A 51688-nucleotide genomic window follows, 5' to 3' on the forward strand; every position below is an offset into this window, starting at 1 on the left:
GGGCGTTTGGAAATTTGAGGGGGTCTCTTTCTAGTACGAGAGGATCGAAATGGACAGACCAATGGTGTGCCAGTTGTCCCGCCAGGGGCATCGCTGGGTAGCCAAGTCTGGTTCGGATAAACGCTGAAAGCATCTAAGTGTGAAGCCGGCCCCAAGATTAGATTTCCCACTCTGGTTCGCCAGAGGTAAGACCGCAAGTAGACTACTTGTTTGATAGGCAGCGTGTGTAAGCGTCGTAAGGCGTTCAGCTAAGCTGTACTAATGGTCGAGGGCTTGACCTGTTTCAGAATTGATATTAGCGAAGTTCTTTTGACAACAAGAGAAGTAAAACAAAACCCATAGATACATCTGTCTATGGGTTTTTTGTTATCCGGTTGAAAAAGTATCGGTATCGCCCCAGACCGGTGCTGCAACCGATGGATTTTTATATTAAGAGGCGACTTGTGAAGAGGAATTTTACAGTTATTATTGAAAAAGACGAGGACGAATACTTTATCGGTACCGTTTCTCAATTAAAAGGCTGCCATACACAGGCTAAATCTCTTGATAGACTTATGGAGCGCTAAAAGAGGCTGTTTTTTTGTGTATAGAGGCAGAGGCTGAAATTGATGACTGGGAGCTTCAGTTTATAGGAGTACAGAGAATAGCCGTATGATGAAACCCTCGATTTTGGACGGTGAGCAGGTCATCAAGACATTGGGCAAAGTTGGGCTTGAGGTACTTAGACAGAAAGGCAGTCATGTTTATCTGAAGCATTCCGACGGGAGGGCTACCGTAGTTCCCGTTCGCAAAGGAGAAACAATCAGAAAAGGTTTATTAATTAAAATACTCAAAGGCGTCTAAACAACCAAAGGAGATTTTATTAAGCTTCTCTGAGTATTTTATAACGAATCTCCGGTGATAATAGAAAAGTAATAATATCAGGCCCGCGGGTAACTCTAACCGCGGGTTTTTTATTTTCCGGGGTTTTTGTGTTTTCTTTCATCAATGTGATAAAAGTTCTATAATGGATTTAGATATCCGTGTACAATTACGGGTATTAATCTAATAAGGGGGTCTTTGAAATGACTGCGAAGGATGTTATTGTTTATTCTACTCCGACATGCCCGTACTGTGTGAGGGCAAAGGAATATCTAACCCAAAAAGGTGTTGTCTACAAGGATATTAATGTGGCTGTTGACCGTGCCGGCGCGCAGGAGATGGTTGATAAGTCAGGGCAGATGGGCGTCCCCGTCATCGTTATCGATGGTGAAGTGGTTGTCGGGTTTAACCGCCCGGAAATGGACCGCCTTTTGGCATAGGTTCGGCTGCAATACCTTGTAAACATTTTTACCGTCTGAATGGGGTCGTTTGTTGCCTTGTTCTTAGCTAAAAAAATTGGAGGGGCTTTTAGAGCCCCTCTGCTATTTTATACATGTTATCGTAGGCTTTGCCGAAATTATTGCTTTTCGCTTCGAGTTGGTCGTGAATACCGCGCATCCGGTGTACAAATTCATCACGCTGCTTGTTTTTAATAATGCTTGCCCATTCGGCGGAGTTTTCTAAAAACCTTTCTTGCAGGTCTGTCAATTGTGGCAGGTTCATTTGTAACGAGGCGTAGAGCTCGGGGTCTTCGGATATGACGCTTTCTACCAGTGTCCAAAGGACCTTATAGGTAATGCCGCCGATAGCCTCCATCTCTTTGAGCTTTTCGATTCCGGCGATGCTGTCTGCCGAAACAATTGCAATAAAGTGTGCCAGCCCCAATATCACCGACATCATGCTGTCGTGTTCGGCGGGCGACATAATTTGCACCTTTGCTTCGTGCTTCTCAAGAAAGCCTTTTACCTTTGCCGCCAAAATCTCCTCATCCGATGTTGTGGGTGTTAAAACAAAGTTTTGGTTAGCTAAACTGCGGGCGCCCGGCCCGAATACGGGGTGCGTTCCCAGTATTTTCGCGTTGCTTAGATAGCGGTGCATAAGGTCAACCGGTACGGTTTTGACCGAAGTGATATCAAATACAAGCCGGTCGCTATGGACGTAGGGGCGCATCTGCTTAACTGTTTCCTCAAAATAGTCTACCGGTACGGAGATAATAACGGCATCGGCTTTTTGGATAGTGGCAATTTCCGTGCTTACGGCTACGTTTAAATCCTTTTGGACTTGGGCCAGTTTCCCGGCATTGCGGCCGATAAGGGTTACCTCTTTCCCTTCTTCTTGAAGTAACCGCGCAAACCATTGCCCCATCTTGCCGGAGCCGCCGATAATTGCAATTTTATTGATATCAGTCATAATTAAGCTTTTTCCTATATTTTAAATTGCGGTCTAAAACTACTTTCCGCAAGGTTTTCTTGCTAATCATCTTCGCAAGAGTTTTATCTACTACCTCTAATGATTTGCTTTGGGGTACGATCCTAAAACTTTAAGGAAAATCGTATAATCCTCAAGCTGTGAAAGCATAGCTTGAACCTTTGCATCTTGGCGATGTCCTTCAAAATCCAAATAGAAATTATAAACCCAAGGTTTCTCGCGGGTAGGGCGGGATTCAAGTTTGGTCATATTGATATTGTTTTCGGCCAGTTGCTTTAACATTTGATAGAGCGCGCCCGGCTTGTGTTTTACGGAGAGTACCAATGAGGTTTTATCGTTTCCGGACGGCGGAAGATCTTCCCTGGAAAGCACAAAGAAGCGAGTGAAATTATTGGGGTTATCTTCGATTTCGCAGTTGATAACATTCATATCATAGATAACGGCGGCACGGTTTCCGGCAATTGCGGCACCGTCCGTAATTCTTTTTTCTTTAATCATTTTAACACTGCCCGCCGTGTCGTAGGTGGGCACGAGCTCACATTTTAAATGCTTAATAAAGGCCTGGCATTGACCGAGTGCCTGAGGGTGAGAGTAAATCTTTTTAATTCTGTCAAGGGTTACGCCGTGATTGGATATCAGGCAATGCGAAACTCGCAGTTCCGTTTCTCCGCTGACTTTAAGCGGCGAATCCAAAAGCAGGTCGTAGGTTTTACTGATACTGCCTTCAATTGAGTTTTCAACCGGTACTATCCCGAATTGAACCTCATCCTTTTCAACCGCTTTAAAAACTTCTTCGAGTGTTTCGTACGGTCTAAGCCTAATATCGGAGCCGAAGAAATTAACGGCTGCTTCTTCGCTGTATGCCCCCAACTCCCCCTGAAAGGCCACCGGCGTTTCCTGCATATTGCGTGACGAAATAAATATTTGCCGGTAAATCAGTTCAATATCGGCCTGCCTTAAGCCTTTTGCGCGTGCCAATTCCTTTATTTTGTTAATAACGGCTTCTTCGCGCAGCCTGTCTTGGACCTGACGTCCTTCCTGCTTCTTTAAGCCGCCGATATTTTCGGATAATTGGGCTCTGGCGGCTAAAAGTTCTATAATTTGCTGATCAATACCATCAATTTGAGACCTTAGTTCTTCTAAATTCATTTTATTACCCTCGGTATTATTCCTGCTCTCAGAGCAAAATCACATAATGTTACGGCCATCATTGCCTCTACTACCGGTATGGCCCTGGGGACAATGCAGGCGTCGTGCCGGCCCTGTATCTCCAATTCGCTTGCGCTGAATTCTTTTAAGTTTACGGTAAGCTGTTTTTGAGATATTGATGGCGTCGGCTTAACAGCCACCCTTACAACAAGCGGCATCCCGTTACTTATTCCGCCGAGGATTCCGCCGGCGTTATTGGTTTTGGTAACTATTTTCCCGTCTATTATTTCAAACGGGTCATTATTTTGCGAGCCTTTTAGGCGGGCGGCATTAAAACCCATACCGAATTCGACACCCTTAACGGATGGAACGGCAAACAGTGCCTTTGCAAGGTCTCCGTCCAAATTATCGAAAACAGGTTCCCCCAATCCTACCGGCAGCCCTGTTGCGATTCCTTCGATAATACCCCCCAGGCTGTCATCCTCAATTCTGGCCTCTTTAACGGCTGTTAGCATCAGTTCACAAGCAGCAGAGTCGGCACAGCTTAAAGGATTATTGATATTTTGTTTAATTGTTCCCATATCCTGTGATTTTGCCGATATACCGCCTATTTCAACAGTATGGGCAAAAATATCAACCCCGATGATATCTAACAACATGCGGCTGACAGCACCGGCAGCAACAAACCCGGCGGTAATTCTTCCCGAAAAACGGCCGCCCCCGCGGTAATCGTTAAATCCGCCGTATTTAATACGGGCGGTATAATCGGCATGCCCCGGACGGAAAACATCTTTGATATTATCGTAATCCGCCGAGCGCGTATCTTTATTGTTAATCACCAAGCAAATCGGTGCGCCGGTGGTAAACCCGTTAAAAACCCCGGAGAGGATTTCGGCCTTGTCGTCTTCAGAACGGGGAGTTGAAGATACGGAATGTGCCGGTTTGCGCCGATCCAGCTCCTTCTGAATAAAACCCTCATCTATTTTCAGCCCTGCCGGGCAACCGTTGATTAAAGCCCCGATAAGCCTGCCGTGGCTTTCCCCGAAAACGCTAACCGTGAAAACTTTTCCGATACTGTCAGACATAACTTTCCGCCTTTGCCCCGATACCGGCAAATATTTGCCAGAATTGCGGGAATGTTTTTGAAACGCACTCCGCCCCTTCAATTACCGTATCGCCGATTGCAGCCCCCAATAACCCGAAGGCCATCGCAATACGGTGATCCCCAAAGCTATCTATTACCGCTCCCTTGGGGCTGCCTCCGTTAATAATAAAGGTATCTTCTTCTTCGGTTACCGCAACCTGCATCCTTTCTAAACCTTCCCTTACGGCGCTGACGCGGTTGGATTCCTTAAGCCTGGCGCGGCGTATCCCGTAAAACATGCTTTGGCCGTCTGCCAGTGCGGCAACAACGCTGATTGTTGGCAGAAGATCAATACAATCCGATAAATCGGCCTTAATGGGCTTTAAATCCGCGCGCTTAACGGTAATACTATCTCCCTTTGCGGATATTTTTGCCCCCATTTCTTGCAGTAAATTTATAATTACGCGGTCTCCCTGAAGGCTATCCGTTTTTAATCCTGTTGTTTCCGTTTCACCCGCTATTGCGCCCGCCGCAAGTAAATAAGAAGCGGATGACCAATCTCCCTCAACCGTGTAACTTGCAGGTTTATATTTTTGATAGTCTGCGCTAAAAAAGCGGAACGATTCGGATACGTCTAAATTTATGCCGAATTCCCTAAGGCAATCAATTGTCATTTTAATATAGGAAACGGATTCAGGCGGGGTGGTAAGCCGTATATTTAAGCCGTTTTGCGCTAATGGACATAAAAAGAGCAGGGCAGATAAGAACTGGGAGCTGATATCCCCCCGCATCTCAATATTTCCGCCCGAAAAGTTACCGCCCTCAACCACAACTGTTGAACCCTCTTTATAGCAATGAATGTTAATTGAATTGAGCGCCGTAATCAGAGGCTCAATAGGGCGCTTGGCAAGCGCCGGGCTGGGAACAAGGCGACATTTCCCGGGGACAACAGTTGCCAGCGCAGTCATAAAACGGATGGTGGCGGCGGAATCGCGGCAATAAATACCTTCTTTAGGGGCAATAAAACTGCCGCCGTTTACTTCCCAAAAGCTGTCGTTTTTGTTTATCCGAACCCCTATTTTTTCAAGGGCTGCGGCAGCAATTTCGGTATCATCGGAAATCAGGGGGTTTATAATTCGGCTTTTTCCGTTAGAGAGCGCGGCGCACATTAAGCCGCGGATAGCATAACTCTTTGAGGGCGGGGCGGTTACCTTGCCGTAAAGTTTGCTTTTACCAATTTTAACCCTCATAGCCTTTAACCTTATTTATTATGAGATCGGCGGTGGCTTCAATGCTTGAGTTTGACGAATCCACTGTAATATCAGCCGCCCTTTCGTAAAAAGGTTGTCGGAACGCCATAAGCTCTTTGATGGCTTGGGCTTTATCTCGGCTTTCCGCAAGCAGCGGACGAACACTTGTGCTTGCGGCAACTCGTTTTTCAATTACATCAAACGAAACCGTAAGCAGCACAATCACGGCATTTTTTTTGAGCCGGTCAATATTAATGCGGTTCAGCACCACGCCGCCGCCGCAGGCGATAACAAGGTTTTCCCCTTGGGAGACTTCTTTAATAGTATCGATTTCCAGTTGCCTGAAGGCGCTCTCTCCGTCATCTTCAAAGATAGCGGGGATGCTTTTACCGGCTTTCTGTTCGATTAGAACATCCATCTCAACTAGGGTTTTGCCCAGTTTTTCGGCAATCGCCCTGGCTATGGTGGTTTTGCCGGTAGCCATAAAACCGATTAGCGCTATGTTCGTTTTCATATTTTTAATCCAACATTATTGTACATACATATTATAATAATACGGTATCTATTACAAAAACCGATAAACAATCTTTCTGGTTAGGCAATCGTTAAGCACTAAAAAACTTCGCTCGCATTGCAACGATTCTTAATCTTCATTCAAAGTTACAATAACGTTGCGGCGGCATTTCTCATTACATCCACCGGAGCTTTAATGCCGGTCCAAAGCTCAAATGCTATTGCTCCTTGCCAGACCAATAAATCAAGCCCGCCTATTGCTTTGGCGCCGACTTTTTCGGCATCCAAAATTAATTTTGTCTTTTCGGGGTTGTAAATAACGTCGTAAACTATCATTTCGGGCCTTAAGAATGATTGCAGGACAAGTGATTCCTCTGTATTCGGATGCATTCCCACATTTGTGGCGTTGATTAAAATATCGGCATCCGCCAGAGCCCTTTTTAGGTTGTTTTCGTTTAATTCGATAACGGAGATTTCATTTTGCGCCTGCCGGGAAACGTTTGAGGCCGTTCTTTTTACTTGCTCCAGTGTCCCGCTGCGGTTTAATATTGTTATTTGCGCCCCTTTTGCGGCTAACATAAGGGTAATTGCCCTTGAAACGCCGCCTCCTCCAAGTATCACCGCTTTTTCCCCCGCCGGGGCAAAATTACGTTCTTCAAGGGATTTCAAAAAACCCGTAGCATCGGTATTGTAACCTTTAAGATGCCCGTTGTTATTTACAATTGTGTTAACAGCGCCTATTTTTTCGGCCAAAGGCTCCAGTTCGTCCAATAAAGGCATAACGGCAATCTTATGCGGGATAGTAACATTTACTCCGCAAATCCCCAGCCCCCTTAGCCCCGCTATAGCATTTGGTAAGTCAGCGCTTACTACCCGAAACGGGAGATAAACATAATCCGCGTTGGTTTCTTTAAAGGCGGCATTCTGAATTGCCGGTGACAAGCTATGCGCTACCGGGTCGCCGATAAGCCCGCAAATTCGTGTTGCGGCACTAATGCTTTGCATCATTTTTGCACCATCCGGTAAATTTCATATAAATCGCTAACCGTTAGCTGCCCCGCGGCCGATTCAGCCCCTTTTGCAATTGAGGCATAAGTAAAAGCGCCCCCCACAATTGGGCAGAGGATACGGCTTGCCAGTCCCTTTTCTCCCATTGCAAACGCAACAATTTTATTTTCCGGGAACTCCGAAATCAGTTTTAAAACAGTTAAATTATCTTCATTTTTAGCGGCATAAGTAACCACTTTGCAGATATCGGCACCGGCGTTAAGCTGCTTTTCGACAGTCTTTCCGAGTGCCGCCAGTGACGGTGTTTCTTGCATATTGTGAGACGATATCAGGCAACTGCTTTCCTTTTTGATTAAAGGAATCAATGCCTCCAATTCGGGAGTTGCCAGCTCAATATCAATTATATCCGCGCCCATTTGAATTGCTTGTTTTAATTCCGTTATTCTATCCTTTTCATTTACACAGGGGTTACCGCCCTCTTCTTTGCGGCGGTTACAGGCAATCCACGGTTTGGGGAGTTTTTGAGTAAGCTCTTCCCAGCCGTTACCGATTAAATCGATACGAACCTCAAATAAATCCGCTATCTCAGTAACTTGTGTAAGATCCTGATTCATATCGGTAATCACGGCGCAAATCTGTAGCGGTTTCATTTATTAACCCATTGCCTCCCTGATATCTTCCAATGGCACTTTATCGGTAAGATAAGCATCGCCGATACCGCGCGGCAGGGCAAACCTGATTTTTCCGTTTGTCACTTTTTTATCATGCTTCATTGCATCTAAAACCTTTTCTCGGTCAATTTCCGGAACTACCGTCGGTAACCCGAATTCGGTTATGAGCTTTTCAAGTTCTGTCAGTTCACAGCTTTGGAAAGTTCCTGTTTTTAACGCAATTTTGGCTTCAATTACCATTCCGATAGCTACCGCCTGTCCGTGGGTTATATTAAAATCGGAAACTGTTTCGATGGCATGCCCGACGGTATGCCCGTAGTTTAAGATATTTCTTAAACCCATATCCGTTTCGTCTTGTGTTACGATTGCTGCTTTAATGCTTGCCGCGCGGAAAATTGTTTCCTCCAATATTTTCCCGTCTCGGGCGGTAATGGCATTAAGGTTTTCTTTAAGAAAGCCAAAAAAATCATTATCGCGGATTACGGCGCTTTTTATTACCTCCGCCATTCCGCCGGTAAACTCTTTTTGCGGTAATGTTTTTAGGGTTTCCGTGTCGGTAATTACCAACTTGGGCTGGTAAAAAGTGCCGATTTTATTTTTGAGCTTGCCGTGGTCAACCGCAACCTTCCCGCCGATACTGCTATCAACTTGTGCCAGCAGGGTAGTGGGGATTTGCACCAGCGGCACCCCTCGCATATAGGTAGCCGCCACAAAACCGGCAAGGTCTCCGATAACGCCGCCGCCGAGGGCAATTATTACGGTGTTGCGTTCGGCAAAGCAATTTGTGAGCTCCTCGTATAACCGGCCGGCTGTTTCTAACGTTTTGTATTCTTCCCCGTCGGGAACCGTAAGCAGGTTTACGCTTAAACCGCTTTGCGACAAAGAATCCTTAAGCTTGTTGCCGTACAGTGCGCTAACGGTTGGGTTGGTAATAATAACATACCTTTTTCCGTCGATTGTTTCGGATAAAAGCTCGCCCGTGCGGTTCAGCAAATTGCTGCCGATTAAAATATCGCAACTCTTATTACCCGGTTTCACGTTAACGGTTTTCATTTAACTGCTTTTCTTTTTATAAGATTTTACAACTTCGCTGATGCGTATGGAAGCCTCAACAACATCTTTTAATTCTTCCGGTGTTATCATCTGTTTGGCATCAACGATGGCTTCCTTCGGATTATAATGCGATTCAATCACCAAACCGTGTGCCCCGCCGGCAATAGCGGCACAGCTTAAATCGAATATTAAGTCACGTCTGCCGGCGGCGTGGCTGGGATCTACTATAATAGGTAAGTAAGTTTCTCTTTTAATAACCGGCACCGCGCCTAAATCCAAAATATATCTGGTATAACTGTTGCCTTTGCCGACGGGCACAATGCCGCGCTCACAAAGGATAACATCTTTGTTGCCTTCGGCGACAATATATTCGGAAAAAGAAAGAAATTCTTCGATACTGGCTCCGAAGTGCCTTTTTAAAAGAACCGGCTTACCGGCTCTGCCGACCCTGCTAAGGAGGTCCTGGTCGTACATATTGCGGGCACCAATTTGTAAAATATCGGCATATTCGGCAATAAGTTCCGTTTGAGATTCCCCCCTAACCTCGGTCATCACCGGCATTTCGTATTCATGTCCGGCATCACGCAGCCAGCCGAGTGCTTCTCTGGCTTCGGTTTCACCGAGTGAACCGAGCCCTTGGAAGGAATGTACGGAGCTTCGCGGTTTGTAAATCCCGCCTCTTAAAATTTTGGCGCCGGCCGCTTTGACTTCTTTGGCGATGCGAAAAACTTGCTCGCGGCTTTCTACGGCACAGGGGCCGGCAATTATAACGGGCTCGTCTCCGCCGATATTGACATCGCCGACTTTAACGATACGGCTTGCGCTTTTTCCGATAAACGGATCGCTGTAGTCGCGGCTAATCAGCTTGTACGGTGTTTCCACCATTCTGGCATCTTTAACACCGGGCATCAGGGCCAGATTAGCAAATGAGATTTTGCTTTCATCCCCGATTAACCCGATAATTGTCAGAAATTCACCTTGCGAAACATCGACTCTAAGCCCATGTTTCTTGATTTCATCAACCACGTCTTTAATCTGTTCTTTGGTAGCGCCCTTTTCCATTATAATCATGCCCGTTGTTCCTCCTGTTTTCGACTTACCCTCGTAAAATAAAAAATCCTCCACAGGGAGGATTTAAAAATAACTTATCTAAATGTTTTAATGCTTCAGCGGATAATCAAATACCTCCCCGAGCGCCGCTGCGGCACCAGGTAAAATAGTATTCGTAATAAAAAAAGGTATTTTGATTCATCATGATTGTTTATGCGTTTTTTCCTTAATACAGGGAATATATCACCGTAAATAACATTTGTCAAGAAGGGGTGTTTTCTGCTATTATATCACTTGATTATTTAAATATTTACGAGCTTAGGGTTATTGACACGGCATCGTTTGCTGTGTTAGACTAGAGTGCTGTTGCTAGCCACCTCAGCATTTGTAATTGGCTGGATAGTATTTTCGGCCGATTCGATTGGCGAGTAAAGGATGAGCCAAAAGCTCATCCTTTGAAATTGTTTGGCTAAAGGGGGATAAGTTGCCCACAGTAAATCAGTTAGTAAGAAAAGGACGCGTAAAGGGTACTAAGAAAACCAAGACACCGGCTCTTAGATATACCTATAATTCGTTGAAGAATAAGGTAGTCAGAGGGGCTGGGTCTCCTCAGAAGCGCGGCGTTTGTGTACAGGTGAGAACTACTACACCTAAAAAACCTAATTCCGCTTTACGCAAAATTGCAAGAGTAAGGCTTTCCAATCATATGGAAGTTACAGCCTATATTCCCGGCGAGGGTCATGAGCTGCAGGAGCACTCCGTTGTGCTTATCCGCGGCGGTCGTGTACCTGATTTACCCGGTGTCCGCTATCACATCGTGAGAGGGGCTCTGGATGCCAGCGGCGTGTCTAAACGCAAACAAGGTCGCAGTAAATACGGAAGTAAACGGGAAAAGAAAGCGAAAGCCTAGTTAGGAGGAAGCATGCCAAGGCGGGCAGTTGTTAAAAGAAGTGAAGTTCAGCCTGATTCCAAGTTCAATAACTTGACGATCAGCAAGTTGGTAAATAAAGTTATGATCGGCGGTAAGAAAACCACCGCGCAGCGTGTTGTTTATGATGCGCTGGATATCATCGGCGCCAGAGAGGGCAAGGAGCCTGTTGCAATTATGGAATTGGGGCTGCGAAATGCCACCCCGTTACTTGAAGTTAAGGCTCGCCGTGTCGGCGGTGCCACCTATCAGGTACCGGTTGAAGTTAGGGCAGGCCGTAATACCGCTCTTGCAATTAGGTGGGTGTTAAAAGCGGCTAAGGCCAGATCCGGTAAATCCATGGCCGAAAAATTGGCAGCCGAGCTTATCGATGCCTCAAAAGGGCAGGGCGCTGCGGTTAAGAAAAGAGAAGATACCCACAAGATGGCAGAAGCCAACAGGGCGTTTGCTCATTACAGGTGGTAATTATTTCGGATTTATTCCGGAGCTTATAATATAAATTTAAATTAAACAAAGCAGAATTAAGAAAAGGAACTGTGAATGTCTTCCAGAAGTTTCCCTTTAGATAAAATACGTAATATAGGAATTATAGCTCATATCGATGCCGGCAAGACCACGGTTACCGAGAGGATACTGTTTTTTACCGGTAGGACCTATAAGTTGGGTGAAACCCACGAAGGTACCGCCGTTATGGATTGGATGGAGCAAGAGCGCGCCAGGGGTATTACAATTACTTCGGCGGCAACGACATGCCATTGGAAAGATGCTCGCATCAATATTATTGATACACCCGGACACGTTGATTTCACCGCCGAGGTGGAGCGCAGCTTAAGAGTGCTCGACGGCGGCGTTGTTGTGTTTGACGGCGTAGCCGGTGTTGAGGCCCAATCGGAAACGGTTTGGCGTCAAGCCGATAAATATCAGGTTCCCAGAATTTGTTTCATTAACAAGATGGATAGAATAGGCGCCAACTTTGAGAGATGCGTTGCCATGATTAAGGACCGCCTCAAGGCAAAGCCGATTGTAATCCAGATGCCGATGGGCAAAGAAGACGAATTCAAAGGCATTATTGATGTTATCGAGATGAAGGCGTGGTTTTTAAGCGGTAAGGCGGATGACAAGCCTCAGGAAGTTGAGGTTCCCGCTGACGAAAAAGACCGCCTTGCGAAATACAGAAATGAGCTTATTGAAAGTCTTTCCGAGTTTGATGACAATATAATGAATTTATATTTGGACGGGGCCGAAATCCCTGTTGCGGATATCAAGTCCGCCGTCAGGAAGGTTACCCTTGCCAATGAGGCTATTCCTGTTTTGTGCGGCAGCGCTTTGAAGAATAAAGGTGTACATCCACTCTTGGATTCAATTGTTGCTTATTTGCCGTCACCGTTGGATATGCCTCCGGTTATCGGGAAAAATCCCGCGACTCAGGAAGATGTAATCCGTCCGGTTGATGACGATGCTCCGTTCGCGGCGCTGGCTTTCAAAGTTGTGGCCGACCCGTTTGTCGGGCGTTTGGTGTATCTCAGGGTTTACTCTGGTAAGATTAAATCGGGGGTACAGGTATTTAATGCTACAAGCGGCAAGAAAGAGCGCATCGGCCGTTTATTAATTATGCATGCCAATCGTCACGAAGAGGTGGACGAAATTGATTGTGGTTCCATTGTGGCCGCGATGGGTCTTAAGGATACTTTTACCGGCGATACCATTTCCGATATTAGTAATCAGGTTTTGCTGGAAACGATTAAGTTCCCGATTCCGGTGATTTCAATCGCTGTTGAACCCAAAACAAGGGCCGACAGAGATAAGCTGGGTGAAGCCCTGCAGAAAATGACCGAAGAAGATCCGACGTTTAAAGTTGAATTTAACGAAGAAACCGGGCAAACGGTAATTTCAGGAATGGGCGAGCTCCATCTTGAGGTTATTGTGAGCCGTTTACTTAGTGAATATAAAGTGGAAGCCAGTGTCGGTCAACCGAAGGTGTCTTACAAAGAAACTATTACCTCAACCGTTAAGGCAGAGGGTAAGTTTGTCAGGCAATCCGGCGGTCACGGACAATACGGTCATGTCCGTATTGAAATGGAACCCTTGGAGCGTGGTGCCGGCTTCCAATTTGTAGATACCATCAAAGGTGGTGTATTATCTAGGTCTTATATTGCAGCCGCTGAGCAGGGAATTAAAGAGGCGATGGAGACAGGCGGGGTTATTGGGTATCCCGTTATCGATGTCAAGGTGAGCCTCTACGACGGAAGTTACCACGAAGTCGATTCTTCCGAAATGGCTTTTAAAACAGCCGGCTCGATGGCTTTTAAAGAAGGTGTGAGGAAAGGGAACCCCGTTATTTTAGAACCTCATATGAAATTAGAGGTAGTTACTCCGGGGCAGTTCCTTGGTGATATCATTGGTGATATCAGTTCTCGCAGGGGTAGTGTGGAAAGTATGGAAACTTTTGGTGACACTATGACCGTTCGTTGCCAAGTCCCGCTGTCCGAGGTGTTTGGTTATACCACCAGCCTCAGGTCAATGACTCAGGGCAGGGCAACACATTCAATGGAGTTCTTCCGGTATGAAGAAATGCCGGCTCATTTGGCTTGCGAGTTAAAATCTAAACTCGCCGGAGAAAGTTAGTTAAATCTGGAGCAAATATAAATGGCAAAGCAAAAAATACGAATTAAACTTAAAGGTTTCGATCATAAGATTCTGGACCAAGCAGCCCAGCAGATAATCGGTGCGCTGGAAAGAACCGGTGCGGTTACAGTCGGACCTGTTCCTCTACCTACCAGAATCAAAAGGTTCTCTGTAATCCGATCTCCTTTTATTGATAAGGATTCCCAGGAAGCCTTTGAAATGAGAACGCACAAAAGATTAATCGATATTGTGGAAACCACATCAAAAACGATAGATGCCCTGACGAACTTAAACTTACCGTCGGGTGTTTCTATAGATATTAAGTTGTAGAAGAGTAATAATTATGATAGACGGAATTATTGGAAGAAAATTGGGGATGACCCAACTATTTGGAGAAGACGGCATAGCTGAGGCGGTTACCGTTATTGACGCCAGCCCTTGCGCGGTTGTACAGTTAAAGACTGTCGAAAAGGAAGGCTATAACGCTGTCCAACTTGGATACGGCAAAGCCAAGAAACTGAAATCACCTGTAAAAGGACACCTCAAAGGACTTGGTGAATTTAGTTGTTTGCGGGAATTCAGGGTTGATAGCGTTGAAGGTATCAGTGTCGGCGATAAGGTTGATGTTGGTATGTTCCAGCCGGGTGATACCGTGGATGTCGTCGGAATATCCAAAGGTAAAGGCTTTGCCGGTGTTGTAAAACGCTACGGCTTTGGCGGCGGTATTAAAACGCACGGTCAGTCGGACAGATGGAGAGCTCCCGGTGCAATCGGTGCCGGTTCTACTCCCGGAAAGGTTCACAAAGGAACCAAAATGGCAGGCCGTATGGGCAATCAGAGGGTTACCGCTCGTAATTTAGTGGTTGTTAAAGCAGATGCCGAACGCAATATCCTTGTTGTCAGAGGGTCTGTCCCCGGTGCCAATAACGGAATAATACTTATAGGGAAATCAGGTAAATAAGATATGCAGATTCCAGTTTATAGTATGTCAGGTGAGGTTGTTAAGCAAATAGATGTCAGCGATGACGTTTTTGCCGCACCTTTTAATGAAGCGGTAGTGCATCAGGCTGTTGTCAGACAGTTGGCCAATGCAAGACAAGGAACCGCCTCCACTAAAACCCGCGGTGAAGTAAGAGGAAGCAGCAGAAAGCTTTATCGACAAAAGCATACCGGTAACGCTCGTGCCGGATCCGCTAAATCTCCGCTGCGCCGTGGCGGTGGCGTAATCTTTGGCCCGAAACCGAGAAGTTATCGACAGGCGATGCCTAAAAAGATGCGCCGTTTGGCAATTAAAGGAATTCTTTCCGCAAAGGTCAAAGAGAACGAGTTAATTGTTCTTGATATGCTGGACTTTGCTGAGCCTAAAACAAAAGAAATGGCCAAGGTGCTTACGGCTTTGAATATTAATCAGTCGGCGCTGGTGGCGACAAGTGAAATGAAAATCAATGTAATCAAATCTGCGCGTAACATTCCCGATCTGAAAACTGTGCCGGCCAATCTTTTGAATGTAATCGATATGACCTCTCACAGGGTATTGCTGATGACCGAAGCGGCAGTTCGCCAGGTTGAGCAGTTATGGGGCAGGGAGGACGACTAATATGCATTTATACGAAGTGTTACGCGAACCGTTAATAACGGAAAAAGGAACTATACTGCAGGCCGACGGCAAGTATCTTTTTAAGGTTGCGGATAAGGCTACCAAACCGCAGATAAAACAGGCCGTTGAAACTGCTTTTAACGTTACCGTGTTATCGGTAAATATTATAAGAGTATCCGGAATTAAGAAAAGAATGGGCAATCGCTTGGTCAATGTACCCGGTTGGAAAAAAGCGATTGTTACCCTTAAGGCCGGAGACAAGATAGAACTATTCGAAGGTGTTTAAGGAGATTATATAAAAGTGACACTTAAATCATATAATCCGACTTCTCCCGGCAGACGTAATATGACCGGGCCCAGTTTTGAGGAAATTACCAAAACTAAGCCTGAAAAGTCGTTGTTGTTGCCTGCAAAGAAAAGCGGAGGAAGAAACAATCAAGGAAAAATGACCGTAAGGCATCGCGGTGGTGGTGCAAAGCGTCGTATTCGTATCGTCGATTTTAAACGTGATAAAATCGGCGTTCCGGGTAGGGTCGCTGCCATTGAGTATGATCCCGGACGCTCGGCTTATTTGGCGCTTATTTTTTATGCGGACGGGGAAAAGCGTTATATCTTATCCCCCGTTGGGCTCGGTGTTAACGATGTTATTAATACCGGCGAAGGCGCCGAGTTTAAACCCGGAAATGCCATGCCGCTTAAGTTAATACCCAGCGGTACCATGGTCCACAGTATTGAGATGATTGCCGGTGCCGGTGCGAAAATGGTTCGCAGTGCCGGTGTAGCGGCTCAGCTGATGGCCAAAGAAGGCGATTATACATTATTGCGCTTGCCGTCCGGTGAAATGCGACGTGTAAGAAGCGAGTGTATGGCAACAATTGGTCAGGTTGGTAATATTGACCATCAGAATATAAAACTCGGTAAAGCAGGCAGGAAGCGCCTAATGGGATGGCGTCCGTCTGTTAGAGGTTCCGCTATGACTCCGCGTGACCATCCGCATGGCGGCGGTGAAGGTCGCTCGCCGATCGGTATGCCCGGACCGAAAACTCCTTGGGGCAAACCGACATTGGGTTACAGAACCAGAAAAGCGAAGGCCTCCGATAAGATGATTGTTAAGCGTAGAGGTAAATAAGTAATATGTCTAGATCGATAAAAAAAGGGCCTGCAGTTAATGCCAAGCTAATGAAAAAGGTTGATGCTGCAAATGCCTCAAAGCAAAAAGTACTTATAAAAACATGGGCCAGGGCGTCCACAATCCTTCCCGAAATGGTCGGGTTGAATATTGGTGTACATGACGGCAGAAGGCATGTGCCCATCTTTATTACAGAGAATATGGTCGGCCATAAATTGGGAGAGTTCGCTCCGACGCGAACCTTCAGAGGGCATGTCACAAAGTCCGATAGGGCCGGCAGAAAATAAAATTAAGGTTATAGACAGGGTTAAGTATGAGAATTAAAGCAGTATCCCAGAATACAGGATTATCGCCTCGTAAAGTGAGGCTGCTTATTGATATGGTGCGTGGGAAGAAAGTTGAAGATGCACTCAACATACTGAAGTTTACTCCCACACCGCAGGCAAAAGTTGTGGCTAAGGTTGTTAAATCAGCCGCTGCCAACGCTGAAAATAATTACCATCTCGATCCTGCGGAATTAAAGGTCGTAACTATTTATGCGGACGAAGCCCCGAGTATGAAGAGGTTTCGCCCGTCGGCTAGAGGCAGAGCTGCTCGCTATGTGAGAAGATCTAGCCATATTACCGTCATTGTTGCGGAGCAGGAGGCTTAATGGGACGTAAGGTTCATCCATACGGTTTTAGAATTGGTACCACTCGTGATTGGCAGGCAAAATGGTATGCCGATAAACACTTTGCGGATTATTTGCTGGAAGATGTAAAAATCCGTACCGCTATTCGGGACAAATATGCCGAAGCCGGTGTTTCTTTAGTTGATATTGAACGCCAGGCAAATAAGGTGGCGGTGACTATACATACGGCTCGTCCGGGTATTGTTATCGGTCGCGGCGGACAAAGGGTTGACGAAGTCAGGAAATCACTGGAAACGCTGATTGATAAAAAAATACAGTTAAATATTCAGGAAATCAGACAACCGGAGCTGGATGCCTATTTGGTAGCCAGATCCATTGCCGAACAAATTGAACGTCGTATTGCTTATCGCAGGGCGATGAAACAGGCCGTATTCCGCACTTTACAGGCAGGTGCTCTGGGTATAAAAATAAAATGTTCGGGTAGGTTGGCCGGTGCTGAAATCGCTCGCAGCCAAATGGTTCACCAAGGCAGAGTGCCCTTGCATACTTTAAGGGCAGATGTCGATTACGGCATTACCGAAGCGCATACAGCGATGGGACGTATCGGTATCAAGGTCTGGATTTACAGGGGTGATATTCTCCCCGAAATTGCCGAAAGCGTAGTGGATGAACCGGCTTTCGATAGTGTCTATGAACCGGTTGCCGGAGAAGAAACGGTTGTTACCGAAGCTAAAGAAGAGGTTCCCGAAAAACCGGCTGTAAAAAGAACTAAAAAAGCAGAAGCGGTTGTAGAAGAACCCGAAAAGGCTGAGGAAGTTAAAAAGCCGGTAAGGAAGAAAAAAGAAGCTGAGGCTGTCGAAGCGGCTGAAGAGCCTGCGGTACTCGCAGTGAAAAAGAAGGCCGTTAAAGAAGAAGAGGCCGCCGAGGAAGAGAAACCGGTAAAGAAAAAGAAAGAAGCTGAGGTTGCCGAAGAGGTTGAAGAGCCTGCGGAGCCTGCAGTAAAAAAGAAGGCCGTTAAAGCAGAAGAGGTTGCCGAAGAAGAAAAACCGGCAAAACCGAGGGCTAAGAAAAAGGAAACAGACGAAGAGGCTTAGCCTTTGAGTCTGACAGATAAAGGGGAGACCAATGTTACAACCAAAACGGGTAAAATACCGTAAAAGTCATAAAGGACACCGTCGCGGCAGAGCTCACGCCGGGACGACGGTTTTATTGGGAGATTTTGGCCTGCAGGCACTTGAGCCGGCTTGGATAACCGCCAGGCAAATTGAAGCCGCCAGGCGTGCGATGGTCAGGTATATTCGTCGCGGAGGTAAGGTGTGGATTCGGATTTTCCCCGATCACCCCGTTACTTCCAAACCGGCTGAAACCAGACAGGGCGGCGGTAAAGGCGCTCCGGATCACTGGGTGGCTATTGTTAGGCCCGGCAGAATAATGTTTGAATTGGGTGGGGTCCCTGAACATATTGCCAAAGAGGCCATGCGACTTGCGGCTTTTAAATTGCCGATGCGATCTAAGTTTTTAGTTAGAGACACCGGTGCCGAAGCTGCCGTCGATTCCGAACAAAAGGAGTTAGATCAAGTTGAAAGCTAATGAATTACGCGCCCTCGGAGACGAGGAGTTAAAAAAGAGATTAGACGAGGCCCATAAAAAGTTCTTTAATCTGCGTTTCCAGGCTGCCACCAGGCAGTTGAAGAATCATCGCGAGCCGCCGATGGCCAAGAAAGAGATCGCTCTTTTAAAAACTATTATACGCGAAAGAGAACTGGGAATAAGGTAGGAAAGAGCTATGCAAACTAATAAAAAAGTCAGAATTGGCCATGTTGTAGGCACTAAAATGGAAAAAACCGCGGTTGTTGCCATCGAAACTTTTAAGCGACATCCGTTATACGGGAAATCCATCAGGAAAGTTGTTAAGTATAAAGCCCACGATGAAAACAGTGAGTGCAAATTGGGCGACAAAGTAAAAATAATCGAAACCCGTCCTCTTTCCAAGGATAAGAGGTGGAGGGTTGCGGAAATAATTGCCAGAAAAGAAGTGGCTGAGGTCAAGCCTCAGGAAATAATCTAAAAGGGATAAACTCAGATGATTCAAACCTATACTAGGCTTAAAGTTGCAGATAACACCGGTGCCAGACAAATAATGTGTATTAATGTGCCGGGCGGAACGGGTAAGAGATTTGCCACTGTCGGTGATGTAATCGTCGCGACGGTCAAGAAATCAATTCCCGACGCTCAGGTAAAAGCTGGGGAAGTGGTAAGAGCGGTTATTGTACGCTGCACATGTCCCTACAGGCGTCCGGACGGTTCATATATAAAATTTGATGAGAATGCAGCAGTTATACTTGCTGATGAAAGTAATCCCAAAGGGACCAGAATCTTTGGCCCGGTTGCCCGGGAACTGAGAGATAAGAATTATACCAAGATTATCTCGCTGGCGCCCGAGGTATTGTAGGGAGTTATTAATAGAATGAATATCAGAAAAAACGATAATGTTTTTGTGATTGCCGGGAAAGACAAGGGCAAAAAGGGAAAAGTCAGATTTGTCTTCCCCAAGAAAGGCCGCGTTATAGTGGAAGGTGTGAACTTCATTAAGAGACATGCCCGCCCGACCGGTCAGGCGAGACAAGCCGGAATTATTGAACGCGAAGAATCGATTGATGTTTCAAACGTGATGTTACTTTGCGGTAAATGCAACAAACCGGTGCGCGTTGGCTACAAAGAGACAGAGGATGGTAAGAAAGTGCGTTATTGCAGGTCTTGCCAGGAGGTGATTGATTAATGGCGGCTCTAAAAGAGAAGTATAAGAACGAAGTTGTTCCCGGATTGATGGAAAAATACGGGTATGCCAACGTTTTGCGCGTACCGCGCCTTGAAAAAGTGGTTATCAATATTGGTATGGGTGAAGCTATTACCAATGCCAAAGCGATGGAGGCTGCCGAGAGAGATTTGATATCTATCTGCGGGCAACGTCCGGTGGTTACCCGTTCGAAAAGGTCTATTGCTGCTTTCAAATTGAGGGCAGGGATGCCGGTAGGCTTAAAAGTAACTCTGCGCGGTGAAAGGATGTACGACTTCCTCGGTAAACTGATGAATGTTGTTTTGCCGCGTATCAGGGAATTCAACGGTGTTCCGCGCTACGGTTTTGACGGCTTCGGGAATTATACGTTGGGGTTAAAAGAACAAATCTATTTCCCCGAGATAAGTTTTGAGGCTGTTGATAAGCTGAGGGGTTTGGAAATTACAATTGTAACCAAAGCCAGATCGGATGAAGAAGGCCGTCAGCTTTTGGAAATGTTGGGGATGCCCTTTATGAAAGAGGAAGAATAAATGGCAAAGAAATCTAAGATTGCAAAATCACAGCGCACTCCCAAATTCGAAGTGCAAAGACATAATCGCTGTCGTTTATGTGGCAGACCGCGCGCATATATCAGAACGTTTGGCGTATGCCGTATATGTTTTAGAAAATTAGCCCTGTCAGGGCAAATCCCGGGAGTAAAGAAAGCCAGCTGGTAGACAGCGGTTAAATGTTAGAGTAAGGAGTACAGGGGATGTCTGTAACGGATCCAATCGCAGATATGTTAACACGAATTCGCAACGCCGGTATGGCGCGGCATGATTCGGTCTCTATACCATCCTCGAGGATGAAATTGTATATTGCAAAAATCCTTAAACAAGAAGGTTTTATTGCTGATTACGAGGTCGTTGGCGGTCGTATGCAGAGGCAGATTAAAGTTGTTTTAAAATATGCCGACAGAAACCAGCCGATGATTTCCGGTCTAAAGAGAGTCAGCAAGCCCGGATTAAGAATTTATGTACAAAACAGTGAAATCCCTCGAGTTTTCGGCGGTATGGGGATTTCAATTATTTCGACATCTAAGGGTGTTATGACCGGCAAGAAGGCTTGGCACCAAGGAATCGGCGGCGAGCTTTTATGCTACGTCTGGTAAACTAATCGTGAGGTACGTTTATATATGTCTAGGATAGGAAAATTACCGATAGCCGTGCCTGCGGGCGTGGCAGTCAAAATAGAAGATAATAAAGTTAATGTAACCGGTCCGAAGGGCTCTTTGGAGCGCTTGTTTGATCCCGGGATGAATATTGGTTTAGACGATGGGACGCTCACTGTTACTCGCCCCAGCGATGACCGAAGACACCGTGCGATGCACGGCCTTACCAGGACTTTGCTTGATAATATGGTTAAAGGCGTTAGTGTCGGTTTCGAAAAGAAGCTGGAAATCGTTGGTGTTGGTTATCGTGCCGAAATGTCAGGACAAACATTGGTTTTGCGCCTTGGCTTTTCGCATCCCGTTGAGTTTACTATGCCCGAGGGCATAGCCGTTGTATTGGACGGACAAACCAAGATAACCGTGCAAGGGATTGATAAAGAGAAGGTTGGGCAATTCGCCGCAGAAGTGCGTAAGGTACGCCCGCCGGATAGTTATAAGGGCAAGGGTGTCAGATATGCCGGAGAGGTTGTACGCCTTAAGGCCGGTAAGACCGGAGGGAGTAAGAAAAAGTGAGCAAAAATACAGCTAGAGCTGGACGTTATAGAAGGCATGCCAGAGTTCGTGCCAAGATTAGCGGTACTGCCGAGAGACCTCGTTTGTGTGTTTATCGCAGCCTGCAAAATATTTATGCGCAGGTTATCGATGACACTAAAGGGCACACTCTCGTTTCCGCTTCAACTTTGGATCCTGAAGTTGTCAAAGAGTTAGAAGGAAAGAAAAAATCTGATCAGGCTGAAATGGTCGGACTTTTAGTAGCTAAGCGGGCTTTGGAAGCCGGTGTAACGCAGGTAGTGTTTGATCGCGGCGGCTACAAATATCATGGCAGAGTAAAAACTCTGGCTGATGGAGCTCGTAAGGGCGGAATAAAATTCTAAGGAAGGGTTATAGCATTGGCCAAGAAGCTTGTAATAAAAAATAAGATAGACCCATCGGGATTAGTGTTAAACGATAAACTGATTTACCTCAACCGTGTTTCAAAGGTTGTTAAAGGCGGTAAGCGCCTTAGTTTCAGCGCTTTGGTGGTAGCCGGTGACGGAAACGGTCATGTCGGTATCGGGACCGGTAAATCTGCCGAAGTCCCCGATGCAATTAACAAAGCCAGTGCCGTTGCCAAAAAGAATTTGGTAAAGGTTCAGTTGGCGGGTTCCACTATTCCGTATGAAATGGTTGTTGAGTACGGGGCGGCAAAGGTTCTTTTGAAACCGGCCTCTCCCGGTACCGGTATTATTGCCGGCGGTAGTGTCAGAGCGGTGGTTGAGGCCGCCGGGATTAAGGATATCCTTACCAAATCCATGGGAAGTGCCAACAAGACTAATGTCGCCAAGGCAACTATCCTTGGGCTCAGCCAGCTCAAGGACCCTAAAGTACATATCGCAAGGCGCAAAGGGATAATCAGTGATATGGTAGAAACCGAGGAGGCCGCAGATGTCTAAATTGCGTGTTACGCTGATAAAAAGCGGCATCGGTTATGCCGAGGACCAGAAAAGAACCCTGACTGCTTTGGGTTTTAAACGATTAAATCAGAGTGTTGTGCTTGAAGATTCCTCTGCCGCAAGAGGCATGATTCAGAAAGTAAGGCATCTGGTTAAAGTGGAGGAAGTAAACTAGTGAGGCAGGAATTATTAAGCCCGGCACCGGGTTCAAAGAAGGATAGCAAGCGTGTCGGCCGTGGAAACGGCAGCGGGCGCGGCACATATTCCGGCAGGGGATGCAAGGGACAAAAAGCACGTGCCGGCAGGGGTAAATTAAGAGTAGGATTTGAGGGCGGACAGCTGCCTTTGATTAAGCGTCTTCCGCGCAAGCGCGGCTTTACCAATATTTTTAAGACGGAATATGAAATAATCAACTTAAGCAGGCTGGATGTTTTCGAGGCCGGCAGTGAAGTTACGGTTGTTGAACTGATTAACGCCGGTGTTATAAAAAATAATAATAAACCGATTAAAGTACTTTCAGACGGCGATTTAAATAAACCGTTGAACGTTAAAGCCGATAAGTTTTCGGCGGCAGCCAAGGCCAAGATAGAAGCTGCCGGAGGCACGGCAACAGAGGTGGCTAATGGCTAAACCCAGGCTTCTACAGGCAGCAATTGATGCTTTCAGGCTGCCCGATTTGAGGCGGCGGCTTCTGATAACCTTCGGAATACTGGTGGTATTCCGATTGGTTGCTCATGTTCCTTTGCCGGGTGTGGATTCGTCTGCCCTTAAAGCGTTATTTGAAAATAACGCCCTTTTGGGAATGATGGATCTCTTCAGCGGCGGGGCGATGAAAAACTTTAGTGTTGCCGCTATGGGTGTTTATCCTTATATTACGGCTTCGATTATTATGACCGTAATGACTCCGGTAATCCCTAAATTACAGGCGATTTCTCAAGAAGGGGAAACCGGTAAAAACAAAATAAGTCGTATAACTCATTGGTTAACGGTTCCGTTAGCCGGTTTGGCCGGTTACGGACAACTTATTGTTCTGCAGAATGCGGGTGCGGTAGCTGTCGCTACACCGCTTTTGACTGTGGCTATGATTATGACAATGATTGCCGGAACAATGTTTTTGGTCTGGTTGGGTGAGCAAATTACGGAATACGGGCTTGGTAACGGTATTTCGATTATCATCTTTGCCGGTATTGTTGCCGGGTTACCGGAAATGGCCGGAGATTCCATTCTTGCTATCCAACAAGGACAGATTGCCGGGGTGATTGCGTTCTTTGTAGTCGGGTTAGCGATGACTTTCTTAATAGTTATCTTTACGGAAGCCCACAGACGGATTCCGGTCCAATATGCTAAAAGTGTTTTTAAGAGCGGGCGCATGTACCGACAATCGGGTGCCAGCCATATTCCGCTGAGGGTTAATACCGCCGGTATGATTCCCTTGATTTTTGCGATGGCTTTGGTAATGTTCCCGGGTATTATCGCCAGCTATTTCCAGGATGTGGAGGCGCATAATTTCTGGTATTGGGTTGTCCAGATATTCAGTCCGGATACAGCCTTACCGCTGGGGATTATCTATTGGGCGTTTTATTTCGTGCTGGTATTTGGTTTCGCATTCTTTTATACTATGGTTATATTCCAGCAACAGGACCTTCCCGGTGTTTTACAACGGCAGGGAGGTTTTGTACCGGGTATTCGACCCGGAAAGCAGACAGCGACCTATCTTACGGGTGTGATTGAACGCATTACGTGGGGAGGGGCGCTATTTTTGGCTGTTGTAGCGATAATGCCTTTCATTGTCAGCACGGTTAGCAATGCGACTACTATGGTTTTATCCAGTTTCGGAATGCTGATTGTTGTCGGTGTCGTGTTGGATACCATGAAGCAAATGGAAGCTCAGCTTTCAATGAGACGCTACGAGGGCTTTTTAAAATAAAAAGGCGCCAGGGAGAATAAAATGTATATTATATTCCTTGGGGCTCCGGGAGCGGGAAAAGGCACTCAAGCGATTGAAGTTGCAAAGGAATTCGGTTTGGTGTCGATTGCTACCGGAGACTTATTCCGCCAGGCAGTAGAGCGTGAAGACGAGCTTGGGAAAAAAGTTCGTGAATATATGGAAAAGGGAGTTTTGGTTCCCAATGAAATAACGGTGCAGATGGTTTTAGGTAAACTGTCGGCGATTGAGAATCAAAACGGTGTGATTTTGGATGGGTTCCCCAGGAACCTGATACAAGCGGAAGCGCTTGATGAGGCTTTTAAAAAAGAAAATAAGAACATTGACAGTGTTGTGTATATTAAAGTTGAAGAAGGCGAACTGGTTCGGCGCTTAAGCGGGCGCTGGGTTTGCCGTTGTTGCCAGTTACCGTACCGCATTAGCGGAACGCTAACCGAGGAACATAAAAAGTGTTCCAGCTGCGACGGTGAACTTTACCAGAGGCCGGATGATAATTTGGAAACGATTAAAAATCGTTTAAGGGTCTATTTTACGGAAACCGCTCCTTTGATTGAATACTATCGAAAGAGCGATAGATTGATCGAAGTGGACGGAGAAGGTGAAGTCGAGGAGATAACCCAAAGGATTGTTGCCGCTCTTCGAAACAGAGCCTAAGAATCAATTATGGGTATTAAAATAAAATCCGAAAAAGAAATTGAAATTATGCGGATAGCCGGGCGGATTGTGGCCGAGGTGCTGCAACTCTTAAAAAACAGTATTCAGCCCGGAATGAGTACGAAAGAACTCGATTTAATAGCTGAAAAAGAACTGGTACGGCTGGGAGCGATTCCTTCTTTTAAAGGGTATCCCCCGCATGGGAAAAACAGATTTCCCGCCAGCCTTTGTGTTTCGGTAAACGAAGAAATAGTTCACGGGATTCCCGGTGAAAGGATTATTAAAAACGGCGACATTGTTTCGATGGATGTCGGCTCAATATATGACGGTTTCCAAGGGGATGCCGCTTTAACGGTTGGAGTTGGGGACATCAGCCCCAAAGCGGCCGAGCTTCTGCGGGTTACCGAAGGGGCCTTGGCAGCCGGTATTGCAGCCGCTCGTGACAGGGCTAGGTTGGGCGATATAGGAGCGGCAATCCAAGGGTACGTTGAACCCAAAGGGTTTTCGATAGTGCGCGAATATACCGGACACGGTATCGGTCGGGAGATGCACGAAGAACCCCTAATTCCGAACTTTGGGATTCGCGGAACCGGAATAGAATTAAAAAAAGGAATGACGTTGGCGATAGAGCCAATGGTTAATGTTGGCGGTTGGCGCACAAAACCCGGCAGAGACGGGTGGGTAGTTTATACCGCCGATGGCAGTCTGTCTGCTCATTTTGAGCATACTATTGCGATTACCGATGGTGAGCCCGTGGTGCTTACCGCGTTATAGGGTTAGATATTATGGCTAAAAAAGAAGCAATTGAAGTCGAAGGTGTGGTAGTTGAAGCTCTGCCGAATGCTACGTTCAATGTCGAGCTGGCAAACGGACATAGAGTTTTAGCCCATATTTCTGGTAAAATAAGAGTGCACTACATTAGAATATTACCCGGTGATAAAGTGCTGATAGAGTTATCTCCCTACGATTTAAGTCGTGGCAGGATAACTTATCGTTTGAAATAGACGTATATCGGGCAAGGAATAAGAGGTTTTTATGAAAGTTAGAGCATCAGTTAAAACAAGATGTGAAAAATGCAAGATCATTAAAAGACGCGGTGTGGTCAGAAATATCTGCACAAATCCCAAACACAAGCAGCGTCAGGGTTAGACGGGTGTCTATAAGGAGGAGTAAATGGCGCGTATAGCCGGGGTTGATTTACCCAAAAACAAACAAATTAAATATGCTTTACAATACATTCACGGGATAGGCCCGACCAACAGTATGGAAATACTGGCAAAGGCTGAGATTGATCCGGTTACTAAATCGGATGACCTCACCGAGGCGGAAAATAACCGTCTGCGCGATATTATCGACCGTGAATACAGAACTGAAGGAGAACTTCGTAAAGAAGTTACTTTGAATGTCAAACGCCTTATAGATATCGGCAGCTATCGCGGCTTACGGCATCGTCGTAATCTTCCGGCGCATGGACAGAGAACGCGTACTAATTCGCGTACTCAGAAGGGTGTAAAGAAGACGGTTGCCGGCAGAGGACAAAAGCGCGGCATGGCTAAGACGTAGTATTGAGGGAGAAAATATAATTTATGGCAGCTAATAAAAAACCAAAGGCAAAAGTAAGTAAAAGGGATCGTAAGTCTATTCCGAGCGGAAGGGCTTATATCCAAGCGACTTTTAACAATACGATCATATCTTTAACCGATCCGGCCGGCAATGTTATTTCACAGGCCAGTGCCGGAGCAGCCGGGTTCAAAGGTTCACGCAAGAGTACCCCTTTTGCGGCGCAGATGGCAGCAACCAATGCCGCCAACAGAGCAATGGAACACGGCTTGCGTCAGGTTGATGTATTTGTTAAAGGGCCGGGCAGCGGTCGCGAAGCGGCCGTGCGTGCATTGCAGGCAGCCGGGTTGTACATTACCAGTATTAGGGATGTCACCCCCATACCTCACAACGGTTGTCGTGCACGTAAAAGGAGGAGAGTCTAAAGAATGGCTAGATATACAGAAGCAGTTTGCCGTCTGTGCAGGCGCAGCGGTGAAAAATTAATGCTCAAGGGTAACAAGTGCATTACCAAATGTACATTTGATAAGCGTCCCAAGCCTCCGGGACCTCAAATCGGTCGCCGTCGTCGTTTATCCGACCGCGGTGAGCAGTTACGTGAAAAACAAAAGGTACGTTACAGCTACGGTGTCATGGAAAGACAGTTCAAACGTATCTTTAGCGAAGCGGAAAGAAAAACCGGTATTACCGGTGAGAATTTGCTGGTGCTTCTTGAGAGGCGTCTTGATAACGTAGTTTATCGTCTTGGATTTGCCGATTCAAGGGCGCAGGCTCGTCAATTGGTACAGCACGGGCACTTTGATTTGAACGGCAAGAAAACCGATATTCCTTCTTGTTTTGTTAAAGAAGGCGATGTTATCAGTTGGCGAGCCAGAAGTGTTAAAACCGAATATTTTAAGATGGTGTCAATCTCTCTTGCCTCCAAAGTTGTTCCCGGATGGTTAAATTTAGATAAAGAAAAAGTTGTTGGTAAGGTATTATCTTTGCCGACGCCCGACGATATAGAGGCGAAATATAACATAGCGTCTGTAGTTGAGTATTACTCAAGATAGATGGGCTGGCAAGGAGGTAGAGTTTGTTTGGTTTAACTGTATCTGATATAAATTGTGTCGAAGGTAACGACAATTACGGAAAGTTTGAAATCGAACCCTTAGAGAAGGGGTTCGGTACCACTATCGGGAACGCTTTGCGTCGTGTGTTATTGGGTTTTCTGCCCGGAGCGGCCGTTACCAAGATAAAAATAGAAGGCATTCAGCATGAGTTTGCGCCGATTCCTTACGTTAAAGAGGACGTGCTTGAATTCATATTGAATGTTAAGGCTTTGCGTTTAAAAGCGCTTTCGGGAAGCCCTGCCAAATTGTCATTGGAAAAGCAGAAGGACGGGCCGATTTACGCCAGGGATATTCGTCCCTCCAACGACTTTGAAATTGTGAACCCGGATTTATACCTGGCGACCATTGATTCACCCGAAGCTCGATTCTATGTAGATTTTGATGTAGAAATAGGGATGGGTTTTAAGGCCGCCGATTCGACGGATAATTTGTCCGTGGGTACAATTCCGATTGATGCGATTTTTTCGCCGGTACGCAAGGTGAATTATAATACCGAACCGATTCATGTCGGGGAGACTTCCAGCAGGGAGCGCTTAATCCTCGAAATTTGGACCGACGGTACAATTGCTCCGGGCGATGCCATGAGCAAAGCCGCTTCGGTTTTGGTTGAACAATTCGGGCCGTTTGTCGAGTACAGCAAGGCTTCAATTATTGCGGAAGAGAAAAAGGCGCTCAAAGCCTCAATCCCGCAGGAATTGTATGATATGCCGGTTGAACAGCTCGATCTTTCCGTTCGGGCAATGAATTGTTTACGCCGCAGTGGTATTACCACGGTAGGCGAATTGGTCAGCACCGACGAAGAAGAGCTTTTGGGAATTCGCAATTTCGGTCAGAAATCGCGACAGGAAGTTCAGGATCGTATTCGCGCGCTCGGGATTGATTTCTCCATTGGCGGTGGCGAAGACGATGACAGCGTTGAAAAAGAATAAAAAGAAAGAGTCTGCCGAATAGGTAACATTTAGGAAGAGGCAAAAATGAGGCATAAAGTATCTGGAAGAAGATTAGGTAGAGATTCAGCACACAGGAAGGCTTTATTTCGCAACCTGGTGACTGATTTAATGGATTACGAAAAAATTGTAACCACTGAATCCAAGGCTAAAGAGGTTCAAGGGCTGGCCGAGAAAACCATTACGCTGGGAAAGCGTAACGATTTGGCGTCCAGACGAAGAATGTTAGCTTATCTCTACGACGGTAAAGTTGTAGATAAGGTGTTTTCCGACATCGCGCCGAGATTTGCGGAGCGACAGGGCGGCTACACTCGAATTACTAAACTAGGGCCGAGGCTCGGTGACGGTGCGGTAATGGTTCAGTTGGAATTGGTTGAAAAATCCAAGTAGTCTGCTCTTTTTAAATTTGAATAAGGGTTATTGATGATGGGGGAGAATATCTCTCCGGAAGATATAAGAACTAAAAAATTGGTTCTGATTATTGAATATAAGGGAAGCAATTATTTTGGGTTTCAGTTACAAGAAGAGCTTCCGACGGTGCAGGGTGCACTTGAACAGGCATTGTATCGCTTAACAGGTGAAAAAATAAGAGTGGGCTCGGCCAGTAGGACCGATACAGGGGTACATGCCTTAGAGCAGATAGTTAGCTTTAAAACCAAATCGGACATAGTTCCGGATAAGATTATAACCGGCTTAAACCACTATCTGCCAAAAGACATTGCGGTTAAAGCGGCGTACAGGGTTGAAGATTCTTTCAACATTAGAAAAAGAGCTGTAAGCCGAGAGTATAAGTATTACATTTTAAATACTCGGGTTAGATCTCCGCTTTGGGATGATTACTCCTTTAGGGTTAGCGGGGAATTGGATATTGAAGCAATGAATCGGGTTGCCGAACAGCTTATCGGCGAGCATGATTTTGCTTCGTTTGCCACTAACTTAAAAATAGAATTAAAAAGTACCGTTCGACGTATTTACAAGGCCCGTTTCGACAGAGAAGGCAATTTGGTGGTTTTTAATATTATCGCCAACGCGTTTCTGCCGCATCAGGTGCGTAATACGGTTGGAGCTCTTATCAGGGTAGGCCAAGGCAAGGTGACTGATAAAGAGTTTCATAGTATAATGTTAGCGGAAAAACTTGGTTTGGCCGGTCCCGCGGCACCCGCTAAGGGTCTGTGCCTGATTAAAGTTAATTATAATAAATCCTTAGGGGAAGAGAATAGTGAAAACATATAGTGCAAAGGCTGCGGATATTAAGAGAGAATGGCATGTTATCGATGCTACCGACCAGGTGTTAGGTCATCTGGCTACCGATATTGCTCGTTTACTTATGGGGAAGAATAAACCGATATTTACCCGTAATGTAGATACCGGTGATTATGTTGTAGTTATAAATGCCGACAAAATTCGTGTTACCAGCAATAAGGGGACATCCAAACTTTATTATCGACATTCCGGATATCCCGGCGGTTTAAAGGTTGTTAATCTTGAAAAGATGATGAAAACCAAACCGGAGTTCGTGATTGAACATGCGGTTAAGGGGATGTTACCTCATAATCGTCTCGGTAACAGTATGATAAAGAAATTAAGAGTATACACCGGGGATACCCATCCCCATGCGGCACAGGTGGCTGCAAAAGAATAAATCAGTTAAAAGTGTGTGAGGGAAGCTTTGAAAAAATTAACTTATACGAATGGAACAGGCAGACGTAAAACAGCTGTTGCTCAGGTAAGAATAATGCCCGGCAGCGGTGAGATAATAATAAACGGAATGCCGTACGAACAAAGATTTGTGAGTGTCGAGCACCGTCAGTTTATTTTGAAACCCTTTATGGCGACCGAAACAATGGGCAAATTTGATGTTTCGGTTATCGTCAGAGGCGGCGGTGTTTCCGGGCAGGCGGGTGCCGTATCGCACGGTATTGCTCGCGCTTTGTTAAAGGAAGACGAAAAATTCAAGGCCGCATTAAGAGGCGACGGTCTTTTGACTCGTGACCCGCGTGCCAAAGAAAGAAAGAAACCCGGTCTCAAACGTGCTCGTAAGGCACCTCAGTACACCAAGCGTTAGTTTTCTGCGGTTTTATTAGAAAAGAGAAGGCTGCAAAGTTTTGGCTTTGCGGCCTTTTTGTTGTTAAGAGGCTTCTGCTTTCCAATCCTCAGAAAGATGTCCTTGCGAGAAGCGAGTTGTTAGACGAGCGACGTGGCAATCTCGCTTTTGTCATCCTGAACGGAGTGAAGGATCTAAGAGGATTGAAATGCAGGCTATGAGGTTACCTCAGAGTTAAAAAAGGAGCATCGCTCTACTCTAAAACCTGTTACCGAACGCTACACTATTCGCCAACTCCCAGATTCTTCGGCAGGCTCAGAATGACATTACTCTTGTCATCCTGAACGAAGTGAAGGATCTAAGAGGACGGGAAATACAGGCTATTAGGAATCCTCAGCAATAAATAAAAGGCATCGTCCCACTGTAAAATCAGTATTCGAACGCTACACTATTCGCCAACCCCTAGATTCTTCGCTATGCTCAGAATGACAAATTATAAACGCCTTTGCGAGGAGTGAGCCGTTAGGCGAACGACGTGGCAATCCCATACAGATTTATTAGAGATTGCTTCGCCTTCCCTTCGGGAATGGTCTCGCAAAGACAAAGAGGACTGCTTCGCCTTTCCTTACGAGAATGGTCTCACAAAGATAAAAGAAATGCCCTTGTGAGGAGTGACTCTTTAACAAATCAGGTTTTACCCTCTGAGTTCTTGTTTTAACTTCTCAATCGTTTCAATCGGGGTCGGGTCAACCTTATTTAAAATCGCCAGATAGTAACTGATATAGTCGCCGAGGAGTACTAGGCTTAACATTTGCGCCAGCGCATTTTCTCCGCCGATATCAATAACGCTGTATTTGATTTTGTAGCGCTCAAAGACACGACAGGTAGCATTGTAACGCGCCAGAATCGGCTTTGATATCAGTCCTGAGCGCAAGATGATGACAACGGCATCTTCGATAAAACCGGGCGGGAATTCGTATCCTGCAATCGTGTTGTGATTTAATTCCGAGAACGATTCATTGGCTGCCCAGTTTTTACTGTTTTCGTTAAATTGCGTTTTCCAACGGTAACAGATTTCGGAAGTAATTTCCGCTCCGTAGATAAATATAAACTTTCCGTATAGCTTATGTGCTATTTGCTTGGCCTGATTTTTCTCCAGCGGAACCTCAATATCCATTTGTTCGGTAAGCTGTTCGAGTATCCGTATCGTCTCGGCAATATCGGCCGATTTATCCCCGATAATTCCCAGCCTTTGCAGTGTGCAAAGTATTGCCATAAAACTAAATGGCAAAGTGGCGCGAGGTTGGGCTTTGTAATCAAAAATAAACAGGGGGAGGTTTTTTTCTTCGGCAATTTCTTTGAGCTTGCCGCCGGTGGAAACAACCATGCATTTTGCGCCTATCGCAAGCGCTTGGCTAAGTGCGGAAAGCGTTTCCTCGGTATATCCTGAATAACTGCAGGCGATTATCAGCGTATTATTATCAGCAAATGCAGGCAGATTATAACTGCGGTTGACGGTTATCGGGAGTTTGGATTCATTTAAGGTTAATCTTGCAATCAGGTCGCCGCTAATGGCCGAACCACCCATTCCGAGAATCATAACACGGTTAACATCGGCATAATCGCCGGGGAGTTCAATAAGCATTGCCTTGCGCCATGCCTGCCGGCAAAGCTCGGCAAACCCGTTGAGATGGTTTATCATTTTCTCGGTATCGTATTCGGTGTAAATATCCAAATTATCCAAATCAATCATAGGGCTATACTCCGGCAAGTTTTTTCCCGAATTCAATTAGTTTCTCCACTGTTTGTTTGCTGTTACTTTCGGCATAAATCCGCAGTAAAGGCTCCGTTCCCGAAAAGCGAATCAGGAGCCATCCGCCGTCTGCTAAAGTATATCTAAATCCGTCAAAAGAGTCTTCTTTGACCACTTCCGTATTATTTATGGTTTTAGGGTGGCTGTTTCTTACGCGGTCGGTAATCAAATTTCGTTCTTCGGTAAATTCAACATCCAACCGATCGTAGTAATGCTCGCCGACCTTATTATATAAATCTTTAAGCAATTGGGAAGGTTTTTTATCGGTTTTAACCATCAAGTCCAGGAAGCACAAGCCTGCCAGTAGGGCGTCACGTTCGGGAACATGTCCTTTAAAACCGTATCCCCCGCTTTCTTCTCCGCCGATTATCGCATTATGTTCAATCATAAGTGGGGCCACGTATTTAAAACCAACCTTAGTTTCATAAATCGGAACATCATAGAGTTCGGCGAGTTTATCAAGCATGGCGGTGGCGGTAATTGTTTTTATAATTGCCCCGCGTTCTTTCTTAACCTCCAGCAGGTATAGTGCCAAGAGGGCGTAAACCTGGAGCTGGGTCAAGAAATTGCCGTTTTCATCCATAATACCGATGCGGTCGGCATCGCCGTCCGTTGCCAGTCCTATGTCGGCGCGGTCGGTTTTGATAAGCTCCGCCAGGTTTGTAAGGTTACTTGCAATCGGCTCGGGTTGTTTTATTCCGGGGAAGGCCGGGTTGGGGGCGCCGTTAATTTCGGTAATTTGGGCCTTGCCTCCAGCCAGCAGTGATTTAAAATACCCGCCGCCCGAACCGAACATTGAATCAACCGCTATGGAGAGGTTCTTGTTTTTTATGCCGTTAATATCAACTAATTTGGCAATTTGTGCCGCATAAATATCGTAAAGGTTAACGTATTCCACCAAGCCCTTTTGTATTCCCTCGTCCAGCGCAAGCCGATTAATTTTTTCGGATTCCGATACAATTGCGAGGTTCTTTTCAATTTTAGAAATAACTTCCGTTGGGGCGCTGGCTCCGTCTTGTGATTTTATTTTAAAGCCGTTCCAATTACCGGGATTATGGCTGGCGGTAATAACAATCGCGCCGCCGGCTTGTTTTGCAACCGTTCCGTAACTTACAACGGGGGTCGGCTCGGGCTTTTGGCAGAGATATACCTTGATTCCGTTGGCGGCAATTACCTCAGCGGCAACATGCGCAAAATCCTTGGAAGCAAAGCGTGTATCGTAACCGATAACTAATCCGAGTTTGGCAAGATCTGATTTTTGTAAATATAGGGCTACGGCTTGCGAGCAGATACGGACATTATCAAACGTAAAATCATCGGCGATAATTCCTCGCCAGCCGTCGGTTCCAAATTTAATGGGACTATTCTTCAATCACACCTCACAACTACCCGCGACAGGGGAGCAATTCTAGACTATGTAAGCCTATTATATCAAATCCCTTACTAATTTACTCCCCGAATGCTTCTTTTCTGATAATTGCAGCCTTATCCGTTTGTTCCCAAGTAAGGTCAAGATCGGTGCGTCCGAAATGTCCGTACGCTGCCACCTGACGATAAACCGGGCGCCGTAAATCCAAATGTTTAATAATTGCTGCTGGCCTTAAATCAAAGTGCCTGCTAATCAGTTCTTCAATTTTTTGATGGCTGACTTTTTCGGTTCCGTATGTTTCTACACAAACGGAGAGCGGCTTAGCGTTGCCGATAACATACGACACTTGAATTTCAATCCTGTCGGCAATTCCGGCAGCCACCAGGTTTTTGGCAATATAGCGCGCCATGTAACTTGCCGAACGGTCGACTTTGGTCGGGTCTTTACCGGAGAAAGCGCCACCCCCGTGGCGGGCAAATCCCCCGTAGGTATCGACAATAATCTTACGGCCCGTAAAACCGGTATCCGATACCGGTCCGCCGATAACAAAACGGCCGGTGCCGTTTACATAATATTTAGTGTTGGCATCAATTAATTCGGGCGGAACAACTTCGTTGATTACATACTTAATAATATCTTTTTCGATTTGTTCATGGATTACATCGTCATCGTGCTGGGCGCCGATTACAATACTATCGATTCTCTTAACTTTGCCGTTAGCATACTCAGCGGTAACCTGAGATTTTCCGTCCGGACGCAAGTAGGGGATAATGCCTTCTTTGCGGGTTTTGGCAAGCCTGCGGCAGAGATTATGCGCCAGTAAAATCGGGAGCGGCATTAGTTCTGGGGTTTCGTTACAGGCGTAGCCCACCATCATCCCTTGGTCGCCGGCGCCGGTTTCATCAAAATCATCGGTAGAAAGATTTTTTACTTCCGCCGATTTGGAGACGCCCATATCAATATCCGTCGATTGTTCTTTAACGGAAACAATAACACCGATTGAATTGCTGTCAAAACCGTATTCGGGTTTGGTATAACCGATATCCTTAACAACGCTTCTTACAATTGAGGGTATATCCACGTAACATTTTGTGGTTATTTCCCCAAGAACCACAACCAACCCGGTAGTGGTCGCAACCTCACAAGCGACTCTGCCTTCGGGGTCCTCAAGCATTATCGCATCAAGGATGGCGTCCGATATCTGGTCACACATTTTATCAGGATGCCCCTCGGTTACCGATTCGGATGTAAACATAAACTTAGGTAAACTTTCGAAACAGTTACTCATAAAATTCTCCTCTTTAAGTCCCCTCTTCCCAGCTGTTTAAATATCTTTCTTGTTCTGCGGTTAGTTTATCGATTTTAATTCCCATTGATTCAAGTTTTAATCTGGCAACCTCTAAATCGATATCCTCCGGTACAACATAAACTTGCGGTTGTAATTTCGTGCTATGTTTAACCATATATTCAAGGCAAAGTGCTTGATTGGCAAAGCTCATATCCATAACACTTGAGGGGTGTCCCTCGGCTGCGGCCAAGTTAATCAGCCTTCCTTCACCCAAAAGAAATATCTGCCGTCCGTCGCTTAGGGTATATTCATCAACAAAAGTTCTGATTTGTCTCTTTTTGACCGACATCTCCTCCAGGCCCGGGATATCAATTTCAATATTGAAATGTCCGCTGTTGCAGACTATCGCCCCGCTTTTCATTACCTCAAAGTGTTTTTTGGCGATAACGTGTTTATTACCGGTAACGGTAATAAAAATATCACCGATTTTGGCTGCTTCTTCCATCGGCATTACCTTAAAGCCGTCCATTACCGCTTCCAGGGCGCGTAAGGGTTTGACCTCGGTAACAATCACTTGAGCACCCAGCCCCTTAGCCCTCATTGCCGCCCCGTGGCCGCACCACCCGTAACCGACAATCACAACATTCTTGCCGGCAAAAAGGACATTGGTGGCACGTATAATTCCGTCAATAGTGCTTTGCCCTGTCCCGTAACGATTATCAAAAAGGTATTTCGTCTGCGCATCGTTAACGGCGATTATCGGGTATTTAAGTTTACCGTCCCTTTCCATACTGCGCAGCCTGATAACACCGGTGGTGGTTTCTTCCGTACCACCGATAATATCCTCCAGTAATTCGTTTCTTTCTTTATGAAGGATACTGACAAGGTCGGCCCCGTCATCGACGGTTAGGTGCGGCTTATGGTCAAGCGCGGTTTTAATATGCTTGTAGTAAGTGGCATCATCTTCGCCTTTGATGGCGTTGGTGGGAATACCGTATTCCACCAGCGCTGCCGCGGTACTGTCCTGGGTGCTAAGCGGGTTTGAAGCGCACATTACCAAATCGGCGCCCCCCGCTTGTAATGCCAGGGCCAAATTTGCGGTTTCGGTTGTAATATGCAGGCAGGCCGAAATACGCACACCCGTAAAGGGCTTTTCTTTTTCAAACCTGTGTTTAATAAGCCCCAGAACCGGCATTTCGCGTGCCGCCCATTCAATCCTTTCTCGCCCGTCTTGAGCAAGCGAAAGGTCTTTTACATCGTATTTGTTCTCATCCATTTTAAATCCGTCCTTTGTTTCCGTACAAACCAATATATTATATTAGATATACCCGATTCTGTCTATTATGCAGCTTATGTTTTCCGTATTCGGTGCGGCATTGTTAATTTTAATATGAGAAGCGGCTGGAATTTCCTGAACCGGCTCCATAAATTTTTTCTGCTCCAGATAGATTTCCCAGCGTCCGTCGGATACGGATTCTTCGGTAAGCCGCCGATCCAATCTTTTACGGGCTGTTTCGTCATCTATGTTACATTCGATTAAAAAGAACCTTGCCCCGTATTTCTCCGCCAGTTTTTGAGCGGTTTTTCTGTCGGCAGCTCTTACAAATGTGGCATCTATAATCACTGAGCCCCCGTCTTTTAGTATTTCTTCGGTTTCTTTAAAGAGTTGGGAATAGGTCTTTTGGGTAAACTCCGGAGAATAAATCCCGCCGGTAAAACTATCAAATCGGTGTTCCTTTGCGTCAATGTTTGCCAGTTTTTTACGCGTAATATCGGATGAAAGATACGCCAGCCCCAGCTTTTTGGCCAGCCCGCTTGCAATGGTCGATTTCCCGCAGCCCGTAAGCCCAACGGTTATCAACAGGGTTGGCACGGTGTTTGCATAAGAACAGGCCAAATCAAAATAGGCTTCGGCTTCATCTTTTGCTTCTTTTTTATGTTCTGCGGATACACATGGGTCATCCAATTTAAAACAGGCAACCTTGCCTCGGACGCAAGCACGATAACACTTGTAAAATTTCAGCAGTTTATTGATATCATCGTCACCGCTGTATTCGATATAGCTTTTAATAAAACTTTGCGCCAAATCCGCTCTGCCGTTGTGGTCCAAATCCATTGCTAAAAACGCCACTTCGGCGGCAACGTCACAATACCTAAAGCGGTCGTTAAACTCAATGCAATCATAAATAATTAACCCGTTTTCAAAACAGATATGGGCGGCATGCAAATCACCGTGGCAGTCTTTTATTTTGTTTGAGGCTACTCTTTCTTCAAACAGGGCTGCATTTTCTTGGATAAAATTATAAACAAAATCGGCAATTTTTTGATACTTTTGTTCGGTTAACGTTTGGCCGATATAGGGCTTCATTTGGTTTAAATTCTCTTCGTTATTGTCTCTGACCGCTTCAATTTCTCCGAATTTGCTTATGGTTTGATTGGTAGCGGCAACGCTGTGAAACTCCGCCATTTTGCGAGCGACCCTGGACATCATATCATCGGTAACGTTATCTTCTTTTAAAAGATTATCCAACATGCGGTCGTAGGGGAGGATTTTCATTTTGACAACGTACTCCATCACTTCTCCGCTGCCGCCGAAAGAATAATTTTGGTCTTTTTTGGTAATCGGGAAGACCCCGATATAGGTATCAGGCGAAAGCCGCCTGTTCAGTTCCACTTCTTTGTCACAAAAGTATTTTCTTTGCGCCAGCGTTGTGTAATCGACATACCCCAGGTTAACCGCTTTCTTCATTTTGTAAACGAAGCGGTCGGTTATAAAAACAAACGACATTTGGGTTTGCACTAATCGTACCGTTTTTGTTTCTTCGGGGTATGTCTCGGGGTTAAGAAGAGCCCGGACTACTTCGGGAAGGTTATCCATATTTATATTATCCTTTTAGTTTGGGAATAATTCGAAGACGCCTTGCAATATTGTATCACTTATTCCGTTTCATGAATAATCGGATTTTTCTTTTTTGGCTGTTTGAGAAGAATGCTCAGAATTATTCTACCGTCTTTGCGAGGAGCGAGCCTTGTGCGAGTGACGTGGCAATCCCATACAGATTTATTAGAGATTGCTTCGCCTTCCCTACAGGAATGGTCTCGCAAAGACAAGGTAGTTATCCCAGCCGTTCGTGGTGAGCTTGTCGAACCATAACGGCGGACGAATGTTAGTCCTTGGTCTCTCGTTCGTTTGACCCTTCGACAGGCTCAGGGCGAACGAGTCTTTTTTGTCATCTTGTCCCCTCATTTTGTCATCCTGAATGAAATGAAGGATCTAAGAGGATAGGAAGCATAGGCTATGAGGCACCCTCAGCAATAAAAAAGAGGCGTCGTCTAGGTGTGATTTGCTAATCGAACGGTACACTATTCGCTAACTCCTAGATTCTTCGATAAGCTCAGAATGACAAAAAGGGAGGAATTGAATGATACAAAAAGGGCGCTTAGAATTACCCCACTGTCTTTGCGAGGAATGAGTCTTTGGCGAGTGACGTGGCAATCTCCAAAGAATTTATTAGAGATTGCTTCGCCTTCCCTACAGGAATAGTCTCGCAAAGACAAGGGAGAATTGCTTCGCTGCGCTCGCAAAGACATGGAAAGTGTCCAGAATGACAATGGGGTCACCCCGTTCTTAATCCCTCTGATAAACCCTATCCGTAAACCCTTCTCATCTCCGCAGACAATCCCGCCAGCAGTTCCAGTGCCAACTCCGCCACCTCTTCCTTTAATATTGCCAATCCGCAACTGGGGGTAAGCAAACTATGCTCCGCTAACTGCTTAAAGGCGATACCTTTACGAGTAAAAGGAGCCATTGCCTCTTCCAAACGGTCCTTTAGGCTGGCAATCGTTTCCTTTTGAATACTTTCTTCATCGGTGGGGATTATGCCCCAAGCAATAGCGCCGTTTCGTTCCAAAAATGCCTTAACATCTTCGGGGTACAATGTTAAGCTTTCGGCGAAGTTGTATGTATCAAAATTAAGAATATCAATCCCCGTACTTAGCACCAGCGACCAATCGGTGTTTCCGCAGCAATGAATCCCTTTTAGCCCGCTGATTCCGTCCATAACTTCCTGCAAAAGGGCTATTATTCTTTCTTTGGGGAGTGAAAAGAAAGCCGAACCGTACGAAGTCATTGCCGGTTCATCTATAAAAATAATTGTGTTTTTGGAAATTTGCGACAGGCGTTTTTCCTGCCAGCTCGCTTTAAACCTTAATAATTTGGCAACTGCATCGGACAATATCTCGTCGTAAAGGATTGCTTTTCCGTTGCTGCCCTTGACACTTAATCCCCAGCTTAGAGGGCCGGTTACCTGCCCCTTAACGGCAAGCGGCGATAAACCGGGTTGATTTAAAAATTCATAAAATCCGGCGGCATATTCCTCTGTAATCGGAAATTTGTCGGTATCGTTTTCAATATAAGCCATATAAAGCTGTTCCAGTTCGCCGCTGTGGTCTTCCTTTTCATCCAATAGCAGGTCGCTGCCCAGTTCAATAATTCCCGGAAAACCGGCGCTAAATTGCACTGCCATTCCTTCTTTGGGCGAGCGGTTGGGTAATTGCGGCCAACAGGGTATATCTTTTAAAAAGCGCGCCACCAGAGAGCAGGCCTCTTTGGCATCTTTATGCGGCATGCTTCCAATCATAGTCGGTAAAAAGTTAAAGCCGGTATCTTTCATTTTGAACACTTTTCCTTGTAATTAATTCGTTTTATTGTACCATAAAGCGCTTCTTTGGCGTTTTGTGCTTACACCCGTTTTTGACTTGATTTATTAGGGATTGCTTCGCTGCGCTCGCAAAGACAAAGTAGTTATTCCAGCCGTTCATGGTGAGCCTGTCGAACCATAACGGCGGACGGTAATCTTTGGTTTCCCATTCGTTTGACCCTTCGACAGGCTCAGGGCGAACGGGTCTTTTTTGTCATCTTATCCCCTCATTTTGTCATCCTGAATGTAATGAAGGATCTAAGAGGATGAGAAATGTAGACTATGAGGCTGCCTCAGCAATTAAAGAAGAGGCATCGTCCTACTCTAAAATCCGCTATCGAACGGTGCACTATCCGTTAACCCCTAGATTCTTCGGCAAGCTCAGAATGACAAGTTATAAATGTCTTTGCAAGGAGCGAGCCCTTGGCGAGTGACGTGGCAATCTCCTGCGGATTTATCTATATGAGATTGCTTCGTCTTCCCTACGGGAATGGTCTCGCAAAGACAGGGAAGAATTGCTTCGCTGCGGTCGCAAAGGCAGTGTGTTTCTCAGCCGTTCGTGGTGAGCTTGTCGAACCATAACGGCGGACGGTTGGTAGTCTTTGGTTTCTCGTTCGTGGGACCCTTCGACAGGCTCAGGGCGAACGAGCCTTTTTTGTCATCTTGTCCCCTCATTTTGTCATCCTGAACGCAGTGAAGGATCTAAGAGGATGGGAAATGTAGGCTATTAGGCATCCTCGGCGACAGATAAGAGGCATCGTCCCACTCTAAAATCCGTTACCGAACGGTGCGCTATCCGCTAACCCTTAGATTCTTCGGCAAGCTCAGAATGACAAGTTATAAATGTCTTTGCGAGGAGCGAGCCCTTGGCGAGTGACGTGGCAATCCCCAAGGAATTTTATTTATATGAGATTGCTTCGCCTTCCCTACGGGAATGGTCTCGCAAAGACAAGGGAGAATTGCCTCGCTTTCTCTTATGGGAATGGGCTCAGGATGACAAAAAGGGGTAACGGAATGACACCGTTATTATTACCCTCTTTTAACTGCGCATGTTGCGTCGGAAAAAGAAGGTTCCGACAACAAAAACAGCAATTGTCCAGATAACCAAAAACAACAAGTCGCTGCCGATGGCCTCAATTCCGGCACCTCTGGTAATAATAGCGCGCGCGGCGCTGACGGCGTGCGAATAGGGGAACGAATCGGCGAAAATGCGAACGTATGAGGGTAAAAATTCAATCGAAAACCAAACCCCTGATATGATTGCCAGCGGCATCGAGAATAACCAACTTAACGCTTCACCCTGATTTTCCGATTTGGCAAGCGAGGCAATTACCATCCCGATACCGATACTGCATAAAGAAGTCAGCACAAAAATAACCAGTGCCAGCCAAATATTACCGATAATATCCATCCCGAATAACCACCCGAGAAGGATAAATACAAAAACCTGTATAATGGCGATAATTACCATACTTAGCGAGTAACCAACAATAAACTCCCACGGGCGGGTAGGGGTAGTCATCATTCTCTGTAAAAACCTTGTTCCCTTATCGCGAAGCATTATGCGCCCGGCGGTCGGAATCATTATCAGCAAACCGAAGACAATAATTCCCGGGGCGATAAAATCCATCTGTGTTATTTTGGATTCAATATTAATCGGGTTTGTTTTTACGGTAATCGGTATTTCTATGTTAGCATAAGAGCGCGCTACCGAGTTTATAATTGAAATTATATTTGATGCCGTCGATAAATCACTTTCATCGTAAATTAAATCGAGCTTTATTTCACCCGGTAGTTTTTGCCATATCAGCATCACTTCTTCGCCGAATCCTTCCGGAATAACAATATAGGACGAAATATTGCCGAGTTTTATGTTTGCCAATGCGTCGTCAGCGGATGCGTAGTTTTTTACGGTAAGCATATCTGCCGATTGTAGGGCATTATCGGTAAATCCTTTTGAGATTTCGCTTTGATCGTTATCGACAATGCCCACTCCGTAATTTACAGATATCTCACCCCCGAAAGCGAACCCGAAGAGGAGCATAAAAACCAACGGGAAGGCCAGTAAAAACAGAAGCGCCAGTGCATCGCGATAGGTTTCTTTAAGCGTTCTTTTAAAAATGGATAAAAAGCTCACTCCCTTAACTCCTTTCCGGTAATGTTAATAAAGACGTCGTCAAGGGTCGGTTCTTTAATATGTGCCGAGCGAATAATTGCCCCCGAATTGTGCAGGTAATCCACTATTTCTTTAAAATCGACTTGTTTATCGGTAATTGTCATTGTTCCGTTTGAGACCTGAACATCTTCGTATTTTTCTTGCAGTTGTGCAATTGTTTTTTGTGCCAAGTTCCAAGCTTTAACAACTATTGTGCGCGTGTCAATCATATCGGTTTTTAAATCAAGCGCGGTGCCGAGGGCAACAATTTTACCGCCGTCGATAATGCCGATGCGGTCGGCTAAGAAATCGGCCTCCTCAAGATAGTGGGTTGTAAGCAGAACAGTTTTCTCTTTTTTGAGACGGGCGATGTATTTCCAAACGACACGCCTGGATTGTGGGTCCAACCCGAGTGTCGGTTCATCCAGTATAATCAGCGGTGGGTCGTTAATCAGCGCCATAGCGATATTTAAACGGCGCTTCATCCCGCCGGAAAACCTTCTTACCTGATCATTAGCTCTGTCCTCAAGCCCCATTGTTTCAACCAGTTCGCGGGCCCTCTCTTTGACTTGTTTAGGAGGCAATCTGTGTAGGTTCCCGAACAGTTCCAGGTTTTCAATCGGGGTTAAGAAATCGGAAAGAGTGGTATCTTGAGGCGAGACACCGATAACGGATTTAACCTGGTAGGGGGATTTGTTAATATCATGTCCCATTACCAGCGCCGTCCCGCTTGAGGGCTTAAGCAGGCAACAGAGCATACTGATGGATGTGGTTTTGCCTGCCCCGTTGGGACCCAGAAAAGCGAACAACTCGCCTTTTTTAACATTAAGGTTAATATTATCAACCGCCACGACTTTCCCGAATATACGTGTTAGGTTGAAGGTTTGAATGGCAAAGGAATCATCCGGTTTTGCTTCGAATAAAGGAGTTTCCGTTATCATCTGTTTCCCTCTCGCAAATTACCGTTAGAATTATAGCATAACGGTATCGGCTTTTGGATATATTTTGAGGGATTTATTGCCAAGAAAGGAAAATTTAACCGGTTGTCTTTAGTTAAAATAAAACGGAGGGATAAATAACTCATTTATCCCTCCGTCGGTCGTTACGGAAAGCTTAGTTCAAAATATCAAAACGGATTGTCCAAGTTTTAGTTCCGGAATAGCGATTTTTCAAAACGTCCGGATAACCTGCAATCGGGTTATCTCCGGCATGCCATTCATCGTCTTGGAAATAATAATACGTTAAGAGTGAACTGACATCGGGGGAGAAAGTTGATTTAACTTTAATAATAAACTGGTCACCTTCCCTTGTAAAGGAAACCGTTCCTTCCAAATCCAGGTAATAATGCATCACAGTTTTAGCGTATTTTTTTTGCATTCCCGGGTCATCCGGATAAGCATCTTTGGCTATACCGTCAGCAACAATAGTGCAGCTGACGTTTGCCGTTCCTTTTTCGTTAATATTGCTCCATGTTCCTTCCATAACAAAATTGGTAACTTGAATTGTCCAGTTCATGCCTCCACTCTCTTTGTAAGTAGCGGATACGTAAGGAACATCAATATATATTTTCCCGCTTGAAGGGATTTTGATTGGACTGGCGGCTTTAAGCGCTTCGCGGACGCTGTTACCGGGGATTGAGTTGGTGTCGGAACTGGCGTAAGCGATTGTGTTAATGACCAAGGTGTCCGCCGTATCGATTTGATATACCGGAGGGGTGACTTTAAAAGTATATTCCCTGATTATCGTATCGGGGTCATCCTCATCAAATATTAGTACTTTATTGGGAGAGCCGGCCATAATGTGCCCTAATATCCTAAAGGGTAGGGATGCCCTTCCGTCATCATCGATTACCTGCTGCCATTTTTCTTTGTCAAGAACCTCATCGGCCAATGGCGCAATACGGGCGATAAGTCCTGCGAATTTGGCTTCGGAAAGCTTGGGCGTCGCCGTTTCGTATTCACTGTCAATTAATTGAACGGTTACAATTTTGTTCAGCTCTTTGGCTATTTTATTCAGCTCAACACCTATTTGTGCTTGATGTTCTGAAGCTAATTTGCGCCCAATCTGAATAAATACCGGATAGAGATATTCGTTTAATAATTCATTTTTCTGGCGTCCGGATATTTTATTTTTCATGTCCTCGTTTAAGCCGCCCCCGCCGGTAAAACCGTTATTTTGGGCTTCGCTTTGGTAAAGAGCGACGGTCGTTTCATTTTCCCAGAATTTCCGACAATAACTGTCAACTTCTTCCATAATTTTTTGTTCTAATTCTTCGGGGGTTTGAGCCTGCCTGGTGATTTTTAACAATCGCTCGTACCAATCTTTGGCGCTGCGTTTCATGCCCGGTTCACGAAGGTAGTAAAGCCGATAAGCCTCGGTGTAAATATCTTCTCGCCCGCTCCATGCTTCGGTTGCAAATTTGTTTAATGCATAGTCGATGCAAAAAACACCGACTGATCCCAATTGTAGGAATGCCGAGCCGAATTTGGAAACACCGAAGTATGAAAGGTTTTTAATAAGGTTGGTATGGAGTGCAACGCTGTCGCCTTTTTGGTAATCAACGGCAGCCTGCGCGATTGCCGCTAAAAGCCCGATATTGGTTACCGCATTGCTTAAGCCGTTAATTAATTCGGTTGTGTAAATAGCTGTGTTGAGTGTGGTAAGCCCCGCCCCCGAAATACTGAGCCAATCCCCGACAACGCTGCTCCCCAGTTCAAGGGCAGATGGGCCGGGAGACATGCCGTTACTAACAGCTTCATCAATTACTCTTTGGATATCAGCAAGGCTGTGGACTCCAATGACAGCAAGTGAGGGGATTGTAAAATCAACATAGGCCGCTCGGGTATATTCTTTTTTGATTTCAAAACAGCCATAGAGTGAAAGATGGTCGGTTGTAATAATAACGGTTCCCGCTTGCGCGTCAACTTCAAAAGAAACCGGTTCCCACTCACCGGTAGCTTCATTAAAGTAGCAGGCTCCGATATCTTTTGTGGGGTCGGTTTCGGGGTCCAGCTGTGATTTATCAAAAGGAATAACAACCGTCATTACCCCGGATAATTTTTCGGTGGTATCGATTTTAAAATCAAAGGCCGTAACCGGCGCTTCGTCGTTTATAAACAAGTTTTCAACCGGGGTGATAATTACGTCGGCTTTACTATCCAAACATATCGGTGATATTTCAAGCGAAGCCCCTTCGTAGTCAACTTTAAGATTTTCACCGGTAAACGTTCCGGCAATTTCGCCGTTCGGTTTGACAGGAGATTGCGTTGTTGTCGATTTTGTAGAGGTTGCCGTGGTTTTAGACGATGTAGTGGCTGTAGAGGATGTCGTGGCAGTTGTTGTTTTGGATGTTGTCGTTTTTGTACCGGAAGAAATCAAGAAATCATCTTTACAAGCAGGCAGCATCGTCGCCACAAAAACAATTAAAATAAGGAAAGAAATGAATCGTAAGGCGTCGTTCTTAAAGGGTTGTTTACTCATGGCGGCGGTACCTCCTTTAACTATCACGCTTATTGCAAAGTGTGCGAGTAAAAACAGGTGCCGATGTTCCGGGTAATCCTCAAGCACCGTTTAATCTATTATTCGCTTGAGCCCAGTATAATCTATCTTTTGGCCGAATGTCAATACTTTACGAGCATTATAAAGCTTGGATTAGCTCGATTTTGAATGAATAAAAGAAAGGTTTGTTTTGGCGGTTTCCCATTCTGTGCCGGGCAGCTCCATTAAGATAAAGGTGTGTTCTGCCGTCTTTTTCTTGCCGCAGTGGTTAAAACCGCACTTCAAAAAGCAGTTTTGTGCCCGAATATTCCATTCGAGTGTTTTTAAGTGGACCCTTTTGAGGTTATATTTACCGAAAGTATAGTCTATCAACAAAACCAGGGCTTCTTTTCCGTAGCCCTTATCCCAGTAATCGCGGTTACCGATTAGGATGCCGATTTCGGCTTCGCGTCTGAACCGATTAACATTATAATATGCGCAGTTTCCGATGTGCTCCCCGTTATGTGTTTCAATAGAAAACTCGTGCTTTACAAGCGGGGATAATTGCAACTCGCTGACATATAAAAATACGTATTCGTTAAAGGGCATTGTAAGCGGCTGGCAGGCGTCCAGTTTTGCCAGTTCCGGATCCGTTTTCCATTTGTAATCGTTAATGGCGTCGTCCGGTTTTTTCTCGCGCAGTATAACACGCATATTACGAAACATTATTCCTCCAAATCCGTCCAACGGAAAGAGCCGGGGTGAGTCACGATATCAATATCATCAAGCGCATGCTGAGCTGCCTCTCTAACGGTTTCGCCTTCGTCTTCCAAACAGGCTTTAAGGTATTCTTGAGCTTCTTCTCCGCCGATTTTTCCCAATGCGATAATAGCCGCTAACCGAACATTGATATCATTATCTTCTGCGGCTTCAATCAGATAGGGGACAGCCGTGTCTTCTGCAAGTTCTCCGCAAGCACCGGCCGCTTCGTATCTTAATTCGGCAATCGGGGCGGAAAGCTCTCTGATTAAATCGTTAATCCAATCAATTTTACAATTTCTGCCCATGGCATAGAGTGCGCTGGCTTTTAGTTTGATATCGTCACTGTTATAGGCTTCGGTAATTGCCTGTTCGACACGCGGCAAGCTTAAGGGGGCAACCGCTTCTAAGGCACGCCTTTTTAATTCCATGTCGTTATTTTCAGCATACGTTTCCAATAAAGTTTTACATAATATCGGCATGTAATCAGGAGCCAGCTTTTTGTTTTCCGCCAGCATAGCAAATTTACCGAGCGCCATCGTAGAAGCGCGCCTTACTTCCAATGAAGGGTCGGTTTGCATCAATTTAATAAAGGGCTTAATAAGCGATGAATCTTCGCTTTCCCAGAGGCCTTCAATTGCTTTAGTACGAATTTCGGGTTCCGGGTCATATAAGCGGTGTCTGAAAATTGCATCGAAGTTAACTTCCGTTAAGTCCTCTGCCATTTCCGTAAGGCGATTTATTATTTGCAGTTTTCTTTCCGGGTTAAGCGTTTGCCATACCTGGTCGAAAAAAACGAGGTCGCTTGCTTTAATATCGGTTAATTCAACCAATTGTTTATTTATCGGCGGCTTTTCTTCATCCGCCAAATCATTTATTATTTGCCGAATATCATCCGAAGGCATATCTTTGGGATCCATGCTAATCTATATCCTCAATATCTTCTTCATCTTCATCATCGTCTTCACCGCTTTCCCAAATCGGTTCGGTAAAGTAGTCAATATATTCTTCCATTGCCTCTGCGGCCACCTGCTTCATCTGTTGGCGGGTCTCATGGGCAAAACGTGACAGTTCGTCTGTATTGATGTCGATTCCCAGTAATTCCTTGAGTACGTTAATGATTGCCAAGGCTGCCATTGGATTTTGCAGTTTGGAAGCATAAGACGGGACTTCGCCTAACAGGCAAACCCCATCCATAGCCCTTTCTTTGGCTACCCCCAAAAGCAGCCCGTTAAGGCCGGATATTTGTAAATTGCCGCCTTTTAATAAATTGCGAGCCGCCAATTCCTGGGCAAGATTTTCGTTGGTTCCAACCCCCCAAACGCGCGGTTGTTCGGTATGGTGTATCTGGGTCAGTGCCGCAGCGCAGGTATAAATCCTTTGTGCTTTGAATCTGGCTGCTACATCCAGCACACAATGGGCAAGTTCATAGCTTTTGGCTGCCGGTTGAGCATCCCCGATAAAAAGGATTAAATCGCTGCCCCCGTTTTTGTTTTTCCAGTAATAAAATCGGCTTTGGGGGAATTGAGGGTCTTCAATTAAATTATTGCGCACCAACACCCCAATCGGGTCAAAGAAATTGGCCGGCCTAACCTCCGCAAGGTCCTTTAAATCCAACTTGCGCGCAAAGTAGGTTGCCACAATCATTGCAACATTGCTGATTCCGGGCCACGCCGCCAGCACATTTGGGGCGTTTAATTTGGGGCGGGCAATTATTTTTACTAAGCCTGTTACCATTTAGTATACCTCCGCATTTAATAATGCCGGGTTGTATTTCTTGTTATTTTTTAGAAGATATCGATAAGCTTGGAATGTAAAGCGAAGGCGTACTAAGCGAGCCTCCGATCCATTTTGAGTCGTTACCGATGGCGGCAATATCTTTTAATACTTGGTAAATATTACCGGATACCATCGTATTTTTAACCCTTCCCGCTATTTTACCATTTTCTATTTTATATCCCAAAAGCACATTGCCGGCAAAATCGCCGCCCAAAACGTTGCCTTGTTCCGCTCCCATAACATAGTCGATAACAAGCCCTTCCTTAATATCCGCAAGCATTTCTTCAAAAGCGACATTTCCGGGCCGGATAACAAACACCGAGGCCGCGGCGGATGGTAATCTGCTTCCGCTGCGCTCGCCGTTTCCGGTGCTGTGCGTGTTGGCCAAAGCTGCCGTTTGTAGGTCGTAATAGAAAGCGACAGGCACCCCGTTTTCCGCCAGTGTAGTGCATTTAGTGGCAACCCCTTCATCATCAAAGGGGCGGCTGCCCGGGCAAAACGGGATTGTAGCGTTATCAAGAAGACATAGCTTACTGTCGAAAACGGCTTTCCCCAATTTATCGCTTATCGGGGAAGCGCCTTCGTATACATTTTTGCCGTTAAACGCCGAAATTAATGGTGAAACCAGTGCGCTGGCAACCCCGCTTGGGGTAAATATAACCGGCAGCGCCTTATCAGGGGCTTTGCCTTGTTCTTTTGCCCATTCCAATTGTCTGATAACAGCCGATGTAACCGGTTCGATATCGGTTAGAGGATGGCAGGAACTCTCGTCTTCACCGACAAACAGCATATCCGTATCGCGTATGACAGTTCCCTCAAGCCCCATCCCGAAAATACTTTTACGATATTCGCCTCCGCCTCCGGAGGTATTCATTATTTTAACGGTGGTTATACTTTTGGTAACACCCCCCTCACAAGTAACATCGGGGAAGTCTTTCCTTACCGTTTCAATCATTCCTTCACCGAGCTTAATCATATCCTCGGCCGAAACGGATTCAATCTGCGGATCGTATATTTCTACTTGCGGGTAGCTTGCGGCAGGGGGAAACTCGAACTTGGCGGTTGTGCCGAATTCGGCGGTTGCCAAGGCTGAGCTGACAAGCATCTCAATATCGTTAACATCGCTTGTTACACTGTAACCGACTTTGCCGTTTTTGATGAGCCTTAAGGCTATCGTTTGGCTTTGTTTGCTTGAAATGGATTTAAGGCGATTATTTTCAAATTTAATCGGCGTTTGTTCGGCGGAAACCATAAAAACTTCAGCCGCTTCGGCAACCTTTTTTGCTTCTTCCAGAATTCTTTCCATTAGGCGCCTCCTATCAGGCAATGTTGTAATCGAATATGCGGGCTGCCGTTAGAAACCGGCAGGGGGGATTGTCCGCCCTTGCCGCAGCCTCCGCCTTCATTCATATCCAAATCGTTGCCGATGGCATCAATATTTTTGAGTGTTTCAAAAACGTTGCCGGTAAGCATTACCGGACGGATTAATTCTTCAATCTTCCCGTTCCTTATCATATAAGCCTCACCGGCGGAAAAAGTAAACATTTCCATACTTGTAGTTCCGCCGTACCAGTTTTTGGCATAAATCCCTTCTTTAACATCGGCAATCATTTCCTCAAAGGTAGTATCTCTTGGCTCTATGTAAGTGTTGGTCATACGGACAATCGGTGCAAACCGATAACTGACCGAGCGTGCGTTTCCGGTTGCTTGCTCTCCCATTTTAGCCGCGGTTTCGCGGGAATGGAGCCTGCCGGATAACTTGCCTTCCCTGATAAGATAGGTTTTGGTGGTTGGGGTGCCTTCATCATCGTATTTGAAACTGCCGCGTAACCCCTCTATGCTTGCGCTGTCAACAATATTTAACTCTTTTGATCCGAATTCTTTCCCTAAGGTCATTAATTGGCGCAGGTTTTCGTTCTCGTAAACAAAATCGGCTTCGGAAAGATGCCCAAAAGCCTCGTGGACAAAGACCCCTGCCAGTACCGGATCAAGCACTACTGTGTATTCCCCACCTTTTGCCTGCGGAGCCCTCAGAAGCGCCACCGATTTATCGGCCATTGCTTTAACCTCGGAGTGCAGGGATTTGATACGAGTAAAATCTCCGCGGCTGCCTAAACTGAGGCTCGATTGCTGAACTTCATTACCGTTTGAAGCGACCGCCAAAAGGTAGATTGTGATATCGGATCTTTCTTGGGTAATGAAACTGCCGTCGGAATTAATAAAAACAGATTTTTTAATACTGTCTCCGTAGCTAACAACCGATGTTTGCAGCCCCGGTGTTTGCCAGATGATATTATTGTATTCATTGGCAAGCTCTTCTTTCTCGGCAAGTGATATTTTGAGCGGATTCCTGTCTTTTTCCAATAATATTTTATCCATGATAGGTTCGGATTCCGGCAATTTGATATCGGAGTGCGGTACCAGCTTTGCCTGGCTGATAGCCTGCTCTATCCTTTCTGACAAGTTATCAAGATTATTGAAGCTGGAAAACCCCCATCCCCCTTTAACATTGGCGCGGATACTGCCGCCGATACTGCGGCCGGAATTGATGGAATCCAGTTTTTTACCGCGGTAGGAAAGATTATTGGAGGTCGATTCTTCAAAACGTGCTTCAATGTAGTCTGCGTTGTATTTTTTAATGATTTCGGATGCCTCTGCGGCAATGTTTTCGATTTGTGACACAATTGTTCTCCCTTGGGGGGTATTTTGCGGGTAAATTGTAATAATATGTATGTATTCAGTTTAAATGAAATGTAATATACAGTCAATCGATATGGATAGCAGGGCGGATGTCGGGGCCCCGCGTGTGCAACAAATAACAATAATGATATTTGAAAAAGATTGCCGAGCCGTCCTTTCATAATTTATATTGGATTCTTTGCTACTCTCAATACGGTATGCAAATAAAAGGTCCGCAAATTTTGGCATGATTTGATGGGCACAGTTCATTGGATCATAAGGGTGCGGTATAAGACCGTAGATTAATATATGAGCGGTTGGAGAAATACATTTTCCGCCTTGTTTTTTAAGAGCACAACTCCTTTTATTAAAAGAATAAAAAAATTATTTGGTAAAATTATCAAAAAGCTTTTTACAAAAACTCTTTTTGTGATATAATAGGTAAGTAATGAGGGTATGGTTCTCGTGATTTATACCTAAAAACCATGCTTTATAATCTTGTGCAAGTAGCTCAAAAAGCAAATTGACAAGGCCTTTTGAGTATGGTATTATAATCCCTGTTACAAAGTACCTTAACAATTGGATAGCGAGAGGAAGGTTCAATTAAATTCTAAAAATTAAGTTAATTTTTGGAGAGTTTGATCCTGGCTCAGGATAAACGCTGGCGGCGTGCGTTATGCATGCAAGTCGAACGGTCTTGATTTATCAAGATAGTGGCAAACGGGTGAGTAACACGTAAGTGACCTGCCCTAAAGTGGGGAACAACTTCGGGAAACTGGAGCTAATACCGCATGTGGTGACAGAGGTAAAGTTCTGTCATTAAAGCCTTCGGGCGCTTTTGGATGGGCTTGCGTTCGATTAGCTAGTTGGTGGGGTAACGGCCTACCAAGGCGACGATCGATAGCTGGTCTGAGAGGATGATCAGCCACACTGGGACTGAGACACGGCCCAGACTCCTACGGGAGGCAGCAGCAAGGAATTTTGTGCAAT

The 51688-nt window shown here is 45.6% G+C and carries 62 protein-coding genes, 2 rRNA genes and 1 pseudogene; 42 read left to right on the top strand and 23 right to left on the bottom strand.

Annotation, left to right across the window (positions count from 1 at the left end; translation table 11 throughout):
- The 4 genes from WC958_05200 to WC958_05215 form a co-directional block, all read left to right on the top strand.
- Window positions 1-281 (top strand): 23S ribosomal RNA (locus tag WC958_05200); the annotation flags it as partial.
- A 162-nt stretch (window positions 282-443) separates the two neighbouring features.
- Window positions 444-566, top strand: coding sequence for a type II toxin-antitoxin system HicB family antitoxin (locus WC958_05205; GenBank protein MFA5629627.1), 123 nt, complete (start codon window positions 444-446; stop codon window positions 564-566).
- An 85-nt stretch (window positions 567-651) separates the two neighbouring features.
- Window positions 652-843, top strand: a complete 192-nt coding sequence (locus WC958_05210; protein MFA5629628.1) for a type II toxin-antitoxin system HicA family toxin — start codon at window positions 652-654, stop codon at window positions 841-843.
- 221 nt (window positions 844-1064) lie between these two features.
- Complete coding sequence (locus WC958_05215) at window positions 1065-1301, top strand: Uxx-star family glutaredoxin-like (seleno)protein (GenBank protein MFA5629629.1); 237 nt, start codon at window positions 1065-1067, stop codon at window positions 1299-1301.
- Between the two features lie 88 nt (window positions 1302-1389).
- On the opposite strand, the gene WC958_05220 is transcribed toward WC958_05215, so the two are convergent.
- The 9 genes from WC958_05220 to aroF all read right to left on the bottom strand — a co-directional run bounded on the left by WC958_05220 (window position 1390) and on the right by aroF (window position 10088).
- The gene (locus WC958_05220) at window positions 1390-2271 is read right to left on the bottom strand and encodes a prephenate dehydrogenase (GenBank protein MFA5629630.1); all 882 of its coding nucleotides are present in this window, start codon (window positions 2269-2271) and stop codon (window positions 1390-1392) included.
- A 96-nt stretch (window positions 2272-2367) separates the two neighbouring features.
- On the bottom strand, window positions 2368-3438 hold the full coding sequence (pheA, locus tag WC958_05225) for a prephenate dehydratase (GenBank protein ID MFA5629631.1): 1071 nt from the start codon (window positions 3436-3438) through the stop codon (window positions 2368-2370).
- The gene (aroC, locus tag WC958_05230) at window positions 3435-4523 is read right to left on the bottom strand and encodes a chorismate synthase (protein MFA5629632.1); all 1089 of its coding nucleotides are present in this window, start codon (window positions 4521-4523) and stop codon (window positions 3435-3437) included. The genes pheA and aroC overlap by 4 nt, the downstream gene beginning before the upstream one ends.
- Window positions 4516-5772, bottom strand: a complete 1257-nt coding sequence (gene aroA, locus WC958_05235; protein ID MFA5629633.1) for a 3-phosphoshikimate 1-carboxyvinyltransferase — start codon at window positions 5770-5772, stop codon at window positions 4516-4518. Before aroA ends, aroC begins: the two co-directional genes overlap by 8 nt.
- The gene (locus WC958_05240; protein ID MFA5629634.1) at window positions 5762-6286 is read right to left on the bottom strand and encodes a shikimate kinase; all 525 of its coding nucleotides are present in this window, start codon (window positions 6284-6286) and stop codon (window positions 5762-5764) included. The genes aroA and WC958_05240 overlap by 11 nt, the downstream gene beginning before the upstream one ends.
- Before the next feature lie 146 nt (window positions 6287-6432).
- Window positions 6433-7293 (bottom strand): shikimate dehydrogenase, encoded by an 861-nt coding sequence (locus tag WC958_05245; GenBank protein ID MFA5629635.1) that lies wholly within the window; start codon window positions 7291-7293, stop codon window positions 6433-6435.
- The gene (aroD, locus tag WC958_05250) at window positions 7290-7943 is read right to left on the bottom strand and encodes a type I 3-dehydroquinate dehydratase (protein MFA5629636.1); all 654 of its coding nucleotides are present in this window, start codon (window positions 7941-7943) and stop codon (window positions 7290-7292) included. The genes WC958_05245 and aroD overlap by 4 nt, the downstream gene beginning before the upstream one ends.
- 3 nt (window positions 7944-7946) lie before the next feature.
- Window positions 7947-9017, bottom strand: coding sequence for a 3-dehydroquinate synthase (gene aroB, locus WC958_05255; protein ID MFA5629637.1), 1071 nt, complete (start codon window positions 9015-9017; stop codon window positions 7947-7949).
- Window positions 9018-10088 (bottom strand): 3-deoxy-7-phosphoheptulonate synthase, encoded by a 1071-nt coding sequence (gene aroF / locus WC958_05260; GenBank protein ID MFA5629638.1) that lies wholly within the window; start codon window positions 10086-10088, stop codon window positions 9018-9020.
- Window positions 10089-10551: 463 nt separating this feature from the next.
- Between aroF and rpsL the strand changes: the two genes are divergently transcribed.
- From rpsL to rpsI, 37 genes and pseudogenes are all read left to right on the top strand, one after another.
- Window positions 10552-10977 (top strand): 30S ribosomal protein S12, encoded by a 426-nt coding sequence (gene rpsL / locus WC958_05265; GenBank protein ID MFA5629639.1) that lies wholly within the window; start codon window positions 10552-10554, stop codon window positions 10975-10977.
- Between the two features lie 12 nt (window positions 10978-10989).
- Window positions 10990-11460: a 30S ribosomal protein S7 gene (gene rpsG, locus WC958_05270; protein MFA5629640.1), complete on the top strand. Its 471-nt coding sequence runs from the start codon at window positions 10990-10992 to the stop codon at window positions 11458-11460.
- Window positions 11461-11535: 75 nt separating this feature from the next.
- On the top strand, window positions 11536-13620 hold the full coding sequence (fusA, locus tag WC958_05275; protein ID MFA5629641.1) for an elongation factor G: 2085 nt from the start codon (window positions 11536-11538) through the stop codon (window positions 13618-13620).
- A 21-nt stretch (window positions 13621-13641) separates the two neighbouring features.
- Entirely contained in the window at window positions 13642-13950 is a 309-nt protein-coding gene (gene rpsJ, locus WC958_05280) for a 30S ribosomal protein S10 (protein ID MFA5629642.1), read from the top strand.
- A 13-nt stretch (window positions 13951-13963) separates the two neighbouring features.
- Window positions 13964-14581 (top strand): 50S ribosomal protein L3, encoded by a 618-nt coding sequence (rplC, locus tag WC958_05285; GenBank protein ID MFA5629643.1) that lies wholly within the window; start codon window positions 13964-13966, stop codon window positions 14579-14581.
- A 3-nt stretch (window positions 14582-14584) separates the two neighbouring features.
- Entirely contained in the window at window positions 14585-15217 is a 633-nt protein-coding gene (gene rplD, locus WC958_05290; protein ID MFA5629644.1) for a 50S ribosomal protein L4, read from the top strand.
- 1 nt (window position 15218) lies between these two features.
- Window positions 15219-15503: a 50S ribosomal protein L23 gene (gene rplW, locus WC958_05295; protein MFA5629645.1), complete on the top strand. Its 285-nt coding sequence runs from the start codon at window positions 15219-15221 to the stop codon at window positions 15501-15503.
- 15 nt (window positions 15504-15518) lie between these two features.
- Window positions 15519-16346 (top strand): 50S ribosomal protein L2, encoded by an 828-nt coding sequence (gene rplB, locus WC958_05300; protein MFA5629646.1) that lies wholly within the window; start codon window positions 15519-15521, stop codon window positions 16344-16346.
- A gap of 5 nt (window positions 16347-16351) precedes the next feature.
- Window positions 16352-16633 (top strand): 30S ribosomal protein S19, encoded by a 282-nt coding sequence (rpsS, locus tag WC958_05305; protein ID MFA5629647.1) that lies wholly within the window; start codon window positions 16352-16354, stop codon window positions 16631-16633.
- Between the two features lie 26 nt (window positions 16634-16659).
- Window positions 16660-16998, top strand: a complete 339-nt coding sequence (gene rplV / locus WC958_05310) for a 50S ribosomal protein L22 (protein MFA5629648.1) — start codon at window positions 16660-16662, stop codon at window positions 16996-16998.
- Window positions 16998-17621, top strand: a pseudogene (rpsC, locus tag WC958_05315) (30S ribosomal protein S3). The gene rplV and the pseudogene rpsC overlap by 1 nt, the downstream one beginning before the upstream one ends.
- A 481-nt stretch (window positions 17622-18102) precedes the next feature.
- Window positions 18103-18567, top strand: coding sequence for a 50S ribosomal protein L16 (rplP, locus tag WC958_05320; protein MFA5629649.1), 465 nt, complete (start codon window positions 18103-18105; stop codon window positions 18565-18567).
- Window positions 18557-18754, top strand: coding sequence for a 50S ribosomal protein L29 (gene rpmC / locus WC958_05325; protein ID MFA5629650.1), 198 nt, complete (start codon window positions 18557-18559; stop codon window positions 18752-18754). Before rplP ends, rpmC begins: the two co-directional genes overlap by 11 nt.
- 9 nt (window positions 18755-18763) lie before the next feature.
- On the top strand, window positions 18764-19045 hold the full coding sequence (rpsQ, locus tag WC958_05330) for a 30S ribosomal protein S17 (protein MFA5629651.1): 282 nt from the start codon (window positions 18764-18766) through the stop codon (window positions 19043-19045).
- A gap of 15 nt (window positions 19046-19060) precedes the next feature.
- Window positions 19061-19429 carry a 50S ribosomal protein L14 gene (gene rplN / locus WC958_05335; protein MFA5629652.1) on the top strand — a complete coding sequence of 123 codons (369 nt, stop codon included), beginning with the start codon at window positions 19061-19063 and terminating at the stop codon, window positions 19427-19429.
- Between the two features lie 15 nt (window positions 19430-19444).
- Complete coding sequence (gene rplX, locus WC958_05340) at window positions 19445-19756, top strand: 50S ribosomal protein L24 (GenBank protein MFA5629653.1); 312 nt, start codon at window positions 19445-19447, stop codon at window positions 19754-19756.
- Window positions 19756-20304, top strand: coding sequence for a 50S ribosomal protein L5 (gene rplE, locus WC958_05345; GenBank protein MFA5629654.1), 549 nt, complete (start codon window positions 19756-19758; stop codon window positions 20302-20304). The genes rplX and rplE overlap by 1 nt, the downstream gene beginning before the upstream one ends.
- Window positions 20305-20490: a type Z 30S ribosomal protein S14 gene (locus WC958_05350; protein ID MFA5629655.1), complete on the top strand. Its 186-nt coding sequence runs from the start codon at window positions 20305-20307 to the stop codon at window positions 20488-20490.
- 35 nt (window positions 20491-20525) lie between these two features.
- Window positions 20526-20924 carry a 30S ribosomal protein S8 gene (gene rpsH, locus WC958_05355; protein MFA5629656.1) on the top strand — a complete coding sequence of 133 codons (399 nt, stop codon included), beginning with the start codon at window positions 20526-20528 and terminating at the stop codon, window positions 20922-20924.
- Between the two features lie 24 nt (window positions 20925-20948).
- A complete protein-coding gene (rplF, locus tag WC958_05360) occupies window positions 20949-21497 on the top strand; it encodes a 50S ribosomal protein L6 (protein ID MFA5629657.1) in 549 nt (182 codons plus the stop codon).
- Window positions 21494-21859: a 50S ribosomal protein L18 gene (rplR, locus tag WC958_05365; GenBank protein MFA5629658.1), complete on the top strand. Its 366-nt coding sequence runs from the start codon at window positions 21494-21496 to the stop codon at window positions 21857-21859. The genes rplF and rplR overlap by 4 nt, the downstream gene beginning before the upstream one ends.
- Before the next feature lie 33 nt (window positions 21860-21892).
- Complete coding sequence (rpsE, locus tag WC958_05370; protein ID MFA5629659.1) at window positions 21893-22417, top strand: 30S ribosomal protein S5; 525 nt, start codon at window positions 21893-21895, stop codon at window positions 22415-22417.
- Window positions 22410-22592, top strand: coding sequence for a 50S ribosomal protein L30 (gene rpmD / locus WC958_05375; GenBank protein ID MFA5629660.1), 183 nt, complete (start codon window positions 22410-22412; stop codon window positions 22590-22592). The genes rpsE and rpmD overlap by 8 nt, the downstream gene beginning before the upstream one ends.
- The gene (gene rplO, locus WC958_05380) at window positions 22592-23047 is read left to right on the top strand and encodes a 50S ribosomal protein L15 (GenBank protein ID MFA5629661.1); all 456 of its coding nucleotides are present in this window, start codon (window positions 22592-22594) and stop codon (window positions 23045-23047) included. The genes rpmD and rplO overlap by 1 nt, the downstream gene beginning before the upstream one ends.
- Window positions 23040-24344 (top strand): preprotein translocase subunit SecY, encoded by a 1305-nt coding sequence (gene secY, locus WC958_05385; protein ID MFA5629662.1) that lies wholly within the window; start codon window positions 23040-23042, stop codon window positions 24342-24344. The genes rplO and secY overlap by 8 nt, the downstream gene beginning before the upstream one ends.
- Window positions 24345-24365: 21 nt before the next feature.
- Window positions 24366-25016: an adenylate kinase gene (locus WC958_05390; GenBank protein MFA5629663.1), complete on the top strand. Its 651-nt coding sequence runs from the start codon at window positions 24366-24368 to the stop codon at window positions 25014-25016.
- Between the two features lie 9 nt (window positions 25017-25025).
- Window positions 25026-25790, top strand: coding sequence for a type I methionyl aminopeptidase (gene map, locus WC958_05395; GenBank protein MFA5629664.1), 765 nt, complete (start codon window positions 25026-25028; stop codon window positions 25788-25790).
- An 11-nt stretch (window positions 25791-25801) separates the two neighbouring features.
- Window positions 25802-26020, top strand: a complete 219-nt coding sequence (gene infA, locus WC958_05400) for a translation initiation factor IF-1 (protein MFA5629665.1) — start codon at window positions 25802-25804, stop codon at window positions 26018-26020.
- Window positions 26021-26051: 31 nt separating this feature from the next.
- Entirely contained in the window at window positions 26052-26165 is a 114-nt protein-coding gene (gene rpmJ, locus WC958_05405) for a 50S ribosomal protein L36 (GenBank protein MFA5629666.1), read from the top strand.
- Window positions 26166-26189: 24 nt separating this feature from the next.
- Entirely contained in the window at window positions 26190-26579 is a 390-nt protein-coding gene (gene rpsM / locus WC958_05410) for a 30S ribosomal protein S13 (GenBank protein MFA5629667.1), read from the top strand.
- Between the two features lie 23 nt (window positions 26580-26602).
- Window positions 26603-27001 carry a 30S ribosomal protein S11 gene (rpsK, locus tag WC958_05415; protein ID MFA5629668.1) on the top strand — a complete coding sequence of 133 codons (399 nt, stop codon included), beginning with the start codon at window positions 26603-26605 and terminating at the stop codon, window positions 26999-27001.
- A gap of 3 nt (window positions 27002-27004) precedes the next feature.
- Complete coding sequence (rpsD, locus tag WC958_05420; protein ID MFA5629669.1) at window positions 27005-27628, top strand: 30S ribosomal protein S4; 624 nt, start codon at window positions 27005-27007, stop codon at window positions 27626-27628.
- Between the two features lie 23 nt (window positions 27629-27651).
- The gene (locus WC958_05425) at window positions 27652-28617 is read left to right on the top strand and encodes a DNA-directed RNA polymerase subunit alpha (protein MFA5629670.1); all 966 of its coding nucleotides are present in this window, start codon (window positions 27652-27654) and stop codon (window positions 28615-28617) included.
- A 45-nt stretch (window positions 28618-28662) separates the two neighbouring features.
- Window positions 28663-29025 (top strand): 50S ribosomal protein L17, encoded by a 363-nt coding sequence (gene rplQ / locus WC958_05430; protein MFA5629671.1) that lies wholly within the window; start codon window positions 28663-28665, stop codon window positions 29023-29025.
- A 36-nt stretch (window positions 29026-29061) separates the two neighbouring features.
- The gene (gene truA, locus WC958_05435) at window positions 29062-29868 is read left to right on the top strand and encodes a tRNA pseudouridine(38-40) synthase TruA (protein MFA5629672.1); all 807 of its coding nucleotides are present in this window, start codon (window positions 29062-29064) and stop codon (window positions 29866-29868) included.
- Window positions 29855-30277, top strand: coding sequence for a 50S ribosomal protein L13 (gene rplM / locus WC958_05440; protein ID MFA5629673.1), 423 nt, complete (start codon window positions 29855-29857; stop codon window positions 30275-30277). The genes truA and rplM overlap by 14 nt, the downstream gene beginning before the upstream one ends.
- Before the next feature lie 27 nt (window positions 30278-30304).
- Window positions 30305-30700, top strand: a complete 396-nt coding sequence (gene rpsI, locus WC958_05445) for a 30S ribosomal protein S9 (protein MFA5629674.1) — start codon at window positions 30305-30307, stop codon at window positions 30698-30700.
- Between the two features lie 673 nt (window positions 30701-31373).
- Here rpsI and WC958_05450 read toward each other — a convergent pair.
- From WC958_05450 to WC958_05515, 14 genes are all read right to left on the bottom strand, one after another.
- Window positions 31374-32468, bottom strand: a complete 1095-nt coding sequence (locus WC958_05450) for a bifunctional phosphoglucose/phosphomannose isomerase (protein MFA5629675.1) — start codon at window positions 32466-32468, stop codon at window positions 31374-31376.
- Window positions 32437-33864: a phosphoglucomutase/phosphomannomutase family protein gene (locus WC958_05455; protein MFA5629676.1), complete on the bottom strand. Its 1428-nt coding sequence runs from the start codon at window positions 33862-33864 to the stop codon at window positions 32437-32439. Before WC958_05455 ends, WC958_05450 begins: the two co-directional genes overlap by 32 nt.
- A 76-nt stretch (window positions 33865-33940) precedes the next feature.
- Window positions 33941-35149, bottom strand: coding sequence for a methionine adenosyltransferase (metK, locus tag WC958_05460; GenBank protein ID MFA5629677.1), 1209 nt, complete (start codon window positions 35147-35149; stop codon window positions 33941-33943).
- A gap of 13 nt (window positions 35150-35162) precedes the next feature.
- Complete coding sequence (gene ahcY / locus WC958_05465; protein MFA5629678.1) at window positions 35163-36425, bottom strand: adenosylhomocysteinase; 1263 nt, start codon at window positions 36423-36425, stop codon at window positions 35163-35165.
- A gap of 42 nt (window positions 36426-36467) precedes the next feature.
- A complete protein-coding gene (locus tag WC958_05470; protein ID MFA5629679.1) occupies window positions 36468-38027 on the bottom strand; it encodes an AAA family ATPase in 1560 nt (519 codons plus the stop codon).
- Window positions 38028-38796: 769 nt separating this feature from the next.
- Window positions 38797-39822 carry a methionine synthase gene (locus WC958_05475; GenBank protein ID MFA5629680.1) on the bottom strand — a complete coding sequence of 342 codons (1026 nt, stop codon included), beginning with the start codon at window positions 39820-39822 and terminating at the stop codon, window positions 38797-38799.
- A gap of 1066 nt (window positions 39823-40888) precedes the next feature.
- Window positions 40889-41986: an ABC transporter permease gene (locus WC958_05480; protein ID MFA5629681.1), complete on the bottom strand. Its 1098-nt coding sequence runs from the start codon at window positions 41984-41986 to the stop codon at window positions 40889-40891.
- The gene (locus tag WC958_05485) at window positions 41983-42945 is read right to left on the bottom strand and encodes an ABC transporter ATP-binding protein (protein MFA5629682.1); all 963 of its coding nucleotides are present in this window, start codon (window positions 42943-42945) and stop codon (window positions 41983-41985) included. Before WC958_05485 ends, WC958_05480 begins: the two co-directional genes overlap by 4 nt.
- 172 nt (window positions 42946-43117) lie before the next feature.
- Window positions 43118-45484: a hypothetical protein gene (locus WC958_05490; protein ID MFA5629683.1), complete on the bottom strand. Its 2367-nt coding sequence runs from the start codon at window positions 45482-45484 to the stop codon at window positions 43118-43120.
- A gap of 171 nt (window positions 45485-45655) precedes the next feature.
- Window positions 45656-46207 carry a GNAT family N-acetyltransferase gene (locus tag WC958_05495; GenBank protein MFA5629684.1) on the bottom strand — a complete coding sequence of 184 codons (552 nt, stop codon included), beginning with the start codon at window positions 46205-46207 and terminating at the stop codon, window positions 45656-45658.
- Window positions 46207-47160: a HEAT repeat domain-containing protein gene (locus tag WC958_05500; GenBank protein MFA5629685.1), complete on the bottom strand. Its 954-nt coding sequence runs from the start codon at window positions 47158-47160 to the stop codon at window positions 46207-46209. The genes WC958_05495 and WC958_05500 overlap by 1 nt, the downstream gene beginning before the upstream one ends.
- A gap of 1 nt (window position 47161) precedes the next feature.
- Window positions 47162-47977: a PAC2 family protein gene (locus WC958_05505; GenBank protein ID MFA5629686.1), complete on the bottom strand. Its 816-nt coding sequence runs from the start codon at window positions 47975-47977 to the stop codon at window positions 47162-47164.
- Window positions 47978-48020: 43 nt separating this feature from the next.
- Entirely contained in the window at window positions 48021-49325 is a 1305-nt protein-coding gene (locus WC958_05510; GenBank protein ID MFA5629687.1) for a TldD/PmbA family protein, read from the bottom strand.
- Complete coding sequence (locus WC958_05515) at window positions 49325-50701, bottom strand: TldD/PmbA family protein (GenBank protein MFA5629688.1); 1377 nt, start codon at window positions 50699-50701, stop codon at window positions 49325-49327. Before WC958_05515 ends, WC958_05510 begins: the two co-directional genes overlap by 1 nt.
- Before the next feature lie 623 nt (window positions 50702-51324).
- Here WC958_05515 and WC958_05520 point away from each other — a divergent pair.
- Window positions 51325-51688, top strand: a 16S ribosomal RNA gene (locus WC958_05520); the annotation flags it as partial.

This window comes from Dehalococcoidales bacterium, from assembly GCA_041656115.1.
Classification (GTDB): Bacteria; Chloroflexota; Dehalococcoidia; order Dehalococcoidales; family UBA5627; genus UBA5627.

Bases quoted from the DNA above. Each gene is read 5' to 3' on its own strand.
- WC958_05210 (MFA5629628.1), top strand. From the start codon at position 652: ATGATGAAACCCTCGATTTTGGACGGTGAGCAGGTCATCAAGACATTG.
- WC958_05215 (MFA5629629.1), top strand. From the start codon at position 1,065: ATGACTGCGAAGGATGTTATTGTTTATTCTACTCCGACATGCCCGTAC.
- WC958_05220 (MFA5629630.1), bottom strand. From the start codon at position 2,271: ATGACTGATATCAATAAAATTGCAATTATCGGCGGCTCCGGCAAGATG.
- pheA (MFA5629631.1), bottom strand. From the start codon at position 3,438: ATGAATTTAGAAGAACTAAGGTCTCAAATTGATGGTATTGATCAGCAA.
- aroC (MFA5629632.1), bottom strand. From the start codon at position 4,523: ATGTCTGACAGTATCGGAAAAGTTTTCACGGTTAGCGTTTTCGGGGAA.
- aroA (MFA5629633.1), bottom strand. From the start codon at position 5,772: ATGAGGGTTAAAATTGGTAAAAGCAAACTTTACGGCAAGGTAACCGCC.
- WC958_05240 (MFA5629634.1), bottom strand. From the start codon at position 6,286: ATGAAAACGAACATAGCGCTAATCGGTTTTATGGCTACCGGCAAAACC.
- WC958_05245 (MFA5629635.1), bottom strand. From the start codon at position 7,293: ATGATGCAAAGCATTAGTGCCGCAACACGAATTTGCGGGCTTATCGGC.
- aroD (MFA5629636.1), bottom strand. From the start codon at position 7,943: ATGAAACCGCTACAGATTTGCGCCGTGATTACCGATATGAATCAGGAT.
- aroB (MFA5629637.1), bottom strand. From the start codon at position 9,017: ATGAAAACCGTTAACGTGAAACCGGGTAATAAGAGTTGCGATATTTTA.
- aroF (MFA5629638.1), bottom strand. From the start codon at position 10,088: ATGATTATAATGGAAAAGGGCGCTACCAAAGAACAGATTAAAGACGTG.
- rpsG (MFA5629640.1), top strand. From the start codon at position 10,990: ATGCCAAGGCGGGCAGTTGTTAAAAGAAGTGAAGTTCAGCCTGATTCC.
- fusA (MFA5629641.1), top strand. From the start codon at position 11,536: ATGTCTTCCAGAAGTTTCCCTTTAGATAAAATACGTAATATAGGAATT.
- rpsJ (MFA5629642.1), top strand. From the start codon at position 13,642: ATGGCAAAGCAAAAAATACGAATTAAACTTAAAGGTTTCGATCATAAG.
- rplC (MFA5629643.1), top strand. From the start codon at position 13,964: ATGATAGACGGAATTATTGGAAGAAAATTGGGGATGACCCAACTATTT.
- rplD (MFA5629644.1), top strand. From the start codon at position 14,585: ATGCAGATTCCAGTTTATAGTATGTCAGGTGAGGTTGTTAAGCAAATA.
- rplW (MFA5629645.1), top strand. From the start codon at position 15,219: ATGCATTTATACGAAGTGTTACGCGAACCGTTAATAACGGAAAAAGGA.
- rpsS (MFA5629647.1), top strand. From the start codon at position 16,352: ATGTCTAGATCGATAAAAAAAGGGCCTGCAGTTAATGCCAAGCTAATG.
- rplV (MFA5629648.1), top strand. From the start codon at position 16,660: ATGAGAATTAAAGCAGTATCCCAGAATACAGGATTATCGCCTCGTAAA.
- rplP (MFA5629649.1), top strand. From the start codon at position 18,103: ATGTTACAACCAAAACGGGTAAAATACCGTAAAAGTCATAAAGGACAC.
- rpsQ (MFA5629651.1), top strand. From the start codon at position 18,764: ATGCAAACTAATAAAAAAGTCAGAATTGGCCATGTTGTAGGCACTAAA.
- rplN (MFA5629652.1), top strand. From the start codon at position 19,061: ATGATTCAAACCTATACTAGGCTTAAAGTTGCAGATAACACCGGTGCC.
- rplX (MFA5629653.1), top strand. From the start codon at position 19,445: ATGAATATCAGAAAAAACGATAATGTTTTTGTGATTGCCGGGAAAGAC.
- rplE (MFA5629654.1), top strand. From the start codon at position 19,756: ATGGCGGCTCTAAAAGAGAAGTATAAGAACGAAGTTGTTCCCGGATTG.
- WC958_05350 (MFA5629655.1), top strand. From the start codon at position 20,305: ATGGCAAAGAAATCTAAGATTGCAAAATCACAGCGCACTCCCAAATTC.
- rpsH (MFA5629656.1), top strand. From the start codon at position 20,526: ATGTCTGTAACGGATCCAATCGCAGATATGTTAACACGAATTCGCAAC.
- rplF (MFA5629657.1), top strand. From the start codon at position 20,949: ATGTCTAGGATAGGAAAATTACCGATAGCCGTGCCTGCGGGCGTGGCA.
- rpmD (MFA5629660.1), top strand. From the start codon at position 22,410: ATGTCTAAATTGCGTGTTACGCTGATAAAAAGCGGCATCGGTTATGCC.
- secY (MFA5629662.1), top strand. From the start codon at position 23,040: ATGGCTAAACCCAGGCTTCTACAGGCAGCAATTGATGCTTTCAGGCTG.
- WC958_05390 (MFA5629663.1), top strand. From the start codon at position 24,366: ATGTATATTATATTCCTTGGGGCTCCGGGAGCGGGAAAAGGCACTCAA.
- map (MFA5629664.1), top strand. From the start codon at position 25,026: ATGGGTATTAAAATAAAATCCGAAAAAGAAATTGAAATTATGCGGATA.
- infA (MFA5629665.1), top strand. From the start codon at position 25,802: ATGGCTAAAAAAGAAGCAATTGAAGTCGAAGGTGTGGTAGTTGAAGCT.
- rpmJ (MFA5629666.1), top strand. From the start codon at position 26,052: ATGAAAGTTAGAGCATCAGTTAAAACAAGATGTGAAAAATGCAAGATC.
- rpsM (MFA5629667.1), top strand. From the start codon at position 26,190: ATGGCGCGTATAGCCGGGGTTGATTTACCCAAAAACAAACAAATTAAA.
- rpsK (MFA5629668.1), top strand. From the start codon at position 26,603: ATGGCAGCTAATAAAAAACCAAAGGCAAAAGTAAGTAAAAGGGATCGT.
- rpsD (MFA5629669.1), top strand. From the start codon at position 27,005: ATGGCTAGATATACAGAAGCAGTTTGCCGTCTGTGCAGGCGCAGCGGT.
- rplQ (MFA5629671.1), top strand. From the start codon at position 28,663: ATGAGGCATAAAGTATCTGGAAGAAGATTAGGTAGAGATTCAGCACAC.
- truA (MFA5629672.1), top strand. From the start codon at position 29,062: ATGGGGGAGAATATCTCTCCGGAAGATATAAGAACTAAAAAATTGGTT.
- metK (MFA5629677.1), bottom strand. From the start codon at position 35,149: ATGAGTAACTGTTTCGAAAGTTTACCTAAGTTTATGTTTACATCCGAA.
- ahcY (MFA5629678.1), bottom strand. From the start codon at position 36,425: ATGGATGAGAACAAATACGATGTAAAAGACCTTTCGCTTGCTCAAGAC.
- WC958_05470 (MFA5629679.1), bottom strand. From the start codon at position 38,027: ATGGATAACCTTCCCGAAGTAGTCCGGGCTCTTCTTAACCCCGAGACA.
- WC958_05475 (MFA5629680.1), bottom strand. From the start codon at position 39,822: ATGAAAGATACCGGCTTTAACTTTTTACCGACTATGATTGGAAGCATG.
- WC958_05485 (MFA5629682.1), bottom strand. From the start codon at position 42,945: ATGATAACGGAAACTCCTTTATTCGAAGCAAAACCGGATGATTCCTTT.
- WC958_05490 (MFA5629683.1), bottom strand. From the start codon at position 45,484: ATGAGTAAACAACCCTTTAAGAACGACGCCTTACGATTCATTTCTTTC.
- WC958_05495 (MFA5629684.1), bottom strand. From the start codon at position 46,207: ATGTTTCGTAATATGCGTGTTATACTGCGCGAGAAAAAACCGGACGAC.
- WC958_05500 (MFA5629685.1), bottom strand. From the start codon at position 47,160: ATGGATCCCAAAGATATGCCTTCGGATGATATTCGGCAAATAATAAAT.
- WC958_05505 (MFA5629686.1), bottom strand. From the start codon at position 47,977: ATGGTAACAGGCTTAGTAAAAATAATTGCCCGCCCCAAATTAAACGCC.
- WC958_05510 (MFA5629687.1), bottom strand. From the start codon at position 49,325: ATGGAAAGAATTCTGGAAGAAGCAAAAAAGGTTGCCGAAGCGGCTGAA.